This window comes from Paenibacillus phytohabitans (genome assembly GCF_013141775.1).
In the GTDB taxonomy this organism is placed as follows: Bacteria; Bacillota; Bacilli; order Paenibacillales; family Paenibacillaceae; genus Paenibacillus_AQ; species Paenibacillus_AQ phytohabitans.
Window position 1 is genome coordinate 115,343 of the sequence record NZ_WHOB01000088.1, and the last position, 49,480, is coordinate 164,822.

At 53.5% G+C, this 49,480-nt stretch carries 37 protein-coding genes (1 of these 37 only partly in view); 11 read left to right on the forward strand and 26 right to left on the reverse strand.

From position 1 onward, the window contains the following. A protein-coding gene (locus tag GC101_RS29010) for a S8 family serine peptidase (RefSeq protein WP_246354566.1) crosses the window boundary here: on the forward strand, positions 1-273 show its final stretch. It extends 4,131 nt beyond the left edge of the window; 273 of the gene's 4,404 nt are visible here — the last part of the coding sequence; its start codon lies off the left edge, out of view; the stop codon is at positions 271-273. A 69-nt stretch (positions 274-342) separates the two neighbouring features. Here the strand turns inward: GC101_RS29010 and GC101_RS29015 are convergent, their stop codons facing one another. The 3 genes from GC101_RS29015 to GC101_RS29025 all read right to left on the reverse strand — a co-directional run bounded on the left by GC101_RS29015 (position 343) and on the right by GC101_RS29025 (position 3,607). Then, a complete protein-coding gene (locus GC101_RS29015; RefSeq protein ID WP_171720171.1) occupies positions 343-2,172 on the reverse strand; it encodes an APC family permease in 1,830 nt (609 codons plus the stop codon). 520 nt (positions 2,173-2,692) lie between these two features. Further along, on the reverse strand, positions 2,693-3,109 hold the full coding sequence (locus tag GC101_RS29020; protein ID WP_171720172.1) for a MarR family winged helix-turn-helix transcriptional regulator: 417 nt from the start codon (positions 3,107-3,109) through the stop codon (positions 2,693-2,695). A 282-nt stretch (positions 3,110-3,391) separates the two neighbouring features. Beyond that, entirely contained in the window at positions 3,392-3,607 is a 216-nt protein-coding gene (locus GC101_RS29025; protein ID WP_171720173.1) for a hypothetical protein, read from the reverse strand. A 157-nt stretch (positions 3,608-3,764) separates the two neighbouring features. Between GC101_RS29025 and GC101_RS29030 the strand changes: the two genes are divergently transcribed. Together GC101_RS29030 and GC101_RS29035 are read left to right on the forward strand one after the other, a co-directional pair. Continuing rightward, complete coding sequence (locus GC101_RS29030; protein WP_171720174.1) at positions 3,765-4,238, forward strand: DUF2798 domain-containing protein; 474 nt, start codon at positions 3,765-3,767, stop codon at positions 4,236-4,238. Between the two features lie 86 nt (positions 4,239-4,324). Further along, positions 4,325-4,693: a hypothetical protein gene (locus tag GC101_RS29035; protein WP_144026233.1), complete on the forward strand. Its 369-nt coding sequence runs from the start codon at positions 4,325-4,327 to the stop codon at positions 4,691-4,693. A gap of 98 nt (positions 4,694-4,791) precedes the next feature. Here the strand turns inward: GC101_RS29035 and GC101_RS29040 are convergent, their stop codons facing one another. The 4 genes from GC101_RS29040 to GC101_RS29055 all read right to left on the reverse strand — a co-directional run bounded on the left by GC101_RS29040 (position 4,792) and on the right by GC101_RS29055 (position 9,780). Further along, complete coding sequence (locus tag GC101_RS29040; protein ID WP_171720175.1) at positions 4,792-6,231, reverse strand: glycoside hydrolase family 32 protein; 1,440 nt, start codon at positions 6,229-6,231, stop codon at positions 4,792-4,794. Positions 6,232-6,296: 65 nt separating this feature from the next. Continuing rightward, a complete protein-coding gene (locus GC101_RS29045) occupies positions 6,297-7,916 on the reverse strand; it encodes an extracellular solute-binding protein (RefSeq protein ID WP_171720176.1) in 1,620 nt (539 codons plus the stop codon). A 19-nt stretch (positions 7,917-7,935) separates the two neighbouring features. After that, complete coding sequence (locus GC101_RS29050) at positions 7,936-8,817, reverse strand: carbohydrate ABC transporter permease (RefSeq protein WP_171720177.1); 882 nt, start codon at positions 8,815-8,817, stop codon at positions 7,936-7,938. A gap of 12 nt (positions 8,818-8,829) precedes the next feature. After that, positions 8,830-9,780, reverse strand: a complete 951-nt coding sequence (locus GC101_RS29055; protein ID WP_171720178.1) for an ABC transporter permease — start codon at positions 9,778-9,780, stop codon at positions 8,830-8,832. A gap of 441 nt (positions 9,781-10,221) precedes the next feature. Here GC101_RS29055 and GC101_RS29060 point away from each other — a divergent pair, with 441 nt between their 5' ends. The 3 genes from GC101_RS29060 (at position 10,222) to GC101_RS29070 (ending at position 13,213) form a co-directional block, all read left to right on the forward strand. After that, positions 10,222-11,262 carry a LacI family DNA-binding transcriptional regulator gene (locus tag GC101_RS29060; protein ID WP_171720179.1) on the forward strand — a complete coding sequence of 347 codons (1,041 nt, stop codon included), beginning with the start codon at positions 10,222-10,224 and terminating at the stop codon, positions 11,260-11,262. 33 nt (positions 11,263-11,295) lie between these two features. Then, entirely contained in the window at positions 11,296-12,276 is a 981-nt protein-coding gene (locus tag GC101_RS29065; protein ID WP_171720180.1) for a carbohydrate kinase family protein, read from the forward strand. A gap of 238 nt (positions 12,277-12,514) precedes the next feature. Beyond that, positions 12,515-13,213 carry a DUF6710 family protein gene (locus GC101_RS29070; RefSeq protein WP_171720181.1) on the forward strand — a complete coding sequence of 233 codons (699 nt, stop codon included), beginning with the start codon at positions 12,515-12,517 and terminating at the stop codon, positions 13,211-13,213. 448 nt (positions 13,214-13,661) lie between these two features. On the opposite strand, the gene GC101_RS29075 is transcribed toward GC101_RS29070, so the two are convergent. The 11 genes from GC101_RS29075 to GC101_RS29125 all read right to left on the reverse strand — a co-directional run bounded on the left by GC101_RS29075 (position 13,662) and on the right by GC101_RS29125 (position 33,097). Beyond that, positions 13,662-15,905: an ADP-ribosylglycohydrolase family protein gene (locus GC101_RS29075; protein WP_171720182.1), complete on the reverse strand. Its 2,244-nt coding sequence runs from the start codon at positions 15,903-15,905 to the stop codon at positions 13,662-13,664. 22 nt (positions 15,906-15,927) lie between these two features. Further along, entirely contained in the window at positions 15,928-16,878 is a 951-nt protein-coding gene (locus GC101_RS29080; RefSeq protein ID WP_171720183.1) for a sugar kinase, read from the reverse strand. A 276-nt stretch (positions 16,879-17,154) separates the two neighbouring features. Next, the gene (locus GC101_RS29085; RefSeq protein WP_171720184.1) at positions 17,155-20,727 is read right to left on the reverse strand and encodes an S-layer homology domain-containing protein; all 3,573 of its coding nucleotides are present in this window, start codon (positions 20,725-20,727) and stop codon (positions 17,155-17,157) included. An 842-nt stretch (positions 20,728-21,569) separates the two neighbouring features. Next, complete coding sequence (locus GC101_RS29090; RefSeq protein ID WP_171720185.1) at positions 21,570-22,691, reverse strand: sialidase family protein; 1,122 nt, start codon at positions 22,689-22,691, stop codon at positions 21,570-21,572. 429 nt (positions 22,692-23,120) lie between these two features. Then, positions 23,121-23,924: a bifunctional 4-hydroxy-2-oxoglutarate aldolase/2-dehydro-3-deoxy-phosphogluconate aldolase gene (locus tag GC101_RS29095; protein WP_216626789.1), complete on the reverse strand. Its 804-nt coding sequence runs from the start codon at positions 23,922-23,924 to the stop codon at positions 23,121-23,123. A gap of 201 nt (positions 23,925-24,125) precedes the next feature. Beyond that, entirely contained in the window at positions 24,126-25,574 is a 1,449-nt protein-coding gene (locus GC101_RS29100) for an ABC transporter substrate-binding protein (protein WP_171720186.1), read from the reverse strand. Between the two features lie 119 nt (positions 25,575-25,693). Beyond that, entirely contained in the window at positions 25,694-27,415 is a 1,722-nt protein-coding gene (locus tag GC101_RS29105) for a sensor histidine kinase (protein WP_171720187.1), read from the reverse strand. Continuing rightward, the gene (locus GC101_RS29110; RefSeq protein WP_171720188.1) at positions 27,412-28,947 is read right to left on the reverse strand and encodes a response regulator; all 1,536 of its coding nucleotides are present in this window, start codon (positions 28,945-28,947) and stop codon (positions 27,412-27,414) included. The genes GC101_RS29105 and GC101_RS29110 overlap by 4 nt, the downstream gene beginning before the upstream one ends. A gap of 18 nt (positions 28,948-28,965) precedes the next feature. After that, positions 28,966-29,796 carry a carbohydrate ABC transporter permease gene (locus GC101_RS29115; protein WP_171720189.1) on the reverse strand — a complete coding sequence of 277 codons (831 nt, stop codon included), beginning with the start codon at positions 29,794-29,796 and terminating at the stop codon, positions 28,966-28,968. Between the two features lie 12 nt (positions 29,797-29,808). Beyond that, on the reverse strand, positions 29,809-30,762 hold the full coding sequence (locus tag GC101_RS29120) for a carbohydrate ABC transporter permease (RefSeq protein ID WP_171720190.1): 954 nt from the start codon (positions 30,760-30,762) through the stop codon (positions 29,809-29,811). Positions 30,763-32,125: 1,363 nt separating this feature from the next. Further along, a complete protein-coding gene (locus tag GC101_RS29125) occupies positions 32,126-33,097 on the reverse strand; it encodes a LacI family DNA-binding transcriptional regulator (protein WP_171720191.1) in 972 nt (323 codons plus the stop codon). 140 nt (positions 33,098-33,237) lie between these two features. Here GC101_RS29125 and GC101_RS29130 point away from each other — a divergent pair, with 140 nt between their 5' ends. After that, positions 33,238-34,653: a glycoside hydrolase family 1 protein gene (locus GC101_RS29130; RefSeq protein ID WP_171720192.1), complete on the forward strand. Its 1,416-nt coding sequence runs from the start codon at positions 33,238-33,240 to the stop codon at positions 34,651-34,653. 719 nt (positions 34,654-35,372) lie between these two features. On the opposite strand, the gene GC101_RS29135 is transcribed toward GC101_RS29130, so the two are convergent. Then, positions 35,373-37,844 carry a glycoside hydrolase family 38 N-terminal domain-containing protein gene (locus tag GC101_RS29135; protein WP_171720193.1) on the reverse strand — a complete coding sequence of 824 codons (2,472 nt, stop codon included), beginning with the start codon at positions 37,842-37,844 and terminating at the stop codon, positions 35,373-35,375. Between the two features lie 156 nt (positions 37,845-38,000). On the opposite strand from GC101_RS29135, the gene GC101_RS29140 reads away from it, so the two are divergent. From GC101_RS29140 to GC101_RS29155, 4 genes are all read left to right on the forward strand, one after another. Then, positions 38,001-38,906, forward strand: coding sequence for an AraC family transcriptional regulator (locus GC101_RS29140; protein WP_171720194.1), 906 nt, complete (start codon positions 38,001-38,003; stop codon positions 38,904-38,906). Positions 38,907-39,400: 494 nt separating this feature from the next. Further along, positions 39,401-40,876, forward strand: coding sequence for an FG-GAP repeat domain-containing protein (locus tag GC101_RS29145; protein WP_171720195.1), 1,476 nt, complete (start codon positions 39,401-39,403; stop codon positions 40,874-40,876). A gap of 14 nt (positions 40,877-40,890) precedes the next feature. Continuing rightward, positions 40,891-41,577, forward strand: a complete 687-nt coding sequence (locus GC101_RS29150) for a response regulator transcription factor (protein WP_039305424.1) — start codon at positions 40,891-40,893, stop codon at positions 41,575-41,577. Positions 41,578-41,579: 2 nt separating this feature from the next. Continuing rightward, positions 41,580-43,004, forward strand: a complete 1,425-nt coding sequence (locus tag GC101_RS29155; RefSeq protein ID WP_246354567.1) for a sensor histidine kinase — start codon at positions 41,580-41,582, stop codon at positions 43,002-43,004. Positions 43,005-43,050: 46 nt separating this feature from the next. Here the strand turns inward: GC101_RS29155 and GC101_RS29160 are convergent, their stop codons facing one another. The 7 genes from GC101_RS29160 to GC101_RS29190 all read right to left on the reverse strand — a co-directional run bounded on the left by GC101_RS29160 (position 43,051) and on the right by GC101_RS29190 (position 49,342). Beyond that, entirely contained in the window at positions 43,051-43,506 is a 456-nt protein-coding gene (locus tag GC101_RS29160) for an OsmC family protein (RefSeq protein WP_042139898.1), read from the reverse strand. A gap of 92 nt (positions 43,507-43,598) precedes the next feature. Next, positions 43,599-44,300, reverse strand: coding sequence for a metallophosphoesterase family protein (locus tag GC101_RS29165; protein ID WP_171720197.1), 702 nt, complete (start codon positions 44,298-44,300; stop codon positions 43,599-43,601). A gap of 118 nt (positions 44,301-44,418) precedes the next feature. After that, on the reverse strand, positions 44,419-45,216 hold the full coding sequence (locus GC101_RS29170; RefSeq protein WP_171720198.1) for a dihydrodipicolinate synthase family protein: 798 nt from the start codon (positions 45,214-45,216) through the stop codon (positions 44,419-44,421). 32 nt (positions 45,217-45,248) lie between these two features. Then, a complete protein-coding gene (locus GC101_RS29175) occupies positions 45,249-45,956 on the reverse strand; it encodes a type 1 glutamine amidotransferase (protein WP_171720199.1) in 708 nt (235 codons plus the stop codon). 212 nt (positions 45,957-46,168) lie between these two features. After that, the gene (locus tag GC101_RS29180) at positions 46,169-47,251 is read right to left on the reverse strand and encodes a hypothetical protein (protein WP_171720200.1); all 1,083 of its coding nucleotides are present in this window, start codon (positions 47,249-47,251) and stop codon (positions 46,169-46,171) included. A gap of 58 nt (positions 47,252-47,309) precedes the next feature. Then, positions 47,310-48,602: a sensor histidine kinase gene (locus GC101_RS29185; protein ID WP_246354568.1), complete on the reverse strand. Its 1,293-nt coding sequence runs from the start codon at positions 48,600-48,602 to the stop codon at positions 47,310-47,312. Positions 48,603-48,682: 80 nt separating this feature from the next. Continuing rightward, entirely contained in the window at positions 48,683-49,342 is a 660-nt protein-coding gene (locus GC101_RS29190; RefSeq protein WP_171720202.1) for a response regulator transcription factor, read from the reverse strand. Positions 49,343-49,480 lie beyond the last annotated feature (138 nt).

The window sequence follows — 49,480 nt, forward strand, 5'->3', positions numbered from 1 at the left end:
GAGATTACGCGTCAGGACCTCACGGTCATGCTTGCCAGAGCGCTTAAGCTGCTGGATATCAAGTTCACCAGCGGCTCAGCTAACGTACCTTATGGCGATGCTGCTTCATTCAGCAGCTATGCCAAGGACAGCATTCAGGCCGTCAGCGATGCCGGACTGATGCAGGGCGAAGCACAGCAGGGACAATTCATCTTCCACCCTGCATTGCCGGCCACCCGCGAAGCTGCGGCCAAGGTTCTGTACCAGCTGCTGAGTTTAGCAGGTTCCCTGTAGGCTCAATACAATAAAAGCCCCCAGCCACCGGTTATCCGTGGCTGGGGGCTTTTTGCGTGCATCACGCAGTTATTTTTTCAAATGATAAGGCACAGTAGTAATAATTACATTTCTGCGGTACAGCAGATGCGCGCGGATCAGCAGGCTGGATTGGTTATGCAGGATGTTATGCCAGCCCTTCTTCGGAATGAATTGCGGAACGATTACAGTAACCTGATAATTCGATTCACTTGCTTTGCGCTGGACGGTATCGATGAACTTGGTCAGCGGATGAATGATGCTGCGGTAGGGCGAATACAGCGTCACCAGCCGCACCTCGGGATGGAATTTCTTCCACTTCTCTTCGAATATGGCGTCATCCTCCCGCTCAAACGGAATGTGGACCGCAATAATCTGTTCGGCTCCCAGCGACTTGGCATACCGCAGGGAGTTCTCCACTACATGCGTAATTCCGGCCACCGGCAGAATAATGATATTCCCTTCGATCGCCAGCGGCGGTTCGCCGCAGGTGGTGATCCGCAGCTGATCAGCCACCGATTCATAATGCTTGTGGATGCGGTAGAAGAACAGGATAATCAGCGGCAGGAAGACCAGCACCGGCCAGATTTGCGGGAATTTGGTCAGGAAGAACATAATGGTAACGATGAAGCTGATGAGCGCTCCGATCGTATTGATGATCAGCTTGGGCAGCCAGCCCTCCGGCTTATGCCGGATCCATTTGACCATCATCCCGGTCTGCGAGAGCGTGAACGGAATAAATACCCCTACCGCATACAGTGGAATCAGGTGCTCAGTCCGTCCCTCAAAGGCAATGATCAGAATGATCGACAGGATACCGAGGCTGAGAATCCCGTTAGAATAACCCAGCCGGTCGCCGCGGACCGTGAACATCCGGGGAATGAATTTATCCTTGGCCAGATTCACCGCCAGCAGCGGAAACGCGGAATATCCGGTATTGGCTGCCAGAACCAGAATCAGTGCCGTGGTCCCCTGAACGAAGAAATACATGAAGTTCCGGCCGAAGACCTGCTCGGCAATATCGGAAACCACGGTAACTTCCTCACGCGGGGCAATCCCGTAATAATAAGCCAGGAAGACAATCCCTGAGAATAACAGCGCCAGCAGTATGCCCATCGCGGCAAGTGTTTTGGCTGCATTGTTCGGTGCAGGAGCCCTGAAGTTCGGTATGGCATTCGATATGGCCTCTACCCCTGTCAGCGCCGAGCTCCCCGAAGAGAACGCCCGGAGCAGCAGGAACAAGCTCACTCCAGCCACCGGTGTACCCAGTGAGGTATGCAGTTCGGCAGGCACATTGCCGGTCACAATGTTGAACAAGCCAAGACCGATCATGATAAACATGGCAAGGACGAACAGATAGACCGGATAAGCCAGGAAGGACGCCGATTCGGTGACCCCCCGCAAATTCAGCGTCGTAATCAGAAGGACGAAGATGATGGCAATAATCACATTATAAGGATGAAGACTAGGGAAAGCTGAAGTGATGGCATCTGTTCCGGCGGATACACTTACCGCCACGGTCAATATATAGTCCACAAGCAGTGAGCCGCCGGCCACGAGACCCGGATACTTGCCCAGGTTCTCTTTGGATACCACATAGGCGCCGCCACCTTGGGGATAAGCAAAAATAATCTGCCTGTAGGAAAGTATCAGCGCCAGCAGCAGCACGAGTACCCCTACAGCGATAGGAATGGAATACCAGAAGGCTGCTGCACTAATCGTAATCAGCACCAGCAGAATCTGCTCTGGACCGTAAGCAACCGAAGACAAGGCATCCGAGGATAGAATGGCAAGAGCTTTGGTTTTGTTTAATTTCTGTTCGCCCAGTTGATCCGACTTCAGCGGCCGTCCAATCAGGAATCTTTTTACCGAAGACATCATCTCAGCTCACCGACTTTTTTTAAAGTTATATTACCCTTGGCGCTCAATTATAATCTGGCCCTATAACTGGATGCAGACACTATATTTGCTGCGCCGCCTGGTTAATACCTTAATCCTTTTATAACATTCTGTATAGGTGCAGATACCATAGACATTTTCGGTTTTTAGGAATAAAATCTGCATATTTTCTCTAATAACTGCACATACTTCCGAAACTATGCTCCCCCTTCTGCCAAAACCACGGCAAAAAGACGAAGCAGGCATTCCGCTTCGTCCATTGTTGCTCAATGCGCTTTTATATTCAGCAATCAGCCGTTTTCAGCTTATAAGCGGCTTCATATTCGGAGATGATGGCATCGCCGCCGGATTTACGTCATTTTTTAACCTCCTGCTTAAATCCGCCGAGATATGTATCTGACAAACAGGCCCGCCGGAATCCTCCCGGGAGCCTTAAATGAACGCCATTCTAACCGTGACAACCTGTGAATCCGCATGGACAGCCGGTAGTAGCAGCAGTTATTTAGAGCCAATCCTCAGTAAGCAGCTTCCGCAATACCTCCACCTGATCCTTGCCGATCCGGGCAGCGATCTCCGCTTCAATATCCTGCTTAATCTCCAGCATACTCCTGCACACCTCCGCCCCCCGTGGAGTAAGCACGATATGCTTGTCCCGGCTGTTCCCCTCTACAATCGCCGTGTCCACATACCCTCCAGCCAGCAGATGGTTGATCGTTTTCTGCGTCCCCTGGCGGGAAATGCTGATCAGCCTGCTAATCTCCGAAATGGACAGCATGACATGCAGCTCAAGCATTGCAAGAATATGTGTTTCAGTCTTATTGAGCTTCTCCCCGCTCGCCATATTCACCCTGTCCCGCAGAACCTTGTGCTTCTCGCTGATTAAATCGACCAGGTTCAAACCAAGGATATACTCTTTCATCAAAATGGCCTCCAATATATACATACAATTTGGCGTAAAGTCTAATTTTATGAGCTGAGTTTAGGTAGCTAACTAAAATCCTGCACGAAATACAACATTCCCCTCACAATATCGGGTGTAATCAAGAATTGTTGTATAAAAGGCAACATTCCTCCCTTATTCAAGGCGCTAAGCCAGGAAATTCTTGTATTTCATACAACAATCCTTACGAATCTGCCATTATCCATAGGTCCAAGTTGCACTACGTACAACATTTAGGCCTGCATGTCTTTACTGGTGAACTTAAGTTCGCTCGCTTAGCCAGCCGCAGAACCACCCGGGTAACCCTTGCTGCCCATCCGCAAGTCCACTTATCCGCCCACCCGCTTGTACGCTTGTCGGCTTGTCGGCTTGCCCGCTTGCCCTTTTGTCCGCCCACCAGCCCATTCGCCCACCCGCCTGTCCGCTTGTCCGCTTATCCCCTTGCTGCCCATCCGCCTGCCCGCCCGTAATATCCAATGCTTGTTCCGCCCTTCATTAACCAGTTGCTTGTGTTAGTTATAGTCTTAAGGTGCATTGGTTCTGGATTGAATATTGTCAACTAGGTTGACAATATTCACCCCCCCTGCTACTATAAGTGAGGTTTGAAAAACTTATATTTAAGGGAGTTTGAGAAATGGGCAGCAATAAAAAAGAAGCTTTAATTTTCACCAGCCTCATGTGCTTTTTCATGGTCGTTTTCATGTCTTTTTATAATGTAATCATCTCTAACGGATTCAATAACAGACTGTTCGCCGATGTGGCGATTGGTCTGCTGCCGGCACTTGCCGTTGCCTTGTTCTGCGATATTATTATAGTCAGTAAAATCGCCAAAGGCCTGGCCTTCAAGATCGTGAAGCCTTCCGCCCCGATGATCAAGAAAGTACTGACGATCTCATGCTTCATGGTCTGCGGAATGGTCATCCTCATGTCTCTATATGGCACACTAGCACACTTCGGATTCGGGGACAACTTCTTCCGTCATTACTTCTCTGTCCTGGGACTCAACTTCATCTGCGCCTTGCCGCTGCAGCTGATTGTTGTCGGTCCGCTGACCCGTTTCCTGTTCACCCGGATGTTTCCGGCTCCGGCTGCAGCGCATAGCGCCTGACATTTGCTTGATTTAACCAGTCTGCGGGTAATAATGGATATCTTTCACAACTGGATTGAATCAGCCAATAGAAAGGATGTTGTGCCATGCTCAGCCGAAAGGATGGTATCTCTCTTCTCCTACTAGTCGTGGCTCTTGTACTGATTAACTGGTTTGGCCGTTCACTCGATGCCCGGTTCTGGACGTATTTCACTCTGTTCGCCAATTGTATTCTCGTTCAGGGTGTATTCATTACACTCACGAATGTGTTCAAGGCGAGACTGAACCGCAAAGCTTCCAAAGGACTCATTCTGTTGTCGCTCCTCACAGGTCTGATTTCATTCGTAGTTATCTTCTCTTCTGCTATGGATCTGGTGAACCAGATCTTCCTTGTCATCATCCAGATGCTGATCACTTATGCGGAGGCCCTATTGCTCCGGCGGGAATTCAGGGCAGATGAGGGCCGGAAAATCTAAGCTTGGCTGCCGCTTTCCTGTGGCGCAAATAAAGGGTGTTCCACAAGCTGTTTCCCAGCTTATAGAACACCCTTTATCAGGTTAATCCTATATATTATTTATCGGATGAATGACTGGTTGCCACGGAACTGTACACTGCCGCCGGCAGAATAGAAGGTCAGGCCCGAGCAGGTTCCTCCGGGGAAGACCAGGCTGGTGATGGCGGCCAAGCCGTCATTGGCGAATACCTCGACCGAACACGTATCCAGCAGGATACGCAGGTTCTTCAGGCTGCCAATTCCCCCGGTGCTCTGTAGATCCGGGAATATTTCCGAGAAGCCGGTCTCGCCGGACTGATCTCTAAGCAGGGTTAGCGTGCCTTCGGCAGAAGAGTAGATGAGTTCTGTATACTCGGTATCTGTATGATGAATAATAAGACCGAACTCTTCCGCTTCATTGTCCGCAAGCTCCAGCCGCAGCTCCATCGCCGAATCCTTGCTGCTGACATACTGGCGTTCACCTGGAGTCAACAGCATATCCGGCATAGCCGTGCTTTCCCCGAAATAGCGGTCCAGCTCTGCTACAGGCTGCTGACGGATCAACATGCGGCCTTCTGCTGCATCATGCAGCGTCAGTACCCGCGGAATCGTCATCGCTCCGCGCCAGCCCTGGCTTGGAATATGGTTGGCATACCGCCAGTTGCTCATCCAGCCGATGAGGATTCTCCGCCCGTCAGCAGCCGGAATGTCGGAGAAGCTGACCCCCGCGTAGTTATCCTTGCCATAGTCCAGCCAGCGGATGTCGCTGTGCTCCGGTGTGAACACGGAGCCGTCGAACTCACCGACGAAATATTGCGTCCGCGAGCCATATCTCTGCCCGCTGTCATCACCGATGCTGACCAGCAGCACCCACTTGCTGTCTCCTGTCCCTTCAACCGGGAGCTGGAACAGGTCCGGGCATTCCCATACCGCATCATGAGAGCCTGCGCCGTCGCCGAATTCGCTCTCCAGACGCCACTCCCGCAGATTCGGGGAGGAGTAGAACGTAATCGTCTGATCCGTCGCCAGCACCATAATCCATTTTCCGTGTGCTTCGGACCAGAACACCTTCGGATCACGGAAATCCGCCTTGGAAGGATGGCTCAGCACCGGGTTGCCTGCATACTTGATCCAGGTCCGGCCATTGTCATGGCTGTAGGCCAGGCTCTGTCTCTGCACGGCAGGCGACGTTTCCGTCGGCTCCAGATGACTGGTGTAGACTGCGACGATACCCGGCTTCTCCGGGAACAGTCCGCTCGTATTGTTCCAGTCTATAATTGCACTGCCGGAGAACGCATAGCCGTGATCGTCCGGATACAGCGCAATGTCCAGCTCCTCCCAGGATATCATGTCTTTGCTAACTGCATGTCCCCAGTGCATCGGCCCCCAGATAGAGGAATGCGGATGATACTGATAGAACAAGTGATATTCGCCTTCAAAATAAACCATTCCATTCGGATCATTCAGCCAATGCTGCTTGGGCGTAAAATGCAGTATAGGCCTGTATTTGGCTCTCTCCATAATTTCCACTCCATTACCACCTTTATCTGTTTATATGTTTATCATGTGCCGCAGCTATTGTAGCCTCAGCCCTTGTTCTTGAGATAGCTGTCGTATCCTCTTTGCTTAATCTCCAGCCATTTGTCCAGCCCGAGTCTGGACAGCTCTGCCTGATAATCCTTCCATTCCTCTTCCACTTTACCAGTCTTGGTCCATTCCGCACGCTTGCGGCTGACGTAAGCGAACATGTCCGTCTCGATGGCGGTCAATTCCTTCTGATCCTCCAGCGAGTAGAAGACACGCGGGAAGTTATTATCTGCCTTCATATAAGGCACCAGCTTCTCCTTCATGAGGTCCAGACGCCAAGCGGCATCATCCGGCTTGGTGGTTACTTTGCCGTAGTATTCGTCCAGGATAGCCAGCGGTCCGCCGATGCTGGTCTTCTGGCGCAATTCAACCGGAGCCGCGCCTTCCAGCGGGAGATGCTTCAGCATTTTGGCGGATTCATCGTATTCAAAAATATTCTGCTGAGTCTCATCACCATACGTTCCCCAGTTATCCTCAACCGACTGCTGCGGATCATACAACTGGTCAATCCACTTGGCGGTAAGCTCCAGATTCTTGTTCGAACCGGTAATAACCATCCGGCCGCGGTCAAATCCGAAGTTGTTCGTGCGGGCTACATTGACTTCACCGTTTGGTCCAGCCAGCGGATTTATGAGATCATATTTATCGTTGAACCCGGTAATATTGGCTTTATCCCACTGGAAGTAGAGACCGTAGCGCTCGCTCTGCCCTTTGGCCAGATACGTATTGTAGTCCTGCTCAAAAGCCTCTTCGTCGATCAGATCCAGCTGATACAGCTCATTCAGATACTTGATGCCCTCTTTATATCCGTCCTGATTAGCAGTGAAGACTACTTTGCCGTCATTGGTAACCACGGTGTGGTCGAAATTGTCCCCCAGGCCGAACGAGCCGAACAGGAAGTTCATATCCTCATTGCCGTTATTCAGCACAAAGGACAACGGAATCTCATCCTTCTGGCCGTTTCCGTTCGGATCATCATTCTTGAAGGCAACCAGCACCTTCTTAAGCTCCTCCGTCGTGGTTGGCATAGCGAGTCCCAGCTTCTTCAGCCACTCCACATTGATCCACGGCATCCCGTTGACCGAATGAATGCTCTCCTTGCCTGAACCCAGCTCTTCAATCCACGGGAAAGCATAGATATGGCCATCCTGCGCCGTCATCATTGATTTGTACTCCGGCGCGGCTGCCAGCACCTTTTGCAGATTCGGCATATACTTCTCAATCAGCTCTTCAAGCGGAACGATTGTTCCATCCTTGCCCAGAGTCAACAGATCATAATCCGAGTAGGCGGCATCAATGATTGCATCCGGCAGGTCTCCGCTGGCTACTGCCAGATTTCTTTTCTCGACAAAAGAGTCATTCGTAAAGTTGGTGAAATCGATGTGTACACCGGATTTCTCTTCCAGCCGCTTGTAGATCAGCTTCTCGTTCGGATCGGCAGGCGCCAGCGCCGAGCTCTGGGACATGAAGTGCAGCGATACCTTCTCTTTAAGCGGCAGCGTCACATTCTCCAGCTTGTAATCCTCGGAGGCCGAGGAATTGCTGTTTCCTCCGCCGCAGCCGGCAAGCACCGAAGCTGAGATTGCCAGCACGGACAGGGTTTGCAATGTTTTTTTCATATGAGATTCCCCCTATATATTATTTAATGGAGCCTACCATAGCACCCTTCTCGAAATACTTCTGGAAGAACGGATACATTACGATGAGCGGCAGACTGGAGATGACAATGGAAGAGTATTTGATCATTTCGGACAATTTCTTAAGCTCTGCCTGGGCAAGCGCATCGGCAATCATGCCGGGCTGCACCTGATTCTGAATCAGGATCGAACGGAGCACCAATTGCAGCGGGAACAGCCGGGAATCGTCCAGATAAATCATGGCATCGAAGTAAGAGTTCCACTGCCCCACGAAGGCATACAAGGCCAGCACGAAGATGATGGGCTTGGACAGCGGCAGTACAATCCGGAAGAAAATGCCCAGATCAGATGCCCCGTCGATACTGGCTGCCTGAAACAGCTCTTTGGGCAGGCCCTGGAAAAAGGTTTTGGCCAGAATAATATTGAACACGCTGATCGCTCCGGGCAGAATTACCGCCCACACCGTATTCAGCATCCCCAGATCCTTCACGACCAGATAAGTCGGGATCAGACCGCCGCCGAAGAACATCGTAATCAGGAAAAAAATCATCACCGGCCGCTTTCCGGCCAGTCCCTCAATGGACAGCGGATACGCCGCGAAGACGGAGAAGAATACCGTAGCCAGCGCGAAGGCGGCCGAGTAGAATACGGCGTTGAAGAAGCCGCGGATCATCGCGTCGTTGCTGAGAATTTTGATGTAGCCTGTTACCGTCCAGTCCGATGGCGCAATCGCCAGCCCCTTGGTAATGAGCACATTCGGTGTTAAGAAGGAGGCCAGCACGACATACACCAGCGGAAACAGAATGACCAGAATGAACAAACCGAGCAATATATAAGTGATAACAAGCAGAATCCGGTCCTTCCCGGAATATTGAATATCCATACTTACCTCCTTTTAATACAGCCCTTCCCCTTCGTTCAGCCGCTTAACGACGGTATTGACGAAGACCAGCAGGATTACGTTAATGACGGAATTGAATAATCCGATAGCGGTGGAATAGGCATAATCGCCGGCCTGCAGACCCACTTTATAGACATAGGTAGCAATGATCTCCGAGGTCGGAGTGTTGAGCGCCGTCTGCATCAGGAAGGCCTTCTCATAACCGATGGACATGATGCCGCCCGCCGCAAGGATAAACAGTACCGCCATCACCGGCCTCAGCGCAGGCAGATCAATATGGCGGATGCGCTTCAGCAGAGAGGCACCGTCAATCGTCGCCGCATCATGAAGCTGCGGATCCACACCCGCCAGCGTAGCCACATAGATAATCGAGGACCAGCCTGCGGTCTGCCAGATACCCGACAGTATATACACGGATCGGAAATAAGCGGGATCACTCATGAAGGACACCGGCTTACCTGTAAAAGTAGTAATCATCGCGTTCACCACACCGGTTGGCGACAGGAACACAAACAGCATCCCCGTGACCACCACGACCGAGATAAAGTTAGGCGCATACACGATCAGCTGGACATTCTTCTTGAGCTTCGCGCTGCGGATCAGATTCAGCATAAGCGCCAGCAGAATCGGCACCGGAAAACCAAGGATCAGCCCGTAAGCGCTTAATTTAAGCGTGTTCATTAAAATATCGTAAAAATTCGGCGATGAGAGGAAACGCTGGAAATGCTCGAACCCCACCCATGCGCTGCCCATGATGCCTCTGCGCGGGCTGAAATCCTTGAAAGCAATAATAGCGCCGTACATCGGAACGTATTTGAATATAACTGTAAGAATTACGGCCGGAGCCAAAAATAGATACAGGATATAATTCCGGCGCACGTAGCTTAACCACGACTTATGCTGTTTAAGTTCTGTACCCCTTTGTTGAACCATCGGGTTTGCCATTCTTTTTCCTCCTTACGGTGCGCCTGCTCTAATACTGCTGTGCAACAGGCCGCTGCTTGCTTGCCATCCACATGGCATTGGTCCGCCTGAATCTATCTATCCTCCTGACGGTTAGGTTACCCACCTCCGGTCTAACTATTAATTTACATTTCACAAAATGAATAGGTTTTCAAATTTACATTTGAACATGTTTCGCCTTTACAATTTATCAGAGACAATGACAACAAGTCAATACATTTTGCACAAAAAAATATTTTAAATCGTGCATTATATAGTGCAAATGTAACATTATCATCAGTTCAAGCAAGTAAAAGAGCCTTCTATTTCTTAAATGTAAAATTGATTTGTGCATTTGTAAAATTACGTTGTCAATATTGAGTAAATGCTATATATTAGGTAGCAGAGGTTACTAATAAGGGGATACAAAGGTGGAACACAGTGATGAAGAAAGCAAAGGTCACCATTCAAGACATTGCGGATGCGCTCGGCATCTCCAGAAATACGGCATCCAAGGCACTGAACGGCGCCGAGAGCATTCCTCCCGAAACCCGGGAGAAGGTAATCAACAAGGCCGTCGAGCTCAAATATAAACAATTCTCCTATCTGGAAGCAGCAAGCAGCGCCTCCGAGAATCAGGGCAATATCGCCCTCTTGACCAGCAATCTCCCCAACAGCTCCCACTTCGGTTCCCAGCTGCTCAGCGGACTGGAGAAGCGTATCAGCACCGAAGGCTATACCTTGTCCATTTATTTCGTCCGGGAGAACGACATTAACAGCATGACCCTGCCCGGCAATTTCGAGCCTGGGAATGTGGACGGCATCATATGTATTGAAATGTTCAGTAAAGAATACAGCGGGCTGATTACCGAACTAGGCATTCCAACAATCTTCATTGACTGCGCGTCCGATATTATCTATCCGGAGCTGAAGGCCGACCTGCTGCTCATGGAGAATGAGCACAGCGTGTGTTCCATGACCCGCAAGCTGATGGATCAGGGCTTGCAGAGCTTCGGTTTTGTAGGCGATTACAACCACTGCCGCAGCTTCAATGAGCGCTGGATCGGATTCAACCGGGCACTCTCCACAGCCGGTATCCCGCTGAATCCCGAATCCTGCATTGTCGGCCGGGACCGGGACTATCTGATTGAAGCGGACTGGATGGATCAGCAGCTGGACGCCCTTGGCGAATGGCCCTCCGCCTTCATCTGCGCCAATGACTTCATCGCGATCCGTGTCATGAAATCGCTTAAGAACAGAGGAATCAAGGTGCCGGAGGAGGTTGCGGTCTGCGGCTTCGACAATTCCTCGGAATCCCGGATCATCGAACCTCATCTGACGACGGTACATATTTACAGCGGTCATATGGGGATTGTCTCTGCCGAGATGCTGCTCTCCCGGATCAAAGACCCTGCCAAGCCCTATCAGGTGACGCATGTCGCCACTGACGTTGTATTCAGAGAATCCACCCCCGTTCCGAACTAATACAAACCAATTCTGCCTGGAGGTTATTTTACAATGAAAGTATATGGTACAGTCCTGTGTGTGGGCGAACTGCTCATTGATTTCTTTTGCACCGATGTTGACGTCAGCCTGACCGAAGGCCGGCATTTCTCCAAGCAGGCCGGCGGGGCACCGGCGAACGTGAGTGCAGCCATTGCCCGGCTTGGCGGCCAATCCGCCTTCCTCGGCAAAGTCGGAGCCGATCCCTTCGGCCTCTTCCTGAAGCAGACGCTGGAGGAGCAGAAGGTTGACACCTCGATGCTGCTGCTCGACACCGCGGCGCCGACCACTCTGGCCTTCGTCTCGCTCGCGGCGAATGGAGAACGCGATTTCGTATTTAACCGCGGCGCCGACCGGCTGCTGAGCCTGGAAGAGCTGGACCGGGCAGCCATCCGTGAAGCGGCCATGCTTCATTTCGGCTCGGCGACAGCCCTGCTGGCCGATCCCTTCCGCGAGGTCTATGTGACGCTCATGGATGAAGCGAAGGCGAACGGGCAATATATCTCCTTCGACCCCAACTACCGGGGTGACCTGTGGAACGGACAGCAGGAGGAATTCATCACGCTGTCCAGAGCAGGCATCTCCAAGGCCGATCTGGTAAAGGTCAGCGACGAGGAGCTGCAGATTATTACGCGTGAAATGGACCGCGATACCGCCCTTGATCTGCTGCATGAATGGGGAGCAGGAGCAGTTGCCGTTACTCTGGGCAAAGACGGCACCCTGATCTCCTCCCCGGATTCCCGTATGCTGATTCCGAGCATCTCCGTGAAGTCCATTGATTCCACCGGAGCCGGGGACGCGTTCGTCGGAGCCCTGCTCGGCCAGATCAGCCAGCTGGCACATCCGGCCGAGTTCACCCGGAGCTCAGAGCTGCAGCAGACGTTCGTGACCTTCGCCAATCAGGTAGGCGCAATCGTCTGCACCAAGGTCGGGGCCATCGCCGCGCTGCCTACGCAAGGCGAGGTCCGGGAGTTTGTGCGGCAGGCGGCGCTGTAGAGAAGCTCTCCATTGGAGGCTGACGGAGTGCGGCTGAAGCCGGCGCTGGGTATCAGGTCCGGATACCTGAGCAGTACAAAGATGCCCCATAGGCGCCCGTGATACGGGCAGCTATGGGGCATCTTTTTTGCTTTGGCGCTAAGAACCCAATCATTACCTGCTGTTTTCATCACAGACACCTTGGCCTAGTCGTAATATGATAAGCAAAATATCATACGACTGAAGGAGCAGCTTGTGCATGAACACGAAACAAGAATTCGATAATCTCATGGCATTTGCCAAGGACTTAATCAATGAGAATCTCGGCTTTTATTATGATATAAATTACGGCTACTTCCAGCCCGAGACCCACCCGATTGTAGACTTCATACGACTCATCGGCAGGAGGATTCAGAGCCAGCTGATGCTGATGCCCGCACTCTACGGTGAGATCGACCAGATGGAGCGGATCTTCTCGGACAACCTGTTTTTTGATGAGTGGGCAGAGGTTACCCTGGACGGGAAGAGCTTCCACTTCCTGATGAGACAGATTGACAACAGCAGCAGGATCATTCACCTGGCGCGCGATCTGGTCTTCCCCTCCCCCTGGATTCCCCGGAAACTGCGCGACAGTCTGATCCGCATAGGGGAAGGTACCCTGAACGGCAGCTGGAGACAGGACATCGGCCATGAAGTCACACTGTGGCTTCCAATGGGTATCTCCTTCGTGGAAGGCTCGGGACACCATTCGGTCACGGCGGGGATCATCAAGGGCGAAGGGGAACTCTACCCTACCTCGGTATATGACATCAGCCCCATCTATGATCATGTATATACCGACGGCAAGTATTATTACAGAACGCATGATCATTCCGTAATCTCCGAGGTTCATTTCGCAGAGTGTGCCGCTATCTTCGAAATCGGCCGGATTATGGCGGCGCAGAAGATTATTTTCTGAGGCTGCGCGGCACGTTACAAGGGCTGTGCTAAGCGCCATGAATTGGCTGCTTGGCACAGCCCTTTGTTTTTGTACGGGACGCCCCGCTTCCGGCAAAATTAGAGGGATTTATCCCTCTCGTTTGCTCGTCCGGCCGACTTTCGGCGGAATTAGAGGGATTTATCCCTCTCATTTGCTCGTCCCGCCCAATTTCGGCGGAATTAGAGGGATTTATCCCTCTCATTTGCTCGTCCGGCCCAACTTACGGCGGATTCAGGAGCACTTCTGCTCCTCATTTGCTCGTCCCACCCACTTTCGGCGGATTCAAGAGCACTTCTGCTCCTCATTGCTCGTCCCGCCCACTTTTGAGACTAATCTCTACGATTTTCTCCATAAGCACGAAGAGCTGCCCCTATGCAGTTTTCTCTGCACCAAGGACAGCTCTTGTAGTTTGTCTTATAGTCTTATACTATTCAGATCCCGAAGACAAGGGCAGATTCAGCAGCAGATCATTAAGGCTGTAACAGAATCCGGGCTGCTCAGTCTCAGCTGGAGCTACCGTCAGTACATACAGCTCCAGCGGCTCCAGCCCGCGCAGAGCCTCCACCTCCAGCTGGTGAATACCGGCGGACAGCTGCAGCTCGATTCTCTGCCCTTCTGCTCCACGGTGATAGGCCGGAAGCGCGTCTGCGGCACCCGGTGTATCGAGCACCGTCCGTCCGTCCAGCTTCACCCGGACCGCTCCCGGGGCTGACACCGCGAGGCAGACCTCGCGGTCCAGCGGATTACACAGCGCCGTGCGGCCGGTGTACCAGCCCTCGGTCTGTGATCCGGCAGCTTCATCCAACCGGACCCGGTTCCCGGATATCCATACCGGCTGCTCCGCCGTGCGGTCCGGACCGGAGACCAGCCAACCGTTGGCGCGAACTAAGGTGAAGGGTATCCGGAAGGCTGCCCATTCTGCACCATTATGCAGCCGGGTGAGCTTCAGCTGCATAGGATAGGTGGATTCCTGCAGATTACCTCCAGCTGTAACCACCGTCTCCCAAGTACGGCTCTCTCCCGCAGCCAGCGTCCATGCTGCCAAGCCGTTCTCCAACGCAGTCACCTTCCCCGCCGCCACGCCATTCTCACCCGCAGTCTCCTTCCCCGCCGCCACGCCATTCTCACCCGCAGTCTCCTTCCCCGCCGCCACGCCATTCTCCCACGCAGTCTCCTTCCCCGCCGCCACGCCATGCTCCCACGCAGTCTCCTTCCCCGCTGCCACGCCATGCTCCCACGCAGTCTCCTTCCCCGCCGCCACGCCATGCTCCCACGCAGTCTCCTTCCCCGCTGCCACGTCGCTCTCCCCTGCCGCCACTTTCCCCGCCGCCAAGCCGCTCTCTCCTGATGCCAAGCTCCAGTTTACCTGGTCCTGCGTTTGTTCCACAACCTTCCAGCCCTCCGGTACCTCAAGTGCCGAACGTAACGCAAGCGGCACGTTACTCTGGTTCGTCAGCGTAAATTGCAGCTGCTTGCGGCACCCGGCGCCGATGCCAGGGTCATTGCCCTCATAGCGGATCTCCAGCTTCAGCAACGCGTGCTGCTGCTGTGAGCCTTCAGGCAGATAGCGGATGTCCACGCCCGGATCACGTGTCCATAATTCTTCAATGGACTCGCTGCCTCTGGCTTCGTCCGGCGCTGCCAGCCGGGTCGGCAGATCCGGCAGCACTACGATCCGGGAACCGGCATGGGCCAGCACTCTTTTGCCCATTGCTATAGTCCGCTCTGTCAGCTCCTCCAGAGTAGCGGGATTGGGGAATCCGTTGATCGGCGGGCTGACGACCACCCGGTTGCCCACAGGATCAACCCATTTGGCCGGCAGCCCCTCCGGCCCGAGAATCATCCCGAGGATCGAGGCCAGCGTTGCGGCCGTGCAATCCGTATCATACCCGCAATTCACCGCCTTCAGAATAGCGTCCTCGAAATCTGTGCCATACAGCCAGCCGAGCAGGGTGAAGGCGATGTTTTGCGGAGCGTCTGTGAAGTTGCTGTGCCCGTGATGCTGCAGAATTAGCTCCCGTGCCGTCAGCCAATCCTTCCCCTCCCTATGCCAGCGCAGCAAATCCTTGATGGCAAGTGCAGTCCGGCAATCCGCCGGGATGAACTTCATGCCGATTGCGATCAGGGCATCGCGGTCCTGCTCATAGAAGACTGCACTCTCCAGCGCCGCGAAGAACATCTCCCCATACACGCCTTCACCGCCCGCATGATCCGTGATCGCATCCTCATAGGCATAACGCGCAGCCACCTCCGGCATTCCCGGAGCGACCATGGCCCAGATCTCCGAACGGATCGGCGAGCCCATGCAGTTATTGAAGGGGTTGTTGAAATATCCGGCCAGCGGAGGCTTGAGTCCCCGGCGCAGATTGGTTAGGGCATAGCCGTACTCATCGAACGGAAAAAAAATATGGTCCACCCATTCCTGTCCCAGCTGCTGCGCCGTAATCCCCGGCCCGTACTGCTCCAGCGCATGCAGCCAGACCAGCTGAAGATCCAGATCATCATTCTCCAGCGGGCCGTCCGGCAGCTCCGGGTAGAAGTCCAGCTGAAGCAGCTCTTTGACTCCTTCTACCGGGGCCCCCAGGGTTCCGCCGATATTTTTGCCGAGCCAGCCTCCGTATACGATCCGGTAATAATCCTGTTCATTAAGAATCCCTGCCTCGCTGCCCATCTCTCCACTCCTCATTACAGATTTATCGCTGTACCTCTTCCTCTGCCGCTGACAATAGTGACGCCAGTGCCTTGCGGTCAGGCAGCCCTTCGATATCTCCGCTGACCATCGTTACTGCCGCCCCAACCGCGCAGCCTCTCGTAACTGATTGCTCCAGGGACAACCCATCCAGTTGCCCGGACAGCACCCCTGCGGCGAAGCCGTCACCCGCACCGACGGGATCAACCACCTTGGCTACCTTCAAGCTGTCCACATACTTCGCTTCGAGCGGGTTGGAATAGTATGCTCCCCGCTCTCCGCGTTTGATGATTACTGTGCCGCAGCCTTCCTTGTGTACATAACCTGCCAGTTCGGCGCAGTCCTTGGTTCCGTATAGAAACTCTCCTTCCGCAACACCGGCCAGCACGATATCCGACTTCCTGACAATCTCCTTCAGAACAGACCGCGCTTCCTCCTCACTCCACAGCTTGCGGCGGAGATTCGGATCAAACACCACCATCACTTTAGCCTTACGCGCCACCTCAACGGCATGGAATACACTCTCCCGGCAAGACGCACTCAGCGCCGGGGTGATGCCGGTCAGGTACAGATATTTCGCTCCGGCGATATAGTCTTCATCAATATCCCCCGGCTGCAGGCGGCTGGCTGCGGAATGCGAGCGGTAATAATAAATCCGCACATCCCGTTCGTTCAGCTGTTCCTTGAACAGCAGGCCTGTCGGCGCATCCCCGTCTACAATAACCTGGCTCGTATCCACGCCCTCCCCCCGCACGGCCGCGCGGACGAGTGCGCCGAACTCATCATGGCCGAGCCGGCTGATCCATCCCGCTTGGTGGCCAAGCTTCGCCAGACCGATCAGGGTGTTGGTCTCGGCTCCGGCGATATGGGAGGAGAAGCTGCGGCTATATCGCATCTGCCCCTGCTTCTCCGGCGTAAACAGCACCATCGTTTCTCCTAAGCTCACCACGTCCATAGCGTATACTCCAATCTGAATATAGACTGACTTAAAACTCCTCTATTGAGGCGAAATTGTAACTGCGGCAAATGCTTGGACTTCCGTCCGCTGGCCGCCTCCGGATTTCTTGATGAATACCGCTCTTTGCGGCGAAAATCCGGTGACGGCCGACGCTTCCGAAGTCGGCTTGCCTGCGGATAGCTTTCATGCAGATACCAGCACTCCCACAGTTCCAATAATCCCCTTAGTTACTTCATCTTCCCGTGCAGCTCTCCATGCGGTCTCTATAGATCCTTATTGCAGTTCCAGCAGCGCGTATACCATCCGCGCCGCTTCCGCCCGGGTAGCATATCCCGTAGGGGAAGGCGTGCCGCCGAAGCCCGGGTTCACTACCAGCAGCGGATTTTTGCCCAGCACCACGGCTGCATTCTGCGTCATGGCAATCATCTGCGGAATCGTCAGGCTCTGAGCCGGGTTGAAGTTGCCGGAAGCGTCCGCCGCAGTGATCCCTTTCCATACAGCAGCGGCCAGGACAGGATACATGGCCTCGGTATCGGCAACATCACCAAACACCGCCGGTGTATCTGAATAGTCGTTCGGAATCTGGAGTGCTTTAGCCAGCATCGCTGTCATGTCGGCCTTCGTCACAAGGGCTTCCGGCATATATTGTGTTGCCGTTCCGCCGGAGACCACTCCTTTGGTGCCCAGAGCTTCAATATAAGGTTTCGCCCAATGGCCTGCACCAACATCGGTATAACTGCTCGCTGCCAGTTTCATAACAGTCATCGAATACGGCTGCAGGGTGGCGGTTGCTGCGAACTCTCCACCCGGGGTTACCGGCAGCGGATTATTCTTCGGTTCCTGTCTCCAGATGGTGTAGTCGTTGACCAGATAATCCGGCACCGGATCACCACCGTAGGACCACACCGGCATCAGCTCCTGGCCGGGAAGGGAAACTTCGATTTCCTTATCCGTTCTGTTGCTGAATACTACGGTAGTAAGCTCATTTTCATTCCCGAGTCCCCAAGCGCCGACATCATTCAGCTTAAGATCCTTCCCGTAGACATAGTTGGCTGGCGAAGCATTGTTAAGCATCCGGTAATCGCCGCTGGTCATTGCCAGATCATAATAATAGTCATTGTCCTTCAGCAGATGGCCGATCTCGCGGAAGGTATAATAAGGCGGAAGAACGACCATCCCCGTCTTGTTGCTGCTGTCGAAGCTGTCCTGTACGATACCGAAAAACTGGTTGTCAATCAGGCAGTGATAGGCGGTGACCTGCACTTTGCCGGTCTTCATGAAGTTCATGAACCGCTCCATGTAGTGCATGGAGTAGGCCGGGGTTTTGCCCAGGTGAATCCGGCCCTTCTCGGACAGGTTCGTCTCTCCTCCGAAGATCAGCCCGCTGATGCCGCCGTATTCTGTGATCCAGATTTCCTTACCCGGGAATTCCTGCGCCTGCTCCTTAATGAGCTGGTAGCGGTTCTCGTTATTCACATACAGGAAGTCCATGAAATCCGACTGGGTCATATCATCTATGCTGTGAATACCGGTATACTCATGCGGAATCACGGCGTCATAGATATCCGGATTGGCGGCAATCGTCCGGTTCCACTCCTCCCAGCGTACATAACGGTTGCCTGCGGTGTCCTCCAGATCGAGCGGATCATTCGGTTTATGCGAATCGGGGTCTTTTACAATAATCGTCTCCTGCCATTTATCCAGAATGACGATCCCCACCTGAATATCCGGGTCGATATCCTTGATCGCATGATAGACATCGCGGGCCTTGTAGACGTAATCGGTAACCGAAGGGAACTGGCCGCCGTATTTATTCAGATAGAATTCATTGCCCATCTCAATCCGCACCGGCTGATCGGACAGGCTGACAATCTCCTCTACCTCTGCCGTAATCTCTTCCACACTCTGAAAAGCCACATTCAGCACAAACGTGCTAGGCAGCTCCAGCTCATTCGGCGCACGGTAAATATCATCCAGAAAAATCCCGTCCAGCCCGTTGTTAATCCCGTTCACCGAGGTGTACTCGAAGCCTGTCGTGATATTGCTGAACCGCGGATCATTGGCATTAATGAGTGAGCCGTCATTATACAGATAATAGTTGGCCGACGTTCCGTCAGGCACGCGCAGCAGATCCACACCAATATCCTGCATCAGCGCAATATCACGCTCACTGTACCAATCATCTGTCCGCCCCAGATCATTCAGCTTCTGATAGTTGATCCCGTACAGACCGGAAGGGATGAGCTGCTTCTCCCCGTAGACGGCAAAAGTAGCACTCCCGCTTCCCGCAGCCGCCGCCGGAACCACCGTAACCGTGCTGGTAACCGTAATCTGGTTGTCAGCCGTGACCGCCTGAATCACCGCTGTTCCCGGCGCAACCGCCGTTACGGCTCTCGCTTTGGACGCGCTGCCGGTCAGCTTCGCCACCTGCTCATTGCTGCTGGTCCAGATGATGCTGTCATCATCCAGCTCCACCGCCGCCGGCTCATAGATGATCCGCAGATTCTCGGTCTCTCCCGCCTTCAGATTCATCGTTGTCTTGTAGAAGTGCATACTTGTCAGGACGGGTCCGGTGTAAGGATTGTCAGCCGCAAGAGCATACACCCGCACATTATCCAGACTCGGCTGCAGCAGATGATGGCCGAAGGTGACCGTCCGCTTGACCGCATCATACAGCCCCGTGTACTGGCCAAGCGTCTGATACTGCGAATCTGATGCTCCCTTCACCTGCACAATTGCTGAATTGCCGTCTACCAGCACCCGGAAATCATAAGCGGCACCCGCCGCAATCGTATAGTCTGCAAGCTTGGTTTCTCCGGTAACCCCTGATTTGTAGAAGGAAATCTTATTTTGCTTAATCAGCAGCGAGTCATAGTTGGCACTGTTCACATCTCCGAGATCTACCCTGGCAAAAGCACCCGCCGCCGATACATCGGGAACGCTCAGGTTGAACGTGAGCAGGAACTTCTTCCATGACTTGCCCTTGATTCTCGCCTTGGAGGTAGTGTTAATGTCCTTGGCTACGAACCTGCCGTCCAGATACTGGTAGTGCATATAGCTGCCCGCAGGTGTATCCCACTTGGCTGTTGGAGTCTGGAACAGATCCTCGAACACTACCGGCCAGGAGGAGGTCACCGTGTCAATATCCGGAATCGGCGGCTCCTGCCCTTCCTGTGAATTGACGCGGACATTATCAAGGCTTGGCTTCGCCAGATTATGCCCGAAGGTCACCGTCCGGGCGGCCGCTGTATACAGATTCCCGTATTCTCCCAGCGTCTGATACACGGTATCCGTCACGGATTTCATCTGCACAATGGCCGTATTTCCATCGACCAGCATCCGGACATCATAGCTCACCCCGGACTGGACGGGATAAGCTGTGGATAGCGTAGTTTCTCCCGTGACTCCTGATTTATAGAACGAAATTTTATTCTGTTTGATCAGCAGGGAATCATAGTTTGCACTGCCGGTATCCCCCAGATCGACTCTGGCAAAAGCACCCGCCGCCGACACATCAGGAATGACCAGGTTAAACGCCAGCATGAATTCAGACCAGGATTCACCCTTGATTCTGGCCTTGGAGCTGGAGTAGTTATCCTTGGCCGCGAACCGTCCGCCGGTAATCTCATAGTTCATATAATTGCCGGCGGGTGCATCCCAATTCGCCGACGACGGCTGGCCGAAGGTATCCTCAAAAGCCACCGGCCAAGAAGCAGCAATCTGCTCCAGATCGGGAGTCTCCGTTTCCTCGGCTAGTACCTTCGCTGTACCGAACGTCAGATTCAGACTGCTGATGAGCAAAGTGATAACCAGAAGGAAAGATAAAGTCCGCATAGATCTCTTCATTGTTAAACCTCCTCAATTCTGTTTAGATAATCTGCAGCTGCACTTCAGACTTCTTCCAAAAAGAACGTTCCGCCGCCCGTGGTCAACCGTTATCCAGCCACCTTTGCCACCCTAATACCCTAGCTACTCCAGTTACTCTGCCACTCCAACACTCCTACCACTCCAGCCGCTCTAGCCACTCTAGCCACCTAGCCACCAACCACTCCAGACACTCTAGACACTCAGCCACTCTAGCCACCTAGCCACCAACCACTCCAGACACTCTAGACACTCAGCCACTCTAGCCACCAGTTACTCCAGTTACTCCAGCTACTCTGCCACTCTGCTACTCCTGCCAATCCTCCACTCCTGCCACTCTAGCCACCTAGCCACCTAGCCACTAACCACTCCAGACACTCTAGCCACCAACCACTCCAGACACTCTAGACACTCTAGACACTCTAGCCACCAGCCACTCTAGCCACTCCAACACTCCAACACTCCTGCCACTCTAGCCACTCCTGCCACTACAGCTACCAATTCAGCCAGCCTAGTCGGCCAAATGTTGCAGTAAATACAACTCCAATGCAGAGATTCTGAAAAAATCACGGGATTGTTGTATGAAATACAACAATAGTTGCGTTAACTGGCCTAAAATAAGGAAAATGTTGTCTTTTATACAACAATTCAGAATTCGGGCCGAAATCGTGACCGGAATGTTGTATTTCGTGCAGGATTTCGCAATCAGGAATGGATGCGGACACATCTTCTCACGAATTCTCCTATCTCCACGGGGCTCAAGGTTGCGTCTTAGGGTTGCGTCTTAGAGTTATATCTTAAGCTCAGCCCATTAAGATCGAGCTTCATTCTTCGGGGCAAGGATCAGCCGTCCCCTCCTGCACAAGCACCTTCAGCCGGGCACGGTCTGTGATCACTCTGCCCGCAAGCACATCAGCTTCCTCGAATACAGCAAGCAGAATCTCCTTGTCCTTGTAACGCTCCCTGTCGTAAATGATGTAGATCCGGCCGTCCTCCGCCTGCACACCGTCCGGATACGAGACGTTCTCCCGCTCATCAAGCAGCAGGAAGCCTTCCCAGGTCTCGCCGTCATCCCGGGACAGCATGGCGCTGAGATTGTTCCGGCCCTCGAAGTTATGGTGGTTGACCAGCAGCAGATTCCCCGAGTTCAGGCGGCGGATGAAGAAGCGTGAGCAGGGTCCTTCCAGCACATCTGCCTGCGGTTTCGACCAGGTGATACCCTTGTCGGTGGAGAAGCTCTCGCCGATACCGCCATAAGTGCGGACCAGCATCCAGAGGTCCCCATTCTTTAGTTCAGTCAGCATATGCTCGTCGTAGCTTCGCTCCGGCATGTCCACATACCCGATCCTCTGGAACGTCTTCCCCTGATCTGTCGAACAGAGGACATTCGCATACATCTCAGCCGGGAAATGATTGTGGGCCGATGAGATCTGTTCACCGGTCTCCTTATCCCGGAAGCCCCATACGGCGTAAGGCAGCAGCCATTCCCCCGAAGACAGCACGGTCGGCTTGTTCATCATTACGCCGTCCGCAATCCGTCTCGGCTGACTCCACTCCGGTGCAGCCTCATCCGCGTTCCCGCTGAACATGGCCCAGACGCCGGCACGCCCGTCGTAGAATTCATAGCTCTGTGCCCAGAACAGCCAGAGCCTCCCTGCCGGGTCTAGCCACAGGCAGGGATCGAACGCGCGGACCGGGCCGGGCGGGTCCACGGCAAGCACCGGATGCGACCAGGTATCTCCGTCATCCCCGCTGGTGATCAGGACAACATAGTTATCCGGCCCTTCCGTGTCGCCGCCGCTGTACAGCGCGGCCCACAGTCTTCCGCCCGGAGTCCGTTCAATGCCGGGTATCCCCTGCCACTGGCGGCCCTCCTTGCGGTACTTCACTCCGGGGGTGGTAACGATCTCCGGCGGTGCAAGTGATAACTCCTTGTCTGCTTCCATATTTCTTACATCCTCCTAAATAAAAAGTACTTGACCCTTTTCATTCCCGGGACAGTATAGGTTGAACTTGAAAACTCTAGTTTTCATTTTCGACAACCCTGGTTGTGAAATGGTTTGATTGTACTTTGTGCAATAGAAATCATTTGAATTGTGGAAAACTTACGTTCTATTGCATTTCGTACATTTGATTATGAGAAAGTCGGGCAATAACAGCTAACATCTGAGATTCTGTTGTACAGAGTGCAATAGATTTAATTTTTAGGCTGTTTTAATGTTCATCTGTTGTACAGAGTGCAATAGAACATCCTCTCACATTACAAAAGTGAGGTCAGAGATCAGGAATAAAGAATTACAAGTTCAAGTTCACCTACATAAGTGTAGTTCCAGTTATATAGTCATACTCCCAAGCCCCAAGTTTCCAGGTTTAATCTAACGGCCCGTCTTCCCGCCTTCTGCTACCCGGCTTACATACTGCGCTGCCAATGCCGACAACTCGTCATAACGCCCGTTCCTCACCCATTCGTCCTGCACGAGCCGCGCCCCGACGCCAACCGTTGAGGCTCCGGCGGCCAGCCAATCCTGCAGATTGTGTTCGTCCACACCGCCGACAGCCATTACCGGAATATGATTCAGCGGAGCAAGCACTGACTTCATGTAGCCAAGCCCTAAGTCCCCGGCCGGAAATAGCTTCACGATATCCGCCCCGCAGCGGTAAGCCTCGGCCATCTCACTCGCTGTGGCTGCGCCGGGCACAGCCACCAGGCCGCGTTCCTTCGTTCTTGCAATCACTGCCGCCGAGGTCCCCGGCGACAGAATGAATTCCGCCCCGGCGTCTGCGGCCAGATCGACCTGTTCTGCCGTCAGCGCCGTGCCTGCGCCAATGCAGAGACTGCCGCCGAAGCGATGCTTCAGCAGGCGGATGACCGCCGGGGCGTCCTCTCCCGGAGCTGCGCCCCGCTGGTTGAACGGAATCTCCAGCAGCCGGATGCCGCCCCGGACCAGCGCTTCCGCCACCGGCAGAACGTCTTCCTTGCCGATCCCACGCAGAATAGCCACTACCCTATACTCCAGAATCTTCTCCATTACGGAAATAGAAGCCTTTGCATCCTCGTTGTTATCCGACTTATTATTTGCATTCCAACTCTTACTCGCACCTACATTCACACTCTTACTCGCATCTACATTCGCACTCGCACCCGCACCCGCCTCAGCATTCCTGCCTGCATTCGTCATAACCACTTCTCCTCCCCTGAAGCTACCTTGAATCAGCAATGCGCCCCGCCCTTGCCTATTACGGTCAAGCTGGACCGGGGCGCATCCCAGGAGACTGCTACGGAATAAGGTACCGCTAATTTGTTATCAAAACTCTCAACACCGTTGAGATTCTGTCAACAATAACGGGTACTGATCCCTAGCAGCTCCTTGCTGCATCTGTTACGGCTTCAGCGGTTTGAAGTCCGGCTTCAGATAGTTGTTCAGATCAATCGTTCCGGCTGCGGTATTTGCTTCCGCCAGCTTGTTGAAGGCATCGCCCAGCTCCTGCAGGGTCTTCTCAATGTCCGGCAGCTCCTTGCTGCTCATGAACAGCTGGTTCATCACATCATTGACGACAGCCGATTTGCTGACATCCAGCGAGCCTACCTTCAGCGGAGGATTCACTACGGAATAATCCAGCCGCGGAGCCATCGGATAATCCACGGAGCTGTCTCCGATCACGAAGCCATCCACGCCTTTGCGGTCTGTCGGCTGAATCGCTTTGTCCTGGGCGGCGAGGTTAGTGAAGGAGCCCAGACCTTTTTGGGCCAGCTCCACGAACATTTCATCCGAGATCAGGAATTCCCAGGCTTTCTTGGCTTCCTCCAGATGCTTGGAGTTCTTGTTGATGCTGAAGCCGTTGGCTGTTTCATAAGCGGGTCCTCCCTTGGCAGTGCCATCCCAAGTCGGGAAATCCGCAACAGCCCAGTCATTCTTGGCCGGGAACTGGTCATTGAAGACCCCGATATCCCAGGTAGCGGCGGACAGCATGCCGATATTGCCTTCCGCGAACTGGGCACGGATCATGTCATTGTCGTAGGTGCCGACACCAGGGAAGACACTGCCCGCCTTATTCTCATCAATCCACCATTTCACATACTTGGCGAACGGTGAGAAGTCGTATTTGCCGGTGACTGCATTCCAGCCTTCACGGCCGTTAATATCCCCGGAGACCGCTGAAGGATAAATCACATAATATCTCCAGAACGCCGTCTGCTTCACGGGCAGCCCGAGGCCGAATTTCTGTCCGCCCCCGCTGGCCGTAATCTGCTTGGCATAGTCACTCATCTCCTGCCAGGTAACCGGCGGCTTCTCCGGATCAAGTCCTGCAGCTTTGAACAGGTCCTTGTTATAGATCAGCTTGAAGGTCGTCACATTCTCAAATACCCGGTCCAGCTCCCCGTTCTTCGCGGTGGGCGGAACTGTGAGAGCGGATTCATCAAAACGTGCACGAATCTCCGGAGTAATCAGCGGATTCAGATCCAGCGGGTAGCCCGCATTCGCCAGATCAGCGGAAATATTATAGGCGATGTCCGGCAGGTTGCCCGCGTTCATGGCCAGCTTCAGCTGCTCCTCGTAGTTGTCTGCAAATACTTTATAATTGATCTCGATATGGTCCGGGTTGGTTTCATTGAATTTCTTGACCAGGCTCTCCCGCACTTCCAGATCATGCCGTGAATTCACCCATACCTCAATCGATACCTTCTCTTTGGGGGCGCTTGCATTTGTGTCCGCAGACGGGCTGGCATTCCCATTGCCATTGCCGTTATTCCCGCAGCCGGTCATCAGAACCAGGAGCGCTGCCGCCGCCGCCAGGAGTCCCTGCTTGCTCCGTTTTGTATTCATCATATTGTTCAACCCCTTAAGTTGTTTTGTATACACCCTGATTATAGAAAGGAATAAGCGCATAGCTAACCCCTCGGAATTCATATTTACTGAACAAAAGAAGGTCTTCTTTCCCGTTCCGGCTATTGATTTCCGTAATTTGTAAAAGGAAGCCGCACCTCGAAGCTTTTGCCCTCTTCCAGCAGATTGACCTGAAGTCCGAATGCCTCGCCAAAATACAGCCGGATGCGCTCATGCACATTGCGGATGCCGAAGGAGGCGGGATCGGGCTCCCTTTCGTTCAGCAGGCGCTGCACCTTGGCCAGGTCAAGCAGGCTGCCATTGTCGAATACCTCAATGCTGTAGGTATCCTCGTCTGTCCTCCTGCCCCTAATCTCAATCCGGTTCCCGCCGGCCTGACGGCTCATCCCGTGCATGATTGCATTCTCTACCAGCGGCTGCAGCGAGATTTTGACAATCCGCTGCTCCAGCAGTTCAGGCTCCATATTCACCGTGATGGCGAACTGCTCCTTGTAGCGGATCTGCTGCATGCCGATATAGCTGTTCAGATGCTTCAGCTCCTGCTCCAGGGTGACGACATCCGGGCCATCCAGTCCGGCACGGAGGAATCCCGTCAGATGATCGATCATGCCGGTCAGCTCCCGGTCTCTATGCTCCAGCGCCTTCCAGTTGATCGTATCCAGACTGTTGTACAGGAAATGCGGGTTAATCTGATACTGCAGCAGCCGCAGATGATATTCCCGCTTCAGCACCTGCTCCTCTCGGATCTCCATCAGCAGCTCGCGCATGCCGTCATATAGAATGCCGATCTCGTCCCCGCGTACCAGCGGCGGAATATGCAGATGGGCCCCGTCGCTTTTTTTGCGCACGACCAGTGAAGCCAGCCGCTCAATCGGACGGGAGAAATTGCGCGCCACCCGGCTGGACACCAGCGTGGATACCAGAAGCAAGATCCCCATCACCCCGGCGGTCCATTGGTAGACCTGATAGAGCGGCAGCAGGACATGCCTCCTCGGCACGATGCCGAGCAGGGTCCAGTTCTCCCCGACCTCACGTGCAGAATAATAGTTTCCGCCCTCGGCATAGCCATTCCTGGAACCGCCGCTGCCCGGTTCTCCGGCAGCGCGCAGCAGGGCAGCGCGGAGCCTGCTGTCCTCTTCGGCGCCCTGGAAACCCATATAGATATCGCCCTCCAGCGAATTGTCCGTGAGCAGATATTGCCGCTGTCCCGAATCCAGCGGTTCGCCGAGCAGCTCCTGAATAGAGCTGTAAGGAACCGAGATCAGCATACAGCCGTACAGCTCCCGGTGGGTAATGCTGCCGATCGGCACAATCCAGGTGAACTGGCCGGACGCGGCGGGTTCACCCGTCAGCCGGTACACCTGTTCCAGTGCCCCGGGGTCCAGGGACAGACCCTGCAGAAACTCCGGGTCAGCCTTGACCGGCAGACCGTAATGAGCCAGATAATGCTCCTGCGGGAGCCGGAAGGAGACACTGAAATCCCCGTTGATATACTTAATATTGGTCAGGAACTGCTGCAGCCGGTTCGCTACCCCGATCTGCCGCAACACGGAGTCCTCCCGGCTGTTCAGGGCCTGAACCAGCTCTTCATCATGCAGAAACAGCCGCTCCGTAGTTTCGAACTCCTGATAGAGCTGTTCGAAGGGAGCGGCTGTGCGCGATAGAATCATGTCCGAGCTTTCCTCCAGCTGCCGGGTGAACAGGCCGGAGGTCACGAGTATATTCACAGTTCCGACAATCAGAACCGGAGCCAGAGTCAGCAGCAGAATAAGCAGAAACAGCTTGTGGTGGAACCGGCGGAACGGCAGGCGCTGTCTTCTCATACCAGTGCCCCCCGGTATTCTGAGGGGGTCATGCCGTACTCTTTTTTGAACAGCTTAACGAAATGCTCCACCTTGTTGTACCCCACCTTGTAAGACACCTCGTACACCTTGAGCGCCGGGTCCTTCAGCAGCCGGATAGCCGCGCCCATACGCACCTGCAGCAGATGCGCCCGGAACGTGCTTCCGGTCTGCTGCTTGAACAATTCGCTTAGATAAACCGGGGAAATCCCCAGCTCTTCGGCCACAGTGGTCAGCTGGATATCGCCGCCATACTGGCTCTCAATCCGTTCAAGGACAACCCGGATCAGCCGGTGCGCCCCTTTGCCGTGGCGCTGATGGATCAGATGATGCAGCTCATGGGTGAAGAACTGCAGCAGATCCTTAATCTTGTGCTGCCCGGCGATGCGCATCTTCAGATCCTCCGTATCCGGCAGAACCCGGCCGCCCCCGGTCTGCACATGCTCCCGGATTGTGGTCAGCCACTCGAAGCACCAGCGCCGGGCAGCCCCCAGCTCCCACTCCAGGAAGGACAAGGCCAGCTGGTTCTGCCAGCGGACCACCTGCTCCGTTTCCCCGGCCAGCATCCACTGGATCAGCTCTGCCATCGGCTTGGTCCACTGGATATACGCCAGCTCCCGGCTGGAAGGCAGCAGGAAGCGGATCGGCTCCTCCGGATTCTCACCCATATATTCCATCATCTTTTCTGTTTCCCAGAATAGCCTGGACAGCTCCAGCGGACTGCCGCCTCCTTCCGAGATCATGATATGTACCTTCTTTTTGGTGAAGCGGTCAATACTGTCGTGCAGCTGCTGTGCAAGAGCCAGAAGCTCAGTCTCTGAACGGCTGCCTCCGGCGGTGAGCAGCCATTTGCCGAAGGACAGCCGGATCGTGCAAACGTCTTCAACAGGCTGCAGCAGCTCATGCATCACATTCTGCACAGCGAACTGCGCACTGGGATCAATGGTCACTTGTCCCTCCAGCGTCATCAGCATCAGCCGGAGCTCCCCTTGCAGCATCCATTCCAGACCTACCTGGGCGCATTCCTCCTGCCAGTCATAGCCGGGATGATTGCCGAGAATCAGCTCCTGTATATATTGTGAGCGGATCGATTCCTCATAATATTGATTGCGCCGGGCACGCTGCTGCTGCAGCTTCAGCTGGGCCAGCACATCCACCTGCTTCAGCAGCACCTGCAGCAGCTCCTCCGGTCTGGTCGGCTTCAGCAGATAATCGGTCACGCCCAGCTGAATCGCCCTCCGGGCATAATCGAATTCGCCGTAGGCGCTGAGAATAATATAACGGATATCCGGCCCCAGCACCGCCGCCTTGGCGATCATCTCAAGCCCGGTCATGTCCGGCATACGGATGTCGCTGATCACAATATCCGGGGAGAGCCGCCCGATCTGCTCCAGTGCACTCGCCCCGTCCTCGGCCACCCCGGCCACCTCAAGATCATATTCCGCCCAGGGAATCATCGTCGTGAGCCGCTCCCGGATGAAATGCTCGTCGTCTACAATCAGCACCTTGTACATAGATGTCCCCCTAATCTGTCAGCCTTTCACTGCTCCTTGCGCGAGTCCCCCTACAATCTGCCGGTTGAGCAGGATGAAGACCGTCAACACCGGAATCACCGAGATCATTGAACCGGCCAGCAGCAGATTCCACGCCGCAGCCCCGGTTCCTGAGTTGCGCAGCTCCACCACACCTACGGTCAGGGTCTTCGTATCCGGGTTCCCGATGCTCATGACCAGCGGCAGGATATAGTTGTTCCATTCAGCGATGAATTCAAGCAGGAAAAAGGTCGCGGTAATCGGTGCCATCAGCGGCAGCGTTAACCGGAAGAAGCGTGTGAAATAGCCTGCTCCATCCATAATACCAGCCTCGTCCATATCCTTGCCAAGAGATTTGACGAACCCTTCGTACAGGAATACGCTGGCTCCCAGACCATATAACGCAACGAGCGGGATGGTATAGATACTATCCGTCAAACCCCAGTCCACGGCAAGCTTAAATTTCGGATACAGCGTCATCGGTCCCAGGCTGATGAACATAACGCCGATGATCAGCATCGACAGCACTTTTTTGCCGGGAAATTCCGTTCTTGCAAACACATACCCCGCCATGGCCCCCATGAACACCGACATCCCCGCACTCACCACGGCAAAAACAACCGAGTTATAGAAGTATAACGAGAAATCCAGCTTCTTCCATACCTCAGAGTAGTTCGACCAGGTCCATTCCTTCGGCAGCAGGCTGCCCCCGGTAATCAGCTCCTGATTGGATTTAAAAGAATAGAAAAAGACATACAGCACCGGCACAAGCGTTACCAATGCCGCTACAGCCAGGAAAATATATTTCAGCGTCTGCCCGATAGGCTTCATTGCGGCTCCCCCTTATTCATGATAGTCCATTCTTTTGGTCAGCTTGAAGTAACCCACGGAGACCACTACCAGCATAAGCGCGGTGACCACGGCCACTGTTGCGCCATATCCATAGTTGCTGCCGGCTTCGCCCCCGAAGAACTGGTGGAAGATGTACAGGAACGTCAGCTCCGTAGCATTATTCGGTCCGCCGTTCGTGAGGACGAGGAAAGGACCCATGGATTTCAGCGTGCCGAGAATCGACAGGAACAGGATCATCTGCAAAATGCGGCCCATCATGGGGATCGAGATGTAGCGCATTCTTTTCCACCCGGTAGCTCCGTCCATATCCGCACTCTCGTAGACATCCTTCGGAATACTGGTCAGCCCGACCAGAAAGAACAGCATGTTGATCCCGAAGTTCTGCCAGGCATCCATCACCATCCCGCTGGCAAAAGCCGTCCACCCGCCGGACAGAAACTGAATCGGCTGATCAATCAGATGGAGCTTCAGCAGCAGCTGGTTGAGCCCGCCGTTATACGGGTTGAGCAGAATGTACATGACCAGCGCCATCGTCGAGCCCGGCAGAATATAAGGCATGACGAACATCGCCCGGAATATATTTCTCCCCCGCAGTCGGGAGTACAGGAACAACGCGAGTACGAACGCAAGCGGCAGCTCAATCAATATTTTGAGGGAGAACAGCGCCTGCTTCCAGAGCGAAGACCAGTAAATCTGATCCTCCATCAGCCGGTGCAGATTGGCCATTCCGGTGAACCGCTCCGGCATCACGCCGTCATAATAATAGAAGACATATTTCAGCGCCCAGCCAATCGGATACAGCGAGAACACGGCGAAGAAGCAGACCGGCACCAGCAGCATTAGATACGCAGGACCATACTTCCGGACGAAGCGGGAAAAAGCTCTGCGGCTCCCCGGGTGCAGCGACGCACCGGCCAGGTTGGATTCAGCGGTTAACTTGCTCATTGGCTCCCCCGCCCTTTCGGATTGTGATGTAGGGGAAAACGCGGTAATATACGCTGCAGTGACGAGAACGGATCGCCGGAATTCATGGAAATTACCCCTTTCTTTCTGTTGGTAACGCCATTATAGCACCGGGTTTTTGCACCTTCGCCCCCTTAAACTTTAGATATACTGCATAATTGCCGGGGAATTTGCAGGGTGATGTCTTGTCGGTTTCGGTGTGCTTGCGTTCCCGCAAGGAGTACTTCGGGGGATCGTTAGCTGGGGGGAAAGCTTCGGGGAGCGGAGGAGATGTACCTGCCTGAATGGATGGGTAGAGCACATTTAGTGTTGGGGATGTACGCTGGCGGGATGAGACTGGGTGCTGCAGCACAACTAGTTACTGACAGTTCTCGGAGCAACTCAGGTACGATACCAGCCGGGCGCGCCGTTGCGGACTCAGAAGCGCTTATTTCCCGCAAAAAGGGCTTTTCGCACGGCTTGCGGACTCCAGTGCAGTTATTTGCTCAGATTTCCCCCAAATTAGCCTGCTATTCAAGCGATAAGCGCACCTGAGTCCGCTGGCCCGAAGCAATGCGCCGAATCCAGGAAATAAGCGCACTGGAGTCCGCAACTTCCTCTCCTCCTCTTATCCCTCCTATCCAACCCTTCATCCGCACACGGCTCAAACGCAAAAAAGCAGCCGCATTTGATCCGCAGCTGCTTCAGAGCTCAACTTTACTCCATACTCCTTACTCTTACTCTTACTCCTTACTCTTACTCTTACTCTTACTCTTAACTCTTACTCTTACTCCCTACTCTTACTTTTACTTTTAACTCTTGCTCTTGCTCTTGCTCTTACTTTTTACTCTTACTTCTTAACTCTTACCCATACTCATACCCTTACTCCCTACTCTTACTTCTTACCCTTACTTCTTACTTCTTACTCCTTACTCTTACTCCTTACTCATACTCATACTTTTTACTCTTACTCCATACTCATACTCTTACTTCTTACTCTTGCTCCTTACTCTTACTCCCTACTCTTGCTCCTACTCTCCACTTTCCACCCCGGAGACAAAATGTTGTATAAATTACAGCTTCGAGCCAGCGAAACCCAGGTGCGTAGGCGGATTGTTGTATGAAATACAGGAATTCCCCCGCGAATCCGCTTAATAAACGGGGATTGCTGCATTTCATACAACAATTTTCGATTATGGTCGGTATGACGCGGGAAATGTTGTATTTGATGCAGGAATACACTTACATTATCTCTTTAACTCTTTAACTCTTTATCACTTTATCACTTGTCACTTGTCACTTTGTTCTGCGCCGCCCCTACCTCTCCCGGCCCAGCGCCGCCGGCCAGGACGGCAGCCGCTTCCCCTTACGTCGTAGCCCGCTTCACCAGCTGAAACTCCAGCTGCTGCTGCGCCGCTTCCGTTCCTTTGAGTCTGCCAAGGATCAGCTGAAAGGCATTCTGCGCCTGTGCGGCAATCGGATTATAGATTGAGGTAATCCCCAGTGTATGAGCCAGCTCGGTATTATCGAATCCTACAACCGCCAGCTCTTCCGGAACCTTCACACCCATCCTCCGGGCCTCGTTCAGCACCCCTGCCGCCACCAGATCATTGGCGCACAGAATGACATTCGGGTGTTCGCCCGGATTCAGCAGCAGCTCGCGGACCAGCTGTTCTCCCTGGCGGATAGAATAGATGCCGGTAGGCGACCAGTCCGGCTGAACAGGCAGGTTGTATTTGCGGACAATGTCCTGATACGCCTGCATCCGCCCGGAGGTGTTCATACTGGTCGGTCTGCCAAAAGCATTGGCAATCCGCCTATACCCCTGCTTAATCACATGCTCCAGCCCCAGCATATATCCTTCATACTGGTTCATGGCGACGCTCTGAATTTCCGGACGCTCCATCCGCTGCCAGGACACGATCGGCCCGTATTTGCCATAGGAGCTGAGGAGCTCCAGATCGTTGACACAGGTGCTGATGACCAGCGCATCAACTCTTTTCCGCCGCATATCCTCGAAGGCCTGCAGCTCTTTGGCCGGATCACCTCCGGAAGTATAAATAATCGTCTGGTAGCCGTACTGGCTGGCGGTCTCAACGAAGCTGTTCAGAAAGGGCAGCATCACTTCGTTGATCCCTTCGGTAACCATACCGATCTGCTCCGTCTGCCCTTTGGACAAGGAAATAGCATTGCCGTTCGGCACGTAATCCAGCTCTTCCATGATCTTCATGATGGTATCCCGCGTCGTCTGGCTCACATGGGGGGAATGATTCAGCACCCGCGAGACGGTGGCTTTGGAGAATCCAGACAGCTTGGCAATTTGATCAAGATTCGACATGAGGCTTCTCCTTATATAAATTGTTATCTCACAAAAAAACACTTGACATGTAACGCGTTTCAACATTTAGCATTCCATTATAGGACATATTATTAGCTTACCATATCTGAATCCATAACTATAAAAAGGCGGGATATTGCATGAGTATCAAGTTTCCTGAAGGCTTTCTGTGGGGCGGCGCTGTAGCTGCCAACCAGCTTGAAGGCGCATATAACGAGGACGGCAAAGGCTGGTCGACCCAGGACGTGGCTCCGCAAGGGATCAAAGGTCCGATTACTGAAGTTCCGACTGAAGATAATATGAAGCTGGTCGGAATCGACTTTTACCACCGGTACAAAGAGGATGTGAAGCTTTTTGCCGAAATGGGCTTCAAAGTCTTCCGTACCTCTATTGCCTGGTCACGGATTTTCCCGAACGGTGATGAGCTTGAGCCTAATGAGCAAGGCCTCAAGTTCTATGATGATCTGTTCGACGAACTGCATAAATACGGCATCGAGCCGCTTGTTACCCTCTCCCACTATGAGACGCCGCTGCATTTGTCCAAGCAGTATAACGGCTGGGTTAACCGTGATTTAGTCGGCTTCTACGAACGCTATGCCAGAACGGTATTCACCCGCTACAAGAACAAAGTGAAATATTGGCTGACCTTTAACGAGATCAACTCTATTCTGCATGAACCGTTCATGAGCGGAGGGATCTACACGCCGAAGGAAGAGCTGAGCAAGCAGGATCTGTATCAGGCTATCCATCACGAGCTGGTGGCAAGCGCCTTGGCTGTGAAGATTGGACACGAGATCAACCCGCAGGCCCAGATCGGCTGTATGATCCTTAGTATGCCGACTTACCCGCTCACTCCGAACCCGGATGATGTAATCGCAGCGATGAAGTCGGAGCATATGAATTATTTCTTCGGGGATGTTCATGCGAGAGGCGTATATCCGGGCTATATGAAGCGTTACTTCAGAGAGAACGGTATTGAAATTCACATGGAGCCTGGCGATGCCGAGATTCTGAAGCACACGGTAGACTTCATCTCCTTCAGCTACTATGTGAGCATCTGTGAGACGGGAGACGAGAATAAGCGCAACCAGACCGAAGGCAACCTGTTCAGCGGTGCAGCTAATCCGTATCTGAAGGCTTCCGAATGGGGCTGGCAGATTGACCCGCAGGGTCTGCGTTATGTGCTGAACATGTTCCATGACCGTTACCAGAAGCCGTTGTTTATCGTCGAAAATGGTCTCGGTGCCAAGGACGAGCTGATCACCGGCGAAGACGGCGTGCCGACCGTCAATGACGACTACCGGATTGGGTATTTGAATGACCACCTGGTGCAGGTGGGCGAAGCAATTGAGGACGGCGTAGATGTCATGGGCTACACCTCATGGGGCTGTATTGACCTGGTCAGCGCTTCAACCGCACAGCTCAGCAAACGTTACGGCTTCATCTATGTTGACCGCCACGACGACAATACCGGCACACTTGAGCGCTACCGCAAGAAATCCTTCCACTGGTATAAGGACGTTATTGCGTCCAATGGTGAGAGCTTGCAGCGTTAAGCTCTTCTTCCCACAAAAGGCAGCCATTCCGGCTGTCTTTTTGGTTGGAATAGGCTAACCTTATGGTAATTTCATTACGATTAGTCCATTTTCATTGTTGAGCATAATCGCCTCCGGTCCATCGTTATCTGTTTCTATCAAAAACACTGAAGATGCGTTATCATCACGCATTTTAGCTGCGGGAAGTCAGCCGCGCTCTTCATGCCCTGAAGTTAGAGAATAGGACTGAGATTCCGTTATTTGATCAAAATCGGCGAAATCACAGGTCAATCGGACTCAGAATCCCTTATATGCCCCGTCATGCCCTCTTTCGGATTCAAATGAACAAGATAACGGAATCTCAGTCCGCTTCACTCTTTGGATAAACGTTCACCTAACACCACTAACCTTACTACAGTATATTCTCGCAGTAGACGCGTCTGTTTCCAACACACATCCCCCTAATAAGTGGAAATTATACACTTGATTATATAATTTCAGTCGGTAAAATCGGATTAAGTGGATAAACGACACTTATTTCTCCTGATTTCGGCTCCTCATAGCTATTATCCGATGATTAAGTGCCTTTTTTCCAACTCTCTCTCTGAACTCGCCGGTTTCAGGATTATTAAATGACATTTTTCCACTTACTCCCTGGTGAAGGTTCTAGGAAAACTGCCCAATTGGAAACGGCTATGCCGTCCTTCAGAAGACGGGGCGCATCCCGCCGCCCCACCATCTCACCCCTCGCATAGTGGAGCCTCCTCCAGCACGCCGGAGGCAGGCCGCAGGCGGTAGGTCTTAACCTCGTATCCGTTCAGGCTGACCTCCCGGCGGATGCCGAGCGAAGGAAGGCTCACCGTGGTTGTCCCGCCAAGCCCGGTCGGCTCGAACAGGCGCAGGATATAATTCTCCCCCTGCTGCTCCTGTTTGAACGCGCTGAGCTGAATGCTGTCATCCGCCAGCATCAGCAGCGGGGCCAGCGTCTCTCCTTCCCCTGACGGGAAGAAGGATAACGCATAAGGCCGCTCGTTATGGACCAGCGCTTCGCGGTCCACCGACTGCCTGCGCTCCGTCTGCGCTCCGCCGTTCAGCCAGAAGCTGTAGCTGCGCTCCCCCTGATCCATCCGCGGCAGGAAGCGGTCCTGGGCCATAATCGGCCGGTCGCCGATCGGATGTGCGCAATATCCGGCGCTGCGCAGAAGCGACAGACGCAGCTCGCCCCGGCGGAAATCGCCGCCATGGATTCCGTTGTTGATGCAGGTCACCGCCAGGTTCTGGGCGGCATCCTCTATGGAGACCCATTTCTGCGCCACTGTCTCCCGGCCTTCCCGGTCCAGCGGCTGCACGCCGAAGGCCGTCTGGCCGAAGAAATCCCCCTGCGCAAGCACGGTAGGGATCGACAGCTTCAGCATCTTGTCCTTCTCGTTCCAGTAGACCCGCAGCTCAATCTCCACCTCGGTCCCCTGCTTCGGCAGCTTGTAAGTCTGGCAGATGGAGGAGCTGCCATAGCTCAGCACTGCTTCAATAACGGTGCGGACCTCGCCGTCCTCGACAACCCGGACGGCGGGCAGCGGCTGCTTCACACCGGAGAACAAGGCGCTGTGTTCCGCATTCATCAGCGTGAACGCACCTTCCAGCTGATCGAACCGGTCGGTATCCATCCGCCACGGGTCTTCATTGTCATTCATGACCAGTGGAGCGAAGGCTCCCTTGCGCAGAAGTGACCGGCCCCCGGCGGTATACTCATCCATCAGTCCGGTCCGGGCATTGATTACGACCCGCAGATCAGCCGTCTCGAACCGGAAGCAGCCGTCCTGCTCAGCGAGCTGCGGCAGCGGTTTGACCGGCAGCATCTCCATCCGGCAGTCGAACCGGTTCATAGAGGAAGGAGCCAGCTCAGCAGTGAAAGCCACCCGCTTCCGCCAATCCAGCGGAATATTGCTGCGTTCCTTCTCCGGCTGGCAAGGTAAACGGTCCTCACCCTGGTAGACTACAGGCATGGAGAACTCCTCATTCCAGTTCTGATCCTCCAGCATGAATTCACATTCGAATACGCCGGTTACCGCATACGGATGCGGATTGTAGATCAGAACCGGGTACTCCTTCAGCGCTGCCTTGGGCTGTCCGGCGGCCAGGGCGAAGAATGCCCGCACCTTCAGCCGGGCAACGGTCTCCAGGCCGTGGCTGATCTGGCGCAGGGAAGCCTCCTCCGCATTCTGCACAGCTGTGCCCGGCAGAATGTCATGGAACTGCGCGGTGAGCAGATCCTGCAGCGCTTCCTGCAGCCCCGCTGCGGGATAGGCGAGCAGACCCTGCAGCGCAGCGGCGGACAGCATTTTCTCCGTCATGAACAGTTCGTTCTCCAGCAACCGGTGCTGCTGCTTCATGCGGATCATCGAGGTGTAGCAGCCCACGAAACGGGGATTGAGATCGCCCGCATAGACGGGTAACTCCCCCTGCAACGCCAGTTCAGCGAAATAACGCTCCGGCGTAGAATGGACAATCTCCACATCCTCCCGCTCCTGCATCAGCTGCGCAATCTGCGCCAGGTCCACCCGTGAGGGCCCGCCGCCGTGATTGCCCACGCCCCATAACACAAGTCCAGTCTGCTGCTGCGGATGGTCCGCCAGCCACTGTTCAATCTTCCCGCGGGTTTTGCCCATGAGCGAGTTGTAGCCGCCTTCAATCTTGTGGGCCATCACCCGGCTGCCATTGTATCCCTCCCAGCTGAAGTCGCCCGCAGGCAAGCCTTCCATTTCATCCGGGCGCATGAAGATATAGGAATCGTACCCCGCTTGAGCCAGAATCTGCACCAGTCCGCGCGTATGGCCGAAGGAATCGAAGTTGATGGCAGTCGTCGGCTCTGCACCGAATTTAGCCCGGAAATACGCTTTGCCCAGCAGAATCTGGCGGACAAACGATTCACCCGAAATCATATTACAGTCAGGCTGCAGATACCATCCGCCCATGATATGCCACTTGCCCGCCTGAACCAGCCGCTGAATCCGCCTGAACAATGCCGGCTCGTACTCCTCAACCCATTGATAGAGAATAACCTCATTATGATTGAAAATATATCCTTCGTTCTCCTCGCAGAATTCCGCAGCAGCACGGAATGTGGATACGGCAGCAGCGGCTCCCTCCTCCCACTCCCACTGCCACACCGGGTCCAGATGGGCGTTGCTGAGCAAATGCAGTTTCTTCTTCATGGCTGAGTCCCCTCCATAGATCGTAGTTCTTCTACCTCTATTGTGAGGCCGGACAGCAGCGGAGTACATTTCCTATTCTCGCGATTTTTTGTCTTATTATGATATAATGAGCAACATCAACCGGAAGACAACCCACCTGGGAAGGGAAATTAATGAATGGATATTAGCCGTTACAAAAGCGAACTCCCCCCTATACTTAATAACTTATGTCAGGAGATCCGTGTTCAAGACGCCGTTATCGAATGGGTTGATATCATTTTCGAACAAATTGGTACCGCCAGTAAGTGTCCGCCCCATGCCCACACCTGGTTCGAATTCAACTATGTGCTATCCGGGCAGCTGGGCACGCGTTTTGACGGTGACGAGATCACTGTGCGTGAAGGCGAATTCTTCCTCTTCCCTCCCGGCAGGGTGCACTCTCATACCTACACCCGGGGGAACCCGCATGAAGGACTTTGCTTCCGCTGGCGGCTCCGCCGCGCGGATCCCGGACGCGCAGAAGAGGATACCCGTTCACTGTATTCGCGCCTGAAGTCGCTTCAGGAATGGAAGCCGGGGGCTTATCGTGATACTGAAGGGTTCAGTGTGATGCTGACCCACTTCCTTAAGGAAGCGGCTGCCGCAGAACCGTCAGAGCTGGGACTGCAGCTGCTGCTAATCCGGCTGCTTGAGCGTCTATGCCTGCTGCAGCAGACACTGGAGGGGCATACCGAAACCCCGGCAATCGGCTCTGAACCGCTGGTGCGTAAGGTCGAGGTTTACCTGGAGGATTTCCAGGGAGACCGGCTGAACGTGGGAGAACTAGCGGCATCGCTGCACATGAGCTATGGCCACTTATCCCGCGAGTACAAGAAGCTGACAGGGCATACGCTGGTCGGACGGATGAACAAGATCCGGCTGGAAAAAGCCCGGGAACTCCTCCTCCTCCCCGGCTCGAATATTTCGGAAGTAGCGGAACAGGCAGGCTTTGCCGACCTGAGCTACTTCAGTAAAGCTTTCAAAAAAAGCTACGGCCAGGCACCGCAAAGCTACCGTAAAGCACATTCCACGAGCTCCGGGTAGAACACATATTTGCACTGGCTTCCGACCCTGCCAATGGCAGCCGTACCATGCATAGCATCCCGTCCGCTGCCGTATAGGCCGGAACAACACCGGCAGCTCCTCTTGCTGCTCCATATAGGACGAGCAGCCACAGCCCGTCTCTTTCTGCCCTTTCCTTCCCTCTCCTCCGGAGCGTAACTGAAAGTATATATTCCAGAGGAACAAAGGTTTATAACCAGAAGCGGAAGGACCGGAGGGGAAATTTGGAACTGTAGGAGCGATAGCGTCCGCCTTTATGTTTGGATTTCTACCGCGATCAGCGGTTTAGATCAGGAAATCCAAACATAACAGCGGCCGGAAGTCCAAATGTTCACCGCAGAGACGCCGCAGCTTCCCGTTAGCACCTTAGCTTCATCGCCTATAGACATTCAGATAGCTCCTTTACCATTTTGCAACTAATTGCCAGAAAGGTTGGGATATACTAGCCACAGATGAATCATAAGGAGAGTAACTGGATGAACAAATTCATACCCGGCCTGAGCGGCCTTCTATTCTTAAGTATAATCACCTCCGGCTGCGGCACCCTGAAGGCGCCAAGCGATCTGCTTCAGGCCCCGGCACAGGGCAATGCCGATGGCACCTTAACCGGTATCGTGAAATTATATCTTCCCGCCAATTCGCATTTAACAGTGCCTGTCCATTCCGAATCCGGCAGCGCCATTCAATTGCAGGATCTCGACAAGGACGGGCAGGATGAGCTGCTGGCCTTCTATAAGACAGACCAGACCGATTATGAAATCAATACCCTCCTGCTCTCGCAAAAGGACGGGAAGTGGAGTAAACTCGCCACTCTGACCGGGGTAGGCAGCGAGCTGGATTACGTGGCATTCACCGATGTTACCGCAGATGGAGCGGAGGATCTGCTGCTTGGATATAGCGGCGGGGAAGGACTAAGTAAAGAGTTATCTGTCCACAGTCTGAAGAGCGGCAAATTATCCGAGATTCTCAAGCAGCCCTATGATCAGGTAGTGGTTGGAGATCTGACCGGGGAAGGGCAAACCGATATTGCCGTACTTCAGGGAACCTATATTACAGATACACAACCCGAGACGCACCTTCAGCTGCTCCGGCTCCAGGGCGGTACGCTGCAGACCTTGTCCGATCAGAAGCTTGACGGGAACGTAATTGGGGCCCAGTTCGCCAAGGCATCCCCTACCCGAAGTGCCTTATTCATCGATGCCGCAGTGGGTGCGCACTCCTCCTACACTTCGCTGCTTACTTGGGAAAATAGTAAATTTACTGATATACTGGCATCAGATGATTATCAGCGTACTGCGCTTGCCGGCAGCAAGGACCTTGTACTCACGCCGCTGGCACCGGCGCCTGACGGAATGCTCGGCAGCAATAACTTGGCCATCAAGGATTACCCTCTGGCCAGCACAGATATTAACGGTGACGGGATTGTCGAGATTGGCTTTCTCGTACCGCCTGCGGGCACCGAGAGTTACGCCCCTCTGGCCACTCCGTTCATCACCAAGTATTATCAATGGGATGGCGGAACCGGCCTGAAGTTCGTGGAAGAACAGTTTGACCGCTGGGGCTTCAACTTCCATATTCCTAAGGACTGGGCTGGCCGTACGATTCTGGAGACACCGGGAGAGTCACCGGCGCCATGGGAGAATATCCGCTTCAGCTACAAGAATGCCGAATCTGCCCGGCAGGCCCCGCTGCTTGAGCTTCGCCTGCTGGCCAAGAAGGACTGGGCTGCAGCAGAGACTAAGCTGAAGTCAGAGAATAGAGAATATAAGCTGCTGTATGAGCTGCAGAATACCAATGATGATACGGCGCCAACGGTGTTCGTTGCGGTCATGCCCGCTGCCGGTGCAGCAGCCAAGCTGCAGGGTGCTTCCCTTCAGGAGTATAATCAGCTGAAGCTGACCCTTGAGGAAGCAGTGCAGCTGGCCGGCACGCCGCAGAAGCCCCGGCAATAATAAGGAGGCTGTTCATGAAAGTGCTGATACTGGAAGATGAGAAGCCGATCCGGGATCTTCTGTGTGTGAATCTTAAGCGTGCAGACTTCGAGGTCGCTGAAGCTTCTACCGGTGAAGAGGCCCTGAGGATTGCCGGGGACCGGAAGGATTTTGACATTGCTATACTGGACCTGATGCTTCCAGGCATGAGCGGCTTCGAGGTATGCACCCGCCTCCGGGGACAGTTCCCCCGGCTAGGAATCATTATGCTCACAGCCAAAAGCCAGGAAGTAGACAAGGTCATGGGCCTCGAAGCCGGTGCAGACGACTACGTGGTCAAGCCGTTCAGTCCGGTTGAGCTGGTCGCGCGGGTGCGCTCCCTGTACCGCCGGATGTATCCCGGAGAAGCTCTGCCGCAGGAGAACAACCTGGAGCTTCCGCCTTTTACCCTTCTGCTGGATGAACGGAAATTACTGAAGAACGGGCAGGATATCCCGCTGACCCCGACCGAATTCATGATCGTCAAGCTGCTGTTGGAGCAGCCGAACAAGGCGATGAACCGGGACGATATTCTGACAGCCGTGTGGGGGCAGTATTTCATGGGAGACCTTAAGATTGTAGATGTGAATATCAGCCGAATCCGCCAAAAAATCGGGCAGGAGTCCTCCGGGCCGCAGTTCCTCGAAACGGTGTGGGGATTCGGCTATATATGGAGGGGCTAACTTTGCTAAAGGGAATCAGGTCCAGGCTTATCGTCTATATTACCCTTATGCTGCTCCTGATCGTCCTGCTGCTGGAGGGAGTTTTCATTGCTGCCGTCCACTACTACTATCTGGGCAGCGCGATGGAAACGTTGAATTCCCGGGCCGCTACTTCAGCGACTTTTTTCAACAAGTATCTGGAGGGTTATACCCTGAGTGAACGGGCACGTTATATTCTGGAGAATCTCTCTCCTGAAGAGAGCAGTAAGGTGGAAGTGCTGAGTCCGGCCGGGAATGTCATTATTAATTCCTTCGGCTTCTCAAGTCAGGAGAAGGTGAATACCCCTGATGTGAGAGCAGCGCTGACCAGCGGCAAAGGAAGCTTCCAGAGTCTTAAGCCGTTACAGGGTGAGCGGATCATAGCCGTCTCGATTGCACTTAAGGAATCCGGAAGTACGATTGGCGTGCTGCGTTACTCTGTTTCTGCGGAACCTTTATATGCCGTTATTATGAGAATTGTGCTGAATGCAGCTGCAGTCGGCCTGCTTGTAATTGGATTCGGGTTCGTGATGAGTCTGCTGATCGCCAAAAGAATCGTGGGTCCGATCCAGCAGCTAACCGGGGTTGCGAAGGAAATGGCCACCGGCAATTTCACCGTACGGGCGGCCAAACCATATGATGATGAGGTCGGTACGCTCGCAGTTACACTGAATTATATGTCCGAGGAAATTCTCAAAAGCGAGAAGATCAAATATGATTTCATCTCCTCTGTCACTCATGAGCTGCGCACTCCGCTTACTTCGATCAAAGGCTGGGGCGAAACGCTGCTGGTAGGTGATTTATCGGATAAACAAGAGACCCTGCAGGGTCTTGAGGTCATGACCGGGGAGACCGACAGGCTCATCGGACTGGTCGAGGATCTGCTGGACTTCTCCAAATTCCAGGCTGGTGAGATCAAGATCGTACGCCAGCCTTATGATCTCAGGGGACTGCTTGAGGATCTGCTGCTGCAGTTCAGATACCGGGGGCAGACCAAACAGATCCGCCTTTATGCCGAGCTTCCTGATCAGCCCCTGCCGGTAGACGGTGATTTCAACCGCCTGAAGCAGGTTTTTGTCAATTTGCTGGACAACGCCTTCAAATTCACTCCTGCCCAGGGAGCCATCCGCCTTACAGCAGTGTTACACGGGGAGCTCATCATCACCACCGTAGCCGACAACGGCGAAGGCATCGAGGCCGCAGACCTGGCACAGCTCGGCACCAAATTCTTCAAAGGACGGTCCCGCCAGTCCGGAAGCGGCCTGGGCCTGGCCATCTGCAAGGAGATCATAGAGCTGCATGACGGGCGGCTGCGGATCGAGAGTGAATTCACCAAGGGTACCTCCGTGATTGTGGAGCTGCCGCTTTACCGGCTGGAGCAGCATCTTCCTCCGCCGGTGTATCTGTGAGCTTGGACCTCCCCGTGCGCAGGAATGCTAGCCGGATATTCGGCCTTCATTTTCCTGCCACGGCTATCTCAATAACCGGCTGCGTCTCCATCGAGACATTCCCTGCCACAGCTCTGGAGATCATACAGGACTCCTCTGCCATATGTGCCAGCCGCTCTGCCTTCTTCAGCTGGGCCGCTGTCGCATCTGCCTGGAGCACCACCCGCGGCTTGTGCACGATCCGTTCGTACGTAAATACATTATTCGTGACATCTACCGTCGCCTCTGACTCCAGTGTCAGTTCCTGTGGTACAATATCTGAACGCTCTAGCATCGCTGCCAGCGTAATCAAATAACAGGTCGAGGCTGCCCCCAGCAGCATCTCATCAGGATTCGTTCCGGTTCCCGGACCGCCCATCTCCTGCGGAATCGAGATTACCGTGCGGAGTCCGCCTGCTTCGATATGCCCCTCACTGTTACGTCCGCCGTTCCATACTGCCTTCAGGTGAAAAGGATGCTTCATCTCTCTCAATCCTCTCTTGTTCATTTCGAATACTTATACATTCTTCTCAAGCACTCCCGCCACACCGTAGCAGGCCCTGTACAGCTTTTGGGCTAAATGCGTCCAATCCGCCGGTTCTCCAGCCGTTGATCTGCCTGTTTGTATACATGGTAGATCATCTCCGTCAGATTCACGATTCCAAGAGACCTTTCTTCCAGCACAGCGTAGGTGTTGGAACCCATATCACAATTCATACGGGCACCGTCAAAATATATCCGTTCCACCGGCGTATGCCCATGAATCACCGGCCTGCCGTTCGTTAATGTAAGCAGCTCTTCCCGCGGCTGCCGGTAGAACTCATATTCCGTCATCCACAATATCTCCCGGCTCTGCTGCTCCAGAGGCTCCACTGTACAAAGTCCGGCATGTGTATACACAAATTCTTCATCTGCATAATACAGGGGCAAGGAGTAAGCCCATTCCATATGCGCCTGCCGCTCCTTCTGATCGGAAAAAGCCCGGGCAAAGCTCTCCAGCGTGTCATGCCCGCCATGGCTCAGCCAGAGCCTGTCACCGTTTTTGATGTAATCGCCCATCATTTCTTCATGATTGCCGATGAGCGCGTGAACCTGGCCGGGATGCCGCTCCGTGAGTTCTTTAATATATTTTACTACACCTGCCGAATCTTTCCCCCGGTTAATCATATCCCCGCCAAAGACCAGCTGATCCCGTTTCAAGTCAGCCCCGGCATGCCCGAGCAGGAGCTCTAATCCCTCTTTGTCGCCATGGATATCTGTTATGAAGAATTTGCGCATGATACCCCTACTTTCTGCTGAATCCAGTCTACCTCATTAACAGGTATAATGCATGGGTCAGAGCTATTCCCCAACACAATAAGTAAGGAGATTAATATTTATATAGCTTAATTATTAATTAGATGAGCGGAGCACGGCAGACTCCTGCATTAATCCCCAAGCTGTTATAGTGCTGTTTGATGTTAATAATCGCATGCCCGCTTATGACCCGTGATACCAGATCCTCGACCGGCTTAGCGTCAACCTGTTTATGCTGAAGCAGCTGTTCGACGGTATGTTTAATTTCCTGCGGATATATATTACCAGCCACACTTGAGAGACCCTTACATCCGCCTGTGACGAAATTGTCCACCAGCTTGACATCTCCTGCAGCAAACATGATGAAATAATCCGGGTAAGTTAGCGGCAGATGACGCTGCAAATCCCCTGTTTCTTTATAGCCAACGATGTTGGGGTACCGGTTAATTAACGAATGAAGCGAGTCTGGAGTCAAATCGAACCCGGTCCGGCCGGGATTATTATACAGGGCCACCTGCTTGGTCGTATGGCTAAGCAGCTCTTCCACATAAGCAACTGCCTGCTCCTGCATGGGCCGGATATACGGAGGGAAACCGATCAGAATTACATCGATTACGGAGGTCTCCAGCGCCTTCACCAGACGTACCGCATCCCGTGTTCTTATAGCGGAAGCCCCGAAGACAAGCTCAATATCCTGAAAGCGCTGCTGGTCAAAATATTCAATGATCTGCAGTCTCTCCTCTATGCTCATGGAATGCTGTTCACCGGTACTTCCTGAGACAAGCAGTGATTCTATACCGTTCTGCTTCTGATACTCTACAATGGCCTTAAATCCGTCAACATTTAAGCTTTCATCCTCCCGGAAAGGAGTCGGTATAGCGACATTTAAATTTTTCATCGTATATTCCTTTCTATGGCGAGCCAGGGCAGCTAGGATCTGGACAGGAATTTGTCTTCCATTGCATCGAGGAGCGTGAACATCAGTTCATTGGATGCTTTTACTTTCTCAAGCTGATTCACCATCTCAGACTGCGTTTGAACATACTCCTCCCGCTTCAGCTGCTCGGCACAGTTCCCGATGATTTTCCGGATGCTGGGGTCATTAACCTCCAGATGAAACTGCAGGCCGGCTACATAATCCTCATATTCAAAACACTGATTGGCACAGCCCAAGCTGAACGCCAGCCTCTTGGCTCCGGCGGGTAGGCTGAAGGTATCTCCATGCCAGTGAAACGGTACAAACTGCTCCGGGAACGCTCTGAAGAAGGTAGACGTATTGGCATCCCCGGACAATCTCACAGGGAACCAGCCGATCTCGTTCCACTTGTTTTTATAGACTTCTCCGCCAATTTGTTCGGCAATCAGCTGGGCTCCCAGACAGATTCCAAGCGTCAGCTTGCGCGAGCGGATGGCTGCGTCAATGAAGGCTTTCTCCCCCTTCAGCCAGGGGATCATTTCCTCATCATTGACTCCCATCGGTCCGCCCATGATTACGAGCATATCAAACTCATCAATAGACGGCAGAGCCTGTGCTTCATACATTAAGGTTGTTGTAAGCACATGCCCTCTGTTCCCGGCCCAGACTGCAATTTCCTCCGGCGCTTCAAAAGGGACATGCTGCAGGCAATGAATTCTCATCTCTCCACCTCATTCAATAAATTTTCAATGACCTACACTCACACCATCTTCCTCTAATGTAAGTATGTTCTGCGTTGCCTGGTGGAGTCCTCCCTTAATAATAAACAATCCTATGTTTTTTCCTGCCCCAAAGTACAAAAAAGGTCCTGACGAATCAAGGACTGCTTGATCATCAGGACTGTCTTTCCTGTAGCAAAAGGTATGGCTTTCTTTTATTTTTCTTTTACGGCAGGTTCATAGATCAGACAGCGCAGCACCTTACTCGGATAGCGGAACTCCGCATTATATTTGCTGCCGTCTTCTAATAACACATCCACTGCTACCATCCCGCGTTTGTTGTTCACCTCAGTATCGGTCAGATAAGCTTTGACTATCTTTCTTTTCTCTCCCTGCTTGTCCTTCACGACCTGAGTAGCTCTATTGATCCAGCTGTTATCCTTGAGGATGGCAGCTGCGGCAGCTGCATCGATAGGCGTTCTTTTCAACGCCCCATTAATGGCTGTCGTATCCACTGCGATCCCGGTCTCCGGATCGATCTGCACATCATATTCCCAGAATTCCTGGCCTTGTCCGCGCAAGGTAGATGACTTGTACGGAGCGAAGTGAACCCTCCAGGTTGAACGAAAGCCATATTCCTGTTCAGGTAGTGCAACATAGGTGTCTAGCTTGGACACATCGGCATCATACAGCCTGCGCACACTTTCAGCCGCCAGCGCCTCTACTTCAGACTTGCTATGCTTCTGAGGAAGGGGAGGCGCAGTCACATATCGTTTGGATAATACATAATTCAAGCGGGAGTACCAGTCAATCAACTGCAGATGCTCTTCATCGGTCCAGGTCTTCTCTGGATAGTGGTACGTATTGGTATTCATATCCAGATACAAAGCACCTTGACCCGGCGCTAGGGGCATTGGCTTCCGGGGCCGTACGCCATCATATACATACTGATCTTGCAGAACCAGATGGCGTTTCATTTCCGGATCGGTCATTTCCCGGCCTGAAACTTTGGGATCACCCGGCTTCTCTATATAATCATAGATCTGCTGGATTTGCACCTCTGTCATCTGCTTAAGCAGATCATCATTCACGGTAGATACCGGCACAGGTGCCTCTACTTTTAACACAGGAACAGTGCTTTCTGCCAGACTTAGCCGGACATTGTCCTGCGTTGCCGTGCTGTTCTTAGCGACGACTGCAGAGTTCATCAGGCTGGGGACGAGAAATGCACTGGCTGCGAATACACCTCCAGAGACTAAGATGACAGCCACCGTAGCCGACCATTTCTTTGTTTTCAATTGTATTACCTCCATCAGATTAAGATACTAACTCTGTCTATACCTTAATCCCGGGATGTTATAGAGTAGAGGAGCAGTTGTTATGGAGTTGTAAAAAGATGCGGATGCTTGTCCCCTGACCAACGACAGATTGCAGCTCAACCCTGGCCTCATGCGCCTCGGCAATCTGCCGGCACAAGGAGAGGCCGAGGCCAGCATTGCCGTAGGTCCGCGAACGCGCCGGATCTGCGCGGTAGAACGGCTCGAACGCACGCTTACTCTGCTCTTCCGTCATGCCGGCTCCGCTGTCTTGCACTTCCAGCACCCCTTCACCGTTCTGCTCAAAGGCAAGCAGGCGGATGATGCTGCCTGGCTGGGAGGCAGGAATGGCATTCTCAATCAGATTTACCAGAAAGGATGCCAGAAGATCCGCATCCCCCCACACGGCGGGAATAGAGCTGTCCATCTGCAGCAGTAATCCGTGCTCTGCTGCCTTCTGCAGCTCGGATTGCGCTACCGCCTGGAACAGGGCTGCCACATCCACCTCTGCCTGCACCAGTGGCTGATGCCGCAGAACGGACAAATCAAGCAGCTTGAAGGCCAGATTCTTGAGCCGGACAGTCTCAGTTAAAATATAGTGACCGGCCTTGATCTGATCTTCCTGGCCAATATTCGCCGAGGTGAGAAGTTCAGCAAATCCCTGCATGCTGGTCATCGGCGTCCGCAGTTCATGGGCAAGATTATCAACCATCCGCTGTTTATCCTCGGCCATGCCTGCAAGGTCCGTCATCCGCTGTTCCACCACAGCAGCCATCCGGTTAAAGTTGAAGGCCAGCTCCCCGAATTCATCCCTGCTGTTCAGCTCCACACGGTTAGAATAGTTGCCTTCGGCAATCGTTTTGGTCGTCTCGGACAGCAGCTTGAGGGGCCTCGTCAGGTGCCGGATCAGAAGGTAAAGCAACAGCAACAGCAATGGACCGACGATCCAGTTAATCATCACGAAAAAGCGGTTAAGCTCCTGCTGCTGGGCATACAGCCCGCTGATGTCGCGCTTGTAAGTCAGCTCCAGATGCTGATAAGGAGCAGGGAGCGGCATAGCCAGCGTCATCACATGCTCATCCTCCACAGCGCTCTTCCCTGCCTGATTGGGGTAGATAAGCTGTCCGTCCTCCCGCAACTCCAGTCCTATTCCCTGTTTGCGGTAGTGTTCCCCATACGACTTAGCCACACTGACCATCAGTGCAGGGGTGAGGGTTAGGCCACGTGTCCGGATCGAATCCAGATTCTCGTATATATTGTTGGTGATCAGCAGCTGTTCACTGGCCGCACGCCTGGTTTCGCTATCCATATTCAGCTGCCAGCTTTTTTTCATCACCATTATCACACTAACATCAAGAGCGGCTATGAAAAGAACAAGGACGGCGAGCAGAATCTTATGCCAGAACCGCATGGCTAGACCTGAACTTCCAGGCGGTAGCCCAGCTTGAATACAGTTTTGATCCGTTCTTCCCAGCCGAGCTTTTTGCGCAGCTGGCGGATATGAACATCCACGGTGCGGGTGTCTCCGGCAAAGTCATAACCCCAGGCCAGCTCCAGCAGCTTTTCTCTCGAAAGGGCGATATTCCGGTTACGTATCAGTACTTCGAGCAGCTCAAATTCTCTGGTGGTCAAATCAACCGGTTGCTGATCTACCCGGACCTGCCGTTCCGGAAACCTGACTTCCACCGCATCGCAAATAAAAGCAGGGGCAGCTTGTTCATTCCTACGCAGCACAACGTTAATCCGGGCCAGCAGCTCCAGGATTTCAAACGGTTTGATTATATAATCCTCCGCACCCAGCTCGAAGCCTCTGATGCGGTCGGAGAGTGCATTTTTGGCCGTAATCAGAATGACCGGAATCCGCAAAGGAGCGATCTGCTGCATCACTTCAAACCCGTCGAGACCGGGAAGCATCACATCAAGCAGGATAAGATCCGTCCGCTCCTGTTCCAGCATTCCGCCAACCTCTGAACCGGTATACACTTTGGAATACGTGTGTCCAACCAGCTTAAGATTCATGGTTATCAAATCGCTGATCGGCTGTTCATCTTCAACTACTAATATATGAGCCATCTACTGAATATCCTCCTGATTCCTGTAATAGCAAAATGTTCCGTTAACTATTTAACCTTTATCATATCAGATTTCAGAGTGTACATGACATTTCACGGTGGACTATGGATTCTATGGTTATAAAAGTCGCGCCAAACG

Bases quoted from the DNA above. Each gene is read 5' to 3' on its own strand.
- GC101_RS29035 (WP_144026233.1), top strand. From the start codon at position 4,325: ATGCTCAGCCGAAAGGATGGTATCTCTCTTCTCCTACTAGTCGTGGCT.
- GC101_RS29050 (WP_171720177.1), bottom strand. From the start codon at position 8,817: ATGGATATTCAATATTCCGGGAAGGACCGGATTCTGCTTGTTATCACT.
- GC101_RS29105 (WP_171720187.1), bottom strand. From the start codon at position 27,415: ATGAGAAGACAGCGCCTGCCGTTCCGCCGGTTCCACCACAAGCTGTTT.
- GC101_RS29120 (WP_171720190.1), bottom strand. From the start codon at position 30,762: ATGAGCAAGTTAACCGCTGAATCCAACCTGGCCGGTGCGTCGCTGCAC.
- GC101_RS29115 (WP_171720189.1), bottom strand. From the start codon at position 29,796: ATGAAGCCTATCGGGCAGACGCTGAAATATATTTTCCTGGCTGTAGCG.
- GC101_RS29165 (WP_171720197.1), bottom strand. From the start codon at position 44,300: ATGCGCAAATTCTTCATAACAGATATCCATGGCGACAAAGAGGGATTA.
- GC101_RS29145 (WP_171720195.1), top strand. From the start codon at position 39,401: ATGAACAAATTCATACCCGGCCTGAGCGGCCTTCTATTCTTAAGTATA.
- GC101_RS29065 (WP_171720180.1), top strand. From the start codon at position 11,296: ATGAAAGTATATGGTACAGTCCTGTGTGTGGGCGAACTGCTCATTGAT.
- GC101_RS29070 (WP_171720181.1), top strand. From the start codon at position 12,515: ATGAACACGAAACAAGAATTCGATAATCTCATGGCATTTGCCAAGGAC.
- GC101_RS29170 (WP_171720198.1), bottom strand. From the start codon at position 45,216: ATGAAAAATTTAAATGTCGCTATACCGACTCCTTTCCGGGAGGATGAA.
- GC101_RS29185 (WP_246354568.1), bottom strand. From the start codon at position 48,602: ATGAAAAAAAGCTGGCAGCTGAATATGGATAGCGAAACCAGGCGTGCG.
- GC101_RS29110 (WP_171720188.1), bottom strand. From the start codon at position 28,947: ATGTACAAGGTGCTGATTGTAGACGACGAGCATTTCATCCGGGAGCGG.
- GC101_RS29160 (WP_042139898.1), bottom strand. From the start codon at position 43,506: ATGAAGCATCCTTTTCACCTGAAGGCAGTATGGAACGGCGGACGTAAC.
- GC101_RS29135 (WP_171720193.1), bottom strand. From the start codon at position 37,844: ATGAAGAAGAAACTGCATTTGCTCAGCAACGCCCATCTGGACCCGGTG.
- GC101_RS29080 (WP_171720183.1), bottom strand. From the start codon at position 16,878: ATGGACGTGGTGAGCTTAGGAGAAACGATGGTGCTGTTTACGCCGGAG.
- GC101_RS29090 (WP_171720185.1), bottom strand. From the start codon at position 22,691: ATGGAAGCAGACAAGGAGTTATCACTTGCACCGCCGGAGATCGTTACC.
- GC101_RS29085 (WP_171720184.1), bottom strand. From the start codon at position 20,727: ATGAAGAGATCTATGCGGACTTTATCTTTCCTTCTGGTTATCACTTTG.
- GC101_RS29045 (WP_171720176.1), bottom strand. From the start codon at position 7,916: ATGAAAAAAACATTGCAAACCCTGTCCGTGCTGGCAATCTCAGCTTCG.
- GC101_RS29060 (WP_171720179.1), top strand. From the start codon at position 10,222: ATGAAGAAAGCAAAGGTCACCATTCAAGACATTGCGGATGCGCTCGGC.
- GC101_RS29095 (WP_216626789.1), bottom strand. From the start codon at position 23,924: ATGACGAATGCAGGCAGGAATGCTGAGGCGGGTGCGGGTGCGAGTGCG.
- GC101_RS29190 (WP_171720202.1), bottom strand. From the start codon at position 49,342: ATGGCTCATATATTAGTAGTTGAAGATGAACAGCCGATCAGCGATTTG.
- GC101_RS29055 (WP_171720178.1), bottom strand. From the start codon at position 9,780: ATGGCAAACCCGATGGTTCAACAAAGGGGTACAGAACTTAAACAGCAT.
- GC101_RS29150 (WP_039305424.1), top strand. From the start codon at position 40,891: ATGAAAGTGCTGATACTGGAAGATGAGAAGCCGATCCGGGATCTTCTG.
- GC101_RS29130 (WP_171720192.1), top strand. From the start codon at position 33,238: ATGAGTATCAAGTTTCCTGAAGGCTTTCTGTGGGGCGGCGCTGTAGCT.
- GC101_RS29125 (WP_171720191.1), bottom strand. From the start codon at position 33,097: ATGTCGAATCTTGATCAAATTGCCAAGCTGTCTGGATTCTCCAAAGCC.
- GC101_RS29015 (WP_171720171.1), bottom strand. From the start codon at position 2,172: ATGATGTCTTCGGTAAAAAGATTCCTGATTGGACGGCCGCTGAAGTCG.
- GC101_RS29075 (WP_171720182.1), bottom strand. From the start codon at position 15,905: ATGGGCAGCGAGGCAGGGATTCTTAATGAACAGGATTATTACCGGATC.
- GC101_RS29040 (WP_171720175.1), bottom strand. From the start codon at position 6,231: ATGGAGAGAGCCAAATACAGGCCTATACTGCATTTTACGCCCAAGCAG.
- GC101_RS29140 (WP_171720194.1), top strand. From the start codon at position 38,001: ATGGATATTAGCCGTTACAAAAGCGAACTCCCCCCTATACTTAATAAC.
- GC101_RS29020 (WP_171720172.1), bottom strand. From the start codon at position 3,109: ATGAAAGAGTATATCCTTGGTTTGAACCTGGTCGATTTAATCAGCGAG.
- GC101_RS29100 (WP_171720186.1), bottom strand. From the start codon at position 25,574: ATGATGAATACAAAACGGAGCAAGCAGGGACTCCTGGCGGCGGCGGCA.
- GC101_RS29175 (WP_171720199.1), bottom strand. From the start codon at position 45,956: ATGAGAATTCATTGCCTGCAGCATGTCCCTTTTGAAGCGCCGGAGGAA.
- GC101_RS29030 (WP_171720174.1), top strand. From the start codon at position 3,765: ATGGGCAGCAATAAAAAAGAAGCTTTAATTTTCACCAGCCTCATGTGC.